51 protein-coding genes, 1 tRNA gene and 3 pseudogenes (2 of these 55 cut by a window edge) are annotated in these 57,671 nt (G+C 42.3%); 12 read left to right on the top strand and 43 right to left on the bottom strand.

All coding sequences use genetic code 11. From position 1 onward, the window contains the following. The 8 genes and pseudogenes from QM873_RS02355 to QM873_RS02320 form a co-directional block, all read right to left on the bottom strand. A protein-coding gene (locus tag QM873_RS02355) for an alpha-glucosidase (RefSeq protein WP_195550202.1) crosses the window boundary here: on the bottom strand, positions 1 to 823 show its 5' portion. Its footprint begins 785 nt before the window's first position; the window shows 823 of its 1,608 coding nt (coding positions 1-823); it begins with the start codon at positions 821 to 823; its stop codon lies off the left edge, out of view. Between the two features lie 68 nt (positions 824 to 891). Beyond that, positions 892 to 3,123: a glycoside hydrolase family 31 protein gene (locus QM873_RS02350; RefSeq protein WP_414278723.1), complete on the bottom strand. Its 2,232-nt coding sequence runs from the start codon at positions 3,121 to 3,123 to the stop codon at positions 892 to 894. A gap of 705 nt (positions 3,124 to 3,828) precedes the next feature. Next, positions 3,829 to 4,167, bottom strand: a pseudogene (locus QM873_RS02345) (DUF4767 domain-containing protein); the annotation flags it as partial. Between the two features lie 127 nt (positions 4,168 to 4,294). Further along, positions 4,295 to 4,879 (bottom strand): DUF1307 domain-containing protein, encoded by a 585-nt coding sequence (locus tag QM873_RS02340; RefSeq protein WP_195550200.1) that lies wholly within the window; start codon positions 4,877 to 4,879, stop codon positions 4,295 to 4,297. Between the two features lie 129 nt (positions 4,880 to 5,008). Beyond that, positions 5,009 to 6,007, bottom strand: coding sequence for a UDP-glucose 4-epimerase GalE (gene galE, locus QM873_RS02335; protein WP_195550199.1), 999 nt, complete (start codon positions 6,005 to 6,007; stop codon positions 5,009 to 5,011). Between the two features lie 64 nt (positions 6,008 to 6,071). Beyond that, positions 6,072 to 7,544: a UDP-glucose--hexose-1-phosphate uridylyltransferase gene (gene galT, locus QM873_RS02330; RefSeq protein WP_414278722.1), complete on the bottom strand. Its 1,473-nt coding sequence runs from the start codon at positions 7,542 to 7,544 to the stop codon at positions 6,072 to 6,074. Continuing rightward, positions 7,541 to 8,200, bottom strand: a complete 660-nt coding sequence (locus QM873_RS02325) for an HAD family hydrolase (protein WP_414278721.1) — start codon at positions 8,198 to 8,200, stop codon at positions 7,541 to 7,543. The genes galT and QM873_RS02325 overlap by 4 nt, the downstream gene beginning before the upstream one ends. A 9-nt stretch (positions 8,201 to 8,209) precedes the next feature. Next, entirely contained in the window at positions 8,210 to 9,376 is a 1,167-nt protein-coding gene (locus tag QM873_RS02320; RefSeq protein ID WP_129822174.1) for a galactokinase, read from the bottom strand. Positions 9,377 to 9,517: 141 nt separating this feature from the next. On the opposite strand from QM873_RS02320, the gene QM873_RS02315 reads away from it, so the two are divergent. Continuing rightward, on the top strand, positions 9,518 to 10,519 hold the full coding sequence (locus tag QM873_RS02315; protein ID WP_129822175.1) for a LacI family DNA-binding transcriptional regulator: 1,002 nt from the start codon (positions 9,518 to 9,520) through the stop codon (positions 10,517 to 10,519). A 29-nt stretch (positions 10,520 to 10,548) separates the two neighbouring features. After that, a complete protein-coding gene (gene birA, locus QM873_RS02310) occupies positions 10,549 to 11,490 on the top strand; it encodes a bifunctional biotin--[acetyl-CoA-carboxylase] ligase/biotin operon repressor BirA (protein WP_342991758.1) in 942 nt (313 codons plus the stop codon). A gap of 40 nt (positions 11,491 to 11,530) precedes the next feature. Here birA and QM873_RS02305 read toward each other — a convergent pair whose 3' ends face one another. From QM873_RS02305 to udk, 5 genes are all read right to left on the bottom strand, one after another. Further along, the gene (locus QM873_RS02305; protein WP_048690913.1) at positions 11,531 to 11,743 is read right to left on the bottom strand and encodes a DUF3272 family protein; all 213 of its coding nucleotides are present in this window, start codon (positions 11,741 to 11,743) and stop codon (positions 11,531 to 11,533) included. A 38-nt stretch (positions 11,744 to 11,781) separates the two neighbouring features. Continuing rightward, positions 11,782 to 13,458 carry a DNA polymerase III subunit gamma/tau gene (dnaX, locus tag QM873_RS02300; RefSeq protein WP_414278720.1) on the bottom strand — a complete coding sequence of 559 codons (1,677 nt, stop codon included), beginning with the start codon at positions 13,456 to 13,458 and terminating at the stop codon, positions 11,782 to 11,784. Next, positions 13,458 to 13,955 carry a GAF domain-containing protein gene (locus QM873_RS02295; protein WP_195324098.1) on the bottom strand — a complete coding sequence of 166 codons (498 nt, stop codon included), beginning with the start codon at positions 13,953 to 13,955 and terminating at the stop codon, positions 13,458 to 13,460. Before QM873_RS02295 ends, dnaX begins: the two co-directional genes overlap by 1 nt. Before the next feature lie 150 nt (positions 13,956 to 14,105). Continuing rightward, positions 14,106 to 14,777: a YoaK family protein gene (locus QM873_RS02290; protein WP_140813885.1), complete on the bottom strand. Its 672-nt coding sequence runs from the start codon at positions 14,775 to 14,777 to the stop codon at positions 14,106 to 14,108. Positions 14,778 to 14,843: 66 nt separating this feature from the next. Next, entirely contained in the window at positions 14,844 to 15,479 is a 636-nt protein-coding gene (gene udk, locus QM873_RS02285) for a uridine kinase (RefSeq protein WP_048691384.1), read from the bottom strand. Between the two features lie 207 nt (positions 15,480 to 15,686). On the opposite strand from udk, the gene QM873_RS02280 reads away from it, so the two are divergent. After that, positions 15,687 to 16,664: a Gfo/Idh/MocA family protein gene (locus QM873_RS02280; RefSeq protein WP_048717272.1), complete on the top strand. Its 978-nt coding sequence runs from the start codon at positions 15,687 to 15,689 to the stop codon at positions 16,662 to 16,664. 1 nt (position 16,665) lies between these two features. Further along, positions 16,666 to 17,754 carry a DEAD/DEAH box helicase gene (locus tag QM873_RS02275; RefSeq protein WP_129268872.1) on the top strand — a complete coding sequence of 363 codons (1,089 nt, stop codon included), beginning with the start codon at positions 16,666 to 16,668 and terminating at the stop codon, positions 17,752 to 17,754. 309 nt (positions 17,755 to 18,063) lie between these two features. Here the strand turns inward: QM873_RS02275 and QM873_RS02270 are convergent, their stop codons facing one another. From QM873_RS02270 to QM873_RS02250, 5 genes are all read right to left on the bottom strand, one after another. Then, a complete protein-coding gene (locus tag QM873_RS02270; protein WP_195324099.1) occupies positions 18,064 to 19,449 on the bottom strand; it encodes a polysaccharide deacetylase family protein in 1,386 nt (461 codons plus the stop codon). Positions 19,450 to 19,643: 194 nt separating this feature from the next. Beyond that, positions 19,644 to 20,030, bottom strand: coding sequence for a lactoylglutathione lyase (gene gloA / locus QM873_RS02265; RefSeq protein WP_195324100.1), 387 nt, complete (start codon positions 20,028 to 20,030; stop codon positions 19,644 to 19,646). 249 nt (positions 20,031 to 20,279) lie between these two features. Further along, the gene (locus QM873_RS02260; protein WP_414278719.1) at positions 20,280 to 21,653 is read right to left on the bottom strand and encodes a sensor histidine kinase; all 1,374 of its coding nucleotides are present in this window, start codon (positions 21,651 to 21,653) and stop codon (positions 20,280 to 20,282) included. After that, on the bottom strand, positions 21,643 to 22,317 hold the full coding sequence (locus QM873_RS02255) for a response regulator transcription factor (RefSeq protein ID WP_023022847.1): 675 nt from the start codon (positions 22,315 to 22,317) through the stop codon (positions 21,643 to 21,645). Before QM873_RS02255 ends, QM873_RS02260 begins: the two co-directional genes overlap by 11 nt. Before the next feature lie 112 nt (positions 22,318 to 22,429). Then, positions 22,430 to 23,026 (bottom strand): hypothetical protein, encoded by a 597-nt coding sequence (locus tag QM873_RS02250; protein ID WP_195324102.1) that lies wholly within the window; start codon positions 23,024 to 23,026, stop codon positions 22,430 to 22,432. A 209-nt stretch (positions 23,027 to 23,235) separates the two neighbouring features. On the opposite strand from QM873_RS02250, the gene QM873_RS02245 reads away from it, so the two are divergent. Next, positions 23,236 to 23,778, top strand: a complete 543-nt coding sequence (locus QM873_RS02245; protein ID WP_195324103.1) for a biotin transporter BioY — start codon at positions 23,236 to 23,238, stop codon at positions 23,776 to 23,778. 54 nt (positions 23,779 to 23,832) lie between these two features. On the opposite strand, the gene QM873_RS02240 is transcribed toward QM873_RS02245, so the two are convergent. The 13 genes from QM873_RS02240 to truB all read right to left on the bottom strand — a co-directional run bounded on the left by QM873_RS02240 (position 23,833) and on the right by truB (position 36,276). Continuing rightward, positions 23,833 to 26,376 carry a M1 family metallopeptidase gene (locus QM873_RS02240; RefSeq protein WP_414278830.1) on the bottom strand — a complete coding sequence of 848 codons (2,544 nt, stop codon included), beginning with the start codon at positions 26,374 to 26,376 and terminating at the stop codon, positions 23,833 to 23,835. 131 nt (positions 26,377 to 26,507) lie between these two features. Then, entirely contained in the window at positions 26,508 to 27,161 is a 654-nt protein-coding gene (phoU, locus tag QM873_RS02235) for a phosphate signaling complex protein PhoU (protein ID WP_006596567.1), read from the bottom strand. 14 nt (positions 27,162 to 27,175) lie between these two features. Then, on the bottom strand, positions 27,176 to 27,934 hold the full coding sequence (pstB, locus tag QM873_RS02230) for a phosphate ABC transporter ATP-binding protein PstB (RefSeq protein WP_006597331.1): 759 nt from the start codon (positions 27,932 to 27,934) through the stop codon (positions 27,176 to 27,178). Positions 27,935 to 27,970: 36 nt separating this feature from the next. Next, positions 27,971 to 28,774: a phosphate ABC transporter ATP-binding protein PstB gene (gene pstB / locus QM873_RS02225; protein WP_048689960.1), complete on the bottom strand. Its 804-nt coding sequence runs from the start codon at positions 28,772 to 28,774 to the stop codon at positions 27,971 to 27,973. Between the two features lie 11 nt (positions 28,775 to 28,785). Further along, positions 28,786 to 29,670, bottom strand: a complete 885-nt coding sequence (gene pstA, locus QM873_RS02220; protein WP_006596570.1) for a phosphate ABC transporter permease PstA — start codon at positions 29,668 to 29,670, stop codon at positions 28,786 to 28,788. Next, a complete protein-coding gene (gene pstC, locus QM873_RS02215; protein WP_048717261.1) occupies positions 29,660 to 30,571 on the bottom strand; it encodes a phosphate ABC transporter permease subunit PstC in 912 nt (303 codons plus the stop codon). Before pstC ends, pstA begins: the two co-directional genes overlap by 11 nt. 17 nt (positions 30,572 to 30,588) lie before the next feature. Beyond that, positions 30,589 to 31,455, bottom strand: coding sequence for a phosphate ABC transporter substrate-binding protein PstS family protein (locus QM873_RS02210; RefSeq protein WP_154852487.1), 867 nt, complete (start codon positions 31,453 to 31,455; stop codon positions 30,589 to 30,591). Between the two features lie 130 nt (positions 31,456 to 31,585). Beyond that, the gene (locus QM873_RS02205) at positions 31,586 to 32,890 is read right to left on the bottom strand and encodes an RsmF rRNA methyltransferase first C-terminal domain-containing protein (protein ID WP_414278718.1); all 1,305 of its coding nucleotides are present in this window, start codon (positions 32,888 to 32,890) and stop codon (positions 31,586 to 31,588) included. After that, positions 32,887 to 33,660, bottom strand: a complete 774-nt coding sequence (locus QM873_RS02200; RefSeq protein ID WP_293873546.1) for an inositol monophosphatase family protein — start codon at positions 33,658 to 33,660, stop codon at positions 32,887 to 32,889. Before QM873_RS02200 ends, QM873_RS02205 begins: the two co-directional genes overlap by 4 nt. Further along, positions 33,650 to 33,928: a UPF0223 family protein gene (locus QM873_RS02195; protein WP_023026658.1), complete on the bottom strand. Its 279-nt coding sequence runs from the start codon at positions 33,926 to 33,928 to the stop codon at positions 33,650 to 33,652. Before QM873_RS02195 ends, QM873_RS02200 begins: the two co-directional genes overlap by 11 nt. A 1-nt stretch (position 33,929) precedes the next feature. Then, positions 33,930 to 34,331, bottom strand: coding sequence for a Spx/MgsR family RNA polymerase-binding regulatory protein (locus tag QM873_RS02190; RefSeq protein WP_272078750.1), 402 nt, complete (start codon positions 34,329 to 34,331; stop codon positions 33,930 to 33,932). A gap of 126 nt (positions 34,332 to 34,457) precedes the next feature. Further along, positions 34,458 to 35,375 (bottom strand): bifunctional riboflavin kinase/FAD synthetase, encoded by a 918-nt coding sequence (locus QM873_RS02185; protein WP_343094095.1) that lies wholly within the window; start codon positions 35,373 to 35,375, stop codon positions 34,458 to 34,460. A gap of 4 nt (positions 35,376 to 35,379) precedes the next feature. Further along, positions 35,380 to 36,276, bottom strand: coding sequence for a tRNA pseudouridine(55) synthase TruB (truB, locus tag QM873_RS02180; protein WP_343094096.1), 897 nt, complete (start codon positions 36,274 to 36,276; stop codon positions 35,380 to 35,382). Between the two features lie 181 nt (positions 36,277 to 36,457). On the opposite strand from truB, the gene QM873_RS02175 reads away from it, so the two are divergent. Then, a complete protein-coding gene (locus QM873_RS02175; RefSeq protein WP_048717251.1) occupies positions 36,458 to 37,774 on the top strand; it encodes an FAD-containing oxidoreductase in 1,317 nt (438 codons plus the stop codon). Positions 37,775 to 37,817: 43 nt separating this feature from the next. On the opposite strand, the gene QM873_RS02170 is transcribed toward QM873_RS02175, so the two are convergent. The 5 genes from QM873_RS02170 to pcrA all read right to left on the bottom strand — a co-directional run bounded on the left by QM873_RS02170 (position 37,818) and on the right by pcrA (position 45,266). After that, positions 37,818 to 38,918 carry an AAA family ATPase gene (locus QM873_RS02170; RefSeq protein WP_195610720.1) on the bottom strand — a complete coding sequence of 367 codons (1,101 nt, stop codon included), beginning with the start codon at positions 38,916 to 38,918 and terminating at the stop codon, positions 37,818 to 37,820. Then, a complete protein-coding gene (locus tag QM873_RS02165; RefSeq protein ID WP_414278717.1) occupies positions 38,919 to 39,719 on the bottom strand; it encodes a hypothetical protein in 801 nt (266 codons plus the stop codon). Positions 39,720 to 39,728: 9 nt separating this feature from the next. After that, positions 39,729 to 41,399, bottom strand: a complete 1,671-nt coding sequence (locus tag QM873_RS02160; protein WP_120702109.1) for a hypothetical protein — start codon at positions 41,397 to 41,399, stop codon at positions 39,729 to 39,731. A 6-nt stretch (positions 41,400 to 41,405) separates the two neighbouring features. After that, positions 41,406 to 42,680, bottom strand: coding sequence for a DUF2130 domain-containing protein (locus QM873_RS02155; protein WP_414278716.1), 1,275 nt, complete (start codon positions 42,678 to 42,680; stop codon positions 41,406 to 41,408). 300 nt (positions 42,681 to 42,980) lie between these two features. Then, positions 42,981 to 45,266 carry a DNA helicase PcrA gene (gene pcrA / locus QM873_RS02150; RefSeq protein ID WP_414278715.1) on the bottom strand — a complete coding sequence of 762 codons (2,286 nt, stop codon included), beginning with the start codon at positions 45,264 to 45,266 and terminating at the stop codon, positions 42,981 to 42,983. A gap of 198 nt (positions 45,267 to 45,464) precedes the next feature. On the opposite strand from pcrA, the gene QM873_RS02145 reads away from it, so the two are divergent. Beyond that, entirely contained in the window at positions 45,465 to 46,658 is a 1,194-nt protein-coding gene (locus tag QM873_RS02145; protein ID WP_414278714.1) for a cation diffusion facilitator family transporter, read from the top strand. An 89-nt stretch (positions 46,659 to 46,747) separates the two neighbouring features. On the opposite strand, the gene lepB is transcribed toward QM873_RS02145, so the two are convergent. From lepB to QM873_RS02115, 6 genes and pseudogenes are all read right to left on the bottom strand, one after another. Continuing rightward, on the bottom strand, positions 46,748 to 47,305 hold the full coding sequence (gene lepB, locus QM873_RS02140; RefSeq protein ID WP_129822192.1) for a signal peptidase I: 558 nt from the start codon (positions 47,303 to 47,305) through the stop codon (positions 46,748 to 46,750). Positions 47,306 to 47,452: 147 nt separating this feature from the next. Next, positions 47,453 to 48,958 carry a pyruvate kinase gene (gene pyk / locus QM873_RS02135; protein ID WP_287514751.1) on the bottom strand — a complete coding sequence of 502 codons (1,506 nt, stop codon included), beginning with the start codon at positions 48,956 to 48,958 and terminating at the stop codon, positions 47,453 to 47,455. A 60-nt stretch (positions 48,959 to 49,018) separates the two neighbouring features. Next, positions 49,019 to 50,032 carry a 6-phosphofructokinase gene (pfkA, locus tag QM873_RS02130; protein ID WP_048689104.1) on the bottom strand — a complete coding sequence of 338 codons (1,014 nt, stop codon included), beginning with the start codon at positions 50,030 to 50,032 and terminating at the stop codon, positions 49,019 to 49,021. A gap of 85 nt (positions 50,033 to 50,117) precedes the next feature. Next, complete coding sequence (locus QM873_RS02125; protein WP_414278713.1) at positions 50,118 to 53,219, bottom strand: DNA polymerase III subunit alpha; 3,102 nt, start codon at positions 53,217 to 53,219, stop codon at positions 50,118 to 50,120. A 128-nt stretch (positions 53,220 to 53,347) separates the two neighbouring features. Then, positions 53,348 to 53,435: transfer RNA gene (locus QM873_RS02120), tRNA-Ser, on the bottom strand. Positions 53,436 to 53,505: 70 nt separating this feature from the next. After that, positions 53,506 to 54,396 (bottom strand): annotated as a pseudogene (locus QM873_RS02115) (DUF3102 domain-containing protein). 60 nt (positions 54,397 to 54,456) lie between these two features. Between QM873_RS02115 and QM873_RS02110 the strand changes: the two are divergent. Beyond that, on the top strand, positions 54,457 to 55,119 hold the full coding sequence (locus QM873_RS02110) for a DUF4145 domain-containing protein (protein ID WP_414278712.1): 663 nt from the start codon (positions 54,457 to 54,459) through the stop codon (positions 55,117 to 55,119). Here QM873_RS02110 and QM873_RS02105 read toward each other — a convergent pair. Further along, entirely contained in the window at positions 55,082 to 55,210 is a 129-nt protein-coding gene (locus QM873_RS02105) for a hypothetical protein (RefSeq protein WP_270288767.1), read from the bottom strand. The two genes, QM873_RS02110 and QM873_RS02105, sit on opposite strands and share 38 nt — an antisense overlap. A gap of 517 nt (positions 55,211 to 55,727) precedes the next feature. Here QM873_RS02105 and QM873_RS02100 point away from each other — a divergent pair. The 4 genes and pseudogenes from QM873_RS02100 to QM873_RS02085 form a co-directional block, all read left to right on the top strand. Beyond that, positions 55,728 to 56,075 carry a helix-turn-helix domain-containing protein gene (locus tag QM873_RS02100; protein ID WP_270288768.1) on the top strand — a complete coding sequence of 116 codons (348 nt, stop codon included), beginning with the start codon at positions 55,728 to 55,730 and terminating at the stop codon, positions 56,073 to 56,075. A 10-nt stretch (positions 56,076 to 56,085) separates the two neighbouring features. Next, positions 56,086 to 56,496 (top strand): annotated as a pseudogene (locus tag QM873_RS02095) (ImmA/IrrE family metallo-endopeptidase). Then, positions 56,480 to 56,935, top strand: a complete 456-nt coding sequence (locus QM873_RS02090) for a hypothetical protein (protein WP_270288769.1) — start codon at positions 56,480 to 56,482, stop codon at positions 56,933 to 56,935. The pseudogene QM873_RS02095 and the gene QM873_RS02090 overlap by 17 nt, the downstream one beginning before the upstream one ends. Positions 56,936 to 57,017: 82 nt before the next feature. Next, positions 57,018 to 57,671, top strand: partial view of an SAP domain-containing protein gene (locus QM873_RS02085; protein ID WP_270288770.1) — the 5' portion only. The gene runs 303 nt beyond the window's last position; only the first 654 of its 957 coding nucleotides appear in the window; the start codon lies at positions 57,018 to 57,020; the stop codon falls past the right edge of the window.

Raw genomic sequence — 57,671 nt, 5'->3', positions numbered from 1 at the left:
TTGGTTGCCCTGGTTGGTATTGAAGACCGATGTGTTCAAATTGGAAGACCATGGACAATTCTTGATTTTTTGGATTGGAATATTGCTTGGCAATCTCAGGTGTCGCCCCCCACGTTTCCCCTACCGTAAGCAAATCCTTGTCTCCAAAGGTAGCGCGATTCATCTCTTTCAAGTAAGGATGGAGCATGGGACCATTGCTGATGATTTCCTGATCTGGGATCTTGCCGATCATATCGATGACATCCATACGGAAGCCACCAATGCCCTTGTCAATCCAGAAATTCATCATGTCATAAATCTGATGACGAAGCTCCTCGTTTTCCCAGTTGAGGTCTGGTTGCTTCTTGCTAAAGTTATGCAAATAGTATTGACCAGAGGTTTCATCGAATTCCCAAGCAGAACCACTAAAAGCAGAAATAATGCCATTTGGCTCATCCCGCCAAATATAGAAATCCCGCTTTGGGCTATCTGGATTTTCACGCGCTTCGATAAACCAAGCATGCTCATCAGAGGTATGGTTGACCACCAAGTCCATGATGATTTTGATCTTGCGTTTATGGCCTTCTGCGATCAATTCCTCCATATCTTCCATCGTCCCAAAGATGGAGGCAATACCCTCATAATCTGAAATGTCATAGCCGTTATCATCCATGGGACTCTTGTAGACCGGCGAAAGCCAGATGGCTGTAATCCCTAATTTTTCCAAGTAGTCTAGCTTGCTCGTGATCCCCTTGAGATCCCCTATGCCATCGCCATTACTATCCTTGAAACTCTTTGGATAAACTTGGTAAATTACGGCATTATGCCACCATTTTTGTTCCATTTTCTCTTCTCCTTTATGATTGTGAAATCACTTTCATTTTACAAAAATAGGGGTGAAATTGCAAGAATTTACAAGTCTTCATTCTCTTCACTGGAATAAATCACTTCAAAGAGACGTTGACGCAAACCTTCCTCTAAAGGCGTAATGATCTTCATCAACTGTTTCCAATCCTTGGCTGTTGAACAAGCCACAAACAATTCATTCTTCCTATCGTAGGCCAGGTTGGCAGATTTCAAGAGCTCAAACATCCGATCTTCTTTGGCAGTAGGACGCGATTGCAACACACCCATCGCAATCTCCTGACTGTGATTGTCCACTAAGATAGGGGCTGTCTCAAAGGTATGGAGGAAGAACCGGTGCTGTCTCTTTTCAGGAAGCAGCGTTAGATCACCTGTTAAATCCAGCCTAATCTTTCTTTCATCCCAATTGACAGTTAGGCGGGTTTCAACCCGGTTATCTCCTTCTCCTTCAACGAGTACGAAGGAACGATTGTCACCTGGGAAGAGATGCCAGTCCAGCATTTCCGGGAGCTCTACCCCTGTCTGCGGTTGTGCATCCATAGGGATGATGGCTCCTGCACGCGCAAAGACCGGAATATCCTGGCTAGCTCTAAAGACTGTGAGTTTGCCTTTTCCTTCGTACTTCCAATCATGGAAGAAATCATACCAAACTCCGTTTGGGAACCAAACACTCACAGAAGCACTATGAAAGACAGGATCCAGAGCCTCTGTAATTGGGGCCACCATGAGTTCACTGCCAAAGAAATATTGATTTTTAGCCTCATAAGCATCTTCTTGGTTTGGATAATGGTAATAAAGGGGTTGAACCAAAGGCAGTCCTTCTTCATGCGTCGCCACATTCATGGTGTAAAGATAAGGTAGTAAGCTGTGGCGCAGGCGCAAATACCGCTTCATCAAGCGACAGGTCTCAGGCGAGTAAAACCACGGTTCCTTGCTATTAAAGGCATTACAAGAACTATGGAGACGATTGATCGGGCTAAAGACCCCAAACTGCAACCAGCGAAGAGCCAAGTCTTCATCATAGTAACCCCGCATATGGCCACCAATATCGTGACTCCACCACGTGTAGCCGATATTTGAAGCTGTGCTGGTAAAATAGGGTTGAAAGGCTAGGGATTCCCAAGTCACAATGGTATCCCCTGAAAAACCGATTGGATACCGGTGGCTTCCAGGCCCCCCATAACGTGATAAGATGAGACCAGCTTGACCTGTTCGACAATTGTCTAGATAATGATAATGATTTAACAACCAAAGTGGATCCATCTTGCCATGACTTCCCTGTTGCCAATCAATCCACCAAAAGTCCACTCCTTGATCTTCTAAGGGATGGTGGACATCTTCGAAATAGGCTTCACGAAAGGCTGGACTATAAAAGTCAAAGCTGGCTACTTCTTCCTTTTCAGTATTGAGTCCCAAGCGATTTGCGACCATGGGATAAGCATCCTCGAAGGCTCGAATTCCGTCTGCTGGATGAACATTCAAGGTCACCTTTAAACCACGCTTATGCAAACCATGTAAGAAGGCAGCTGGATCAGGAATCAAGTCCCGGTTCCAACTATAGCCCGTCCAACCACTTCCAAAGCGAGCAGGAATCTCCGTCTTGTGCCAGTCCATATCGATCACGCTGACAGCTAGAGGTACCCCTTCAGCCTTGAAACGATCCATCAAATCTGTGTATTCCTGACTGGTATAAGGCCAATACCGGCTCCACCAGTTTCCCAGAGCATATCGTGGCAAGAGGGGTGGCTGTCCCGTCAGATGGTAAAAATCTTTCAAGGCCCCTAGATAATCGCGCCCATAACCGAAGAAATACAAATCCACTTCTGGACATGACCGTGCTCTAAATCCGCTTTCGACATCATACAAATAAGAAGCAGAATCGTCCAAAAGAGCATAGCCTGCTTTGCTTAAAATCCCATCTTCCAACTCCATAGCTCCATCGACCTCATCGAGCGTCCGACTGGTCCCCTTTAAGGTCTCAGGCCGATCCCCATAGTGCCATCGGCTACCATAGACTGCATACTGGCCCTTGAGTTCGATAAAAAGCCGATCCGGTGCAAAAGGTCCCTTTTCAAAATGAAGGTGGAGATGCTCCGTATGCAGATCGAGGACCTCTTCGGTCTCTGTGATCTCACAAGAAACTGGTCCAAAATCTCTATCTTGCACAACTTGCGTCTGTCCATCCTCAAAAACACCATTCTCTGAATATTCCAAGCGCACCAAAGATTCCGTTAACACGGAGATTCGGTAGTGCTCTCCAACTATCACTGGTCCTGCCATTTGTTTTTTCTCCTCTTTTTATAAGGCATCTAACTTGCCCATCTTTTCATCTACTTCGTTCTACTGTGTAAGCGTTTACGATTTTACTATAGCATTCAAAAAAAGGCCTGTCAACACTTGACAAAGCCTTTCCTAAAATTTTATAAGATCAACTTCCCCAATTGATCAAGAGATTCTTGACGACCTTGAGGACGGACGTTAGGTGAAATTATCCAGTGGATGATTTCAGCAATCCAGGAAGTTCCATGACTAAATCAAGATACAAAGGGCGTCTGCGGATAAAGTCAAAATAGGGAGCTGGGCAGAAGCACTGTTGTATAGGATTGCTTCGTTGTCCTGCCCCCACAAGGCTAATTAGGATTCTACCGAGCTAAAAGGTGAGAGAAGAATTCAATCTGCTACTGTGTCTTGGATTTAGTACTAATGTATTTTGCGCTTTTGACACGATCCGCAGCCCGTGTTCAATTAGTTTTAAGCTACTTCGCTTTTTAATTTATAGTCTTAAAACTCCCGAGTGTTTGAAACAATCATGTTTCAAACACTTTTCTCACAGCGGATTGTCGAGCAAGACGCAGTGGTTGAGTGGGCTATACTACGCTGATTTCATCAGCTTTTACAGCCCTACTCAACTGTGCGGAGGTGGGACGACGAAATCGAATTCTAACGAATGACCGATTTCTGTCCCACTCTCTCTATTATGATTGACTATTCTTCTTCCACCAAACGTTTAAACTCCGTTTGAATTTCTGTATTTTCTGTTGGTTTTAAGTACATAACCCCACCATTAGTCGTCGGTGAATGAAAGACAATCGCTTCTCCTGTATTGGTTATCGCAAAGAAGTAACTATGAACATCCGGGTATTTATCCCAATTGCTATAACGCTCTACAATTCGGTACTGGGCATTACCGAGACCTGTATCCGTATACTCGGCATTCATTTTCTCACTTGGTCCATCATCCCTAAGTGTATAGAGATGGCCAGCCCCCACATCTCCTCCTGCGATCCCCTTTTGGTAATTGGGTTGACCAAGTCTTTCCCCCCAGTCCCATTAAATTTCTCCGATATCCTCCTGCTCTAACAAACAAAGAGACCTTCATAACAAAACACCCCAAAAGTTAGTTTTTCTGTCTAACTTTTTGGGGTGCAGAACCGCTTAGAATATCAAAACATTATTTTTCGACCATACCACTGTTAATGAGACTTTCTTTCGTCACAGAATAACTAACTGTACTGTCATTTAGAGGATTAAAGCCTGGAACGATTTCTTTTAGCTTTTGCAAATCGATTTTCGTGTAATCAATTGTATTGTAGATATAGAAGATACCGTCTTTGTATTCTGATGTCAGTTCAAATCCGTTACCCATCAGATCTTTGAATTTTTCTTGGCTTATGGCAACGGCTTCTTTCATTTCTTCAAGAGGGTTATCTCCATCCATTTTTGAAATATTATAATCATCAACCTTTTCTTGTACTAATAAAGTATCTCCCTTGTAATACAAGGTTACGGTTGACTTACCTGCTTCATCACTCGTTTCAAGAACAGTTTTTTGAGCACCTGCTCTTGAGTCCTCTTCTTTAACCTCATCAGTTGATGAATTTTTGGTCTTTGCTTTAGTTGATGATTCAGTTGTCGATTTAGTCGTCGATTTAGTGGACGTTTGAGCGGTAGATTTTGGGTTCTCTTTTGGCGCACAAGCAACTAAGAGAAGACCAGCTGACAATAAGATGGCTACTGTTTTTACAGTTTTATTCATTTTGAATCCCTCACTATTTTATGATGATTTAGGAAATGACTGACGTCTGAAACCAGTCATTTGGCAAGATCAACTGTAGATATAGATGTTATAAGAAAACCCTCAAAAATGATGGTCGCAATTTCTTCCTTACCTATCATTGTACCCATCTGGGTGGCTGGAATGCCATGCCCAGGCTGTTTGGATGATGGTTTCGATATTATCAAATTTTGGTTGCCATCCGAGGATCGCACGCGCCTTCTCAGAAGATGCGATCAGGGTATCTGGATCTCCTGGTCTGCGGTCTGCAATCTCAAGCGGAATCGGATGTCCCGTCACCTTGCGGGCTGCTTCAACGATTTGAAGATTAGAAAATCCTGTCGATGAGCCCAGATTAAAGGCGGTAGATGGATTGCCATTACGCAGATACTCCACAGCTAGTAGATGGGCATCAGCTAAATCAAATGGATGGACGTAGTCCCGAACATTGGTGCCATCTGGTGTATTGTAGTCATCTCCAAAAATGGCGATCTTTTCACGTTTGCCTTGAGCCACTTGTAAGACGATTGGCAGGAGATGGGTCTCTGGTCCATGGTCTTCACCAATGGATCCATCTGGTTTGGCACCCGCTACATTAAAGTAACGAAGGGGGACATACTTGATACCATAGGCTTGATCGGCCCAGCGCATAATGGTTTCCATCATGAGCTTGCTTTCGCCATAGGGATTAATCGGTTTTTGCGGAGTGGTTTCAAGGATCGGAATTTCTTCTGGAATGCCGTAGGTGGCTGCGGTTGAAGAAAAGACGATGTAGTGAACCCCACATTCATGCATGACTTCCAAGAGTTTGACCATGCCCGCCGTATTGTTGTCAAAATATTTCAATGGATCTGCCATGGATTCAGCGACTAGAGAATAGGCCGCAAAGTGGATGACGGCGTCAATATCTGCATGTTCCTTAAAAACAGTGCGCATGAAGTCTTGATCCGCCAGGTCTCCTTGGTAAAAGACGGCATCTGGATGCACCGCTGCGTGGTGGCCTGTGACCAGGCTATCCACCACCACGACTTTTTCCTGTCCTTCATTGACCAAGCGGTCTACCATGTGGGAACCGATATAGCCAGCTCCTCCGAGTACGAGTATTGCCATTTGTTTTCCTTTCGCTTCTTTATCTTCTCTCTTATTGTACCAAATTTCCGCATCTTCTCCATCCTTAAAGTGTCGCGACAAAGCGTCTAAAGGCTGCTTGCCCTTCTGCTGTCCGCTTGTAGACACCCGCATCTTCCAGCACCCGCGCAAAGATTTGGCCGACCGATTCACGGACAATGGCCTCAGCCTCTGCTTCTTCTGTAATGGATGGGTGAGTGGCTTTCAAGTCAGCTGCCCAGTCCAGGTGGTAATTGGCTACAGTGCTCTCTTGTTCAAGCAGATAGTCTTGGACCTGCTTAAGCTCTTTCATAAGTCGAGGAGGCAAGATAGCCAAGCCCATGACTTCGATCAGACCGATATTTTCTTTTTTGATGTGTTGCACATCCGCATGTGGGTGGTAAATGCCATCTGGATGCTCTGGTGAGGTTTGGTTGTCACGGAGCACCAAGTCCAGTTCATAATGCCCATCACGGATTCGTGCAATGGGGGTAATGGTATGATGGGGTTGACCGTCGGATGTGGCTAAGACTTGAACGGCTGGATCCGAGTAACCTCTCCAGGTCTTTAGGATATGGTCCGCCAGGTCAATCAATTGCGCCTTATCATCTGATTGCAAACGAAGCACGGACATGGGCCAGTTGACAATCCCTAGCGACACAGCTTCAAATCCTTCAATGGTAAAGCTTTCCTCCACAGGAGCTAGCTCCATAGGGAAGGTGTGCCGTCCCCCTTGGTAATGATCATGAGTCAGGATAGATCCCCCTACAATGGGCAGATCTGCATTGGACCCTGCAAAATAGCCTGGAAAAGTCTCGACAATGGTCAAGAGTCGCTCAAAGGTCTTACGGCTAATGGCCATAGGAACGTGTTGGCTATCGAGGAAAATGCAGTGTTCATTGAAGTAGGAATAAGGGGAATACTGGAAGCCCCAGTCATGACCGTCCATATCAAAACGAATGATCCGATGATTGGCACGGGCAGGATGATCTAGGCGACCTTGATAACCTTCATTTTCAAAACACAATTGGCAGGCTGGATAATGACTGGCTTTCGCAAGTTTAGCCGCTGCAATGTCTTTAGGATCTTTTTCAGGTTTTGACAGATTGATGGTGATTTCAAGAGAACCGTAGGGAGTTTCTGCCTCAAAGGCAATATTTTGCGCAATGGCTTTGACCTTGATGTAATCATTGCGCTTCGAGAGGGCATAGAAATCCGCAATCGCGTCTTCCTTAGACTGACGGTAGGTCTCCCAAAAGCGATGGTTGACTTGACTAGGACTAGGGGTAATCCAATCCATCAATTCCGCACCCAGGCTGTCCTTGGCGGCCATGCTGTCTTGGATCTTGCTATTTGCAACAGCGATCTCTACCAGCTGATCTTTGAGTGCGATCAAGTCTTCTTTTTGAGCTGGGGCGTCTAGCCCTTCTTCTCCAACGCGACTCATGATGCGATTTTTTAGATAAATCCGATCCATCTCTTCGTAGTCACTTGCCGCAATGACGGCTGTGACAAATGCATCCAAAATTCCCTGATTCATTGATTCTCCTTCTTACGTTTTAAATAGTCTCTGACAGCATCTAAATCCTGGAAAACTTGTTCCGCTTTAGTTAAGAAAGACTGTGCTGGTACTTTTAAATCTGGAACACATATGACTGGTATTCCAGCCCGATAGGCTGCTTCAATCCCTGCCTCACTATCCTCTAGTACTAAGCAATTCTCTGGTAAAGCATTCAAATCACTACAAATCTTTAAAAATATATCTGGGTAAGGTTTACTTCGTTTGACATCTTTTGCAAAAACTAAATGGTCAAATAGGGACAGTACCCCATTGCTATCCAAGATCATTCTAGCCCGAGATTCAACACTTGAAGTTGCTAAGGCGATTGGAATGTCCTCTGTTTTCAAAAAAGTAAGCAAATTTTTAGCACCTTTTTTTAAATGAACACCTTGGGCTAAGATTCGAGCTTCTAATTCATAAACTTTAGCCAGAGTTTGTTCGAAATTCCAAGGTAAATCATAGGTATCTAAAAATCGTTGAACATTCTCCTCTTCTCTATGTCCACTGTAGTCTCTAGAATAAGTTTCTTCTGTGAAAGGAATTCCAAAATCTCTAAGTAATTCTTGATAAACTTTTAGAGAAATGATTTCAGTATCGGCTAATAAGCCATCTAAATCAAATATTACAGCTTCCATTATTATCACCTAGTCTAAAACTCGTGTCCCTGCCGCAACTTCTGCAATATAAAAGCTTGGCGCATAGCCAACGACTTCTTCATAGCGGTTGCCGACAGCTTCTTTAAAGGCTTCAACCTTATCTTTGTTTACAAGGGCGATGGCGCAACCACCAAAGCCTGCTCCTGTCATACGAGCGCCCAAGACACCTTCTTGTTCCCAGGCTGTATGCACCAAGGTATCCAATTCTAGACCTGTCACTTCGTAGTCATGCTCCAAGGATACGTGGGAAGCATTCATGAGACGGCCAAAGCCTTCCAAATCCCCTGCTTCAAGTGCCTTACGAGCTTGGAGAGTCCGTTGGTTTTCAAGTACAGCATGGCGAGCTCGTTTGATGCGATTTTCATCCTTGATCAAGTAGCTGTAGGTATCAAAAGCCCAGAGATCCAGTTCCCCTAAGGTTTGGATATCCAATTTTTCTTGGAGTTCAGAGACGGCGGTTTCACATTCTGAACGACGTTCATTGTATTTTGAATCCGCTAATTCCCGGCGTTTGTTGGTATTCATGATGACTACGACATTGTCTTTGAGGTCCAGCGGTACCAGATCATACTCTAGGGTGTTGGTATCGAGATAAATAGCCCGTTGATCAGCTCCCATACCGATGGCAAATTGGTCCATGATCCCAGAGTTGACTCCGATGAAGTGATTTTCGGTTTGTTTTCCGATCTTGACCAGATCTAGACGATCTAAGTGAAGATCATATAGTTTCTCAGCGATGACACCAATCAAGAGCTCAAGGGAAGCTGAAGAAGAAAGACCGGATCCATTTGGAATATTGCCATAAACATAGACATCCATACCGCTATCAATGACATGACCCGCTTCTTGCAAGAAGTGGAGCACGCCTTTTGGATAGTTGGTCCAGTTGTGCTCTTTTTCAAAGTGGAGATTTTCAAGTGGAACTTCAATGATCCCCTTGTCTTCAAAGTTTCCTGAGAAGAAACGCAAGACCTTATCCTCGCGCTTTCTTGCCGCTCCGTAGGTACCAAGTGTGATGGCTGCTGGGAAGACATGCCCACCATTATAGTCAGTGTGTTCACCGATCAGATTAATCCGTCCTGGTGAAAAGAAAGTATGATCCGCTTCTGCTCCAAAGACTGTTTGAAAAGCGTTCCGAAGTTCTAGAGTATTCATTGAGATTACCTCACTTATATAGTTATTTATCTTTAGTGTAACCCTTTTCATCAAGCAAATCAATTCATTTACTAAAATTTTAGTAAAATACATTAACCAGGCCAAAGCTATGATATACTAGAAGACAGAAGGAGAAAACTTATGGCTACATTAAAGGATATTGCCAGTCTCGCTAACGTATCCATCGCCACTGTTTCACGTGTGCTTAATCAAGATACTAGTCTTTCTGTAACGGAGGAAACCCGCCACAGAATTTTGACCGTTGCTGACGAACTAGGCTACACCAGACATCAGAAAAGTGGGAACTTTAAGAAAGAAAAACAACAAATTGTCATCATCCAATGGAAAAGTGAAGAGGGAGAACTGGACGACCTTTACTACTACAACATCCGTTTAGGCATTGAAAAAAGAGCACAGGACCTCGACTATGGCATCCTCCGCTATTTCAATGATATTCCTTTTCGATTAGGGGAGGAAATTGTTGGGGTCCTTTGTATCGGAAAGTTTAGTAGGGTACAGATTATCGAACTAGAAAAGCTAGCCAAGCCTCTGGTTTTTGTTGATAGTAACACTCTCAACCAAGGGCATCCTTGTGTCACTACTGAATTTGAAAATGCTGTTCAGACTGCTCTTCACTATTTAAGAAAACAAGGGTGTCAAACAATTGGTCTCTTAACCGGTGAGGAAAAAACGACCGACCTATTGGAAAGTATTCCCGATCCCCGGCGTAGAGCTTATCGAAACTACTGTATTGAAAGAAACATGTATCACCCTGAACTCATCCTCACAAGTAGTTTTACAGCTCAATCAGGCTATGACCTCATTTCCTCTCAACTTCAGTCTGGCTCACCCTTACCAGATGCCTATTTTGCTGCCAGTGATAGTTTGGCAATTGGGGCTCTTCGCGCCTTTCAAGAAGCCGGCATCAAGGTCCCTGATAACATCCAACTCATCTCCTTTAATGATACCAGTTTAGCCAAACAAGTCTTTCCTCCCCTCTCGACCATCACTGTTTTTACAGAAGAAATGGGACGAACCGCTATGGACGTCCTCAATAAACAAGTCCTAGCTCCGAGAGAAATACCGACCCTTACCATGCTAGGAACCAAACTCACCTTAAGAGAAAGTACCAAGAATGGATGATCTTCCATCCTTTTCGAAAATAAGATACTATGAAAACACACGAAATTTTATACCAAACTTTGGCCCAAGCCCAGGATTATGTCAACGGCGAGCAACTAGCCCAGGAAATGGGCCTGTCTCGCACCTCTATCTGGAAGGCCATCCAGCGTCTAGAAAAAGAAGGCATCGAGATTGAGTCTGTTAAAAATCGAGGCTACAAGATCCTTTCTGGAGACCTCCTAATCCCCCAAGTCATCGAAGACCTTTGTCCATTGACAGTCTCCTATAATCCCCAGTGCCAATCCACCCAGTTAGACGCTAAGAATGCCATGGAAGCGGGTGGCCAATCTGCTACTCTGTATCTAGCTCCTTTCCAAACAGCTGGTAAGGGGCGTTTTGGGCGCGACTACTTCTGTCCTTCTCAAGGGGGAATCTACATGTCTCTCCACCTCAAGCCCAACCTCCCTTTCGATCAAGCACCTGCCTATACCCTCATGGTCGCAGCTGCTATCTATAAGGCTCTGAAAAGTCTAGCCTTACTGGATGTCGATATCAAGTGGGTCAATGACATCTACTACAAGGGGAAAAAAGTTGGAGGCATTCTGACTGAAGCCATCAGTTCTATCGAAACAGGCCTCATCACAGATGTCATTATTGGTGTGGGGCTCAATTTTTCCATCACTGATTTTCCAAAGGAACTGAAAGACAAGGCAGGGTCCCTCTTTGGTGCCCAGCCTCCCATTTCCCGCAATGAACTGATTGCTGAGATTTGGAAGGAATTTTTCACCACTCCAGAAGAGGAGCTGATCTACCTCTACAAGCAACGTTCACTGGTCCTAGGTAAGGAAGTCCACTTCGAACAAAATCAAACCAGCTACCAAGGTCTGGCCAAGGATATCTCAGATAGTGGACAACTACTAGTCCAACTGGAGGACGGCCAAGAACGCTGGCTTAATAGTGGCGAAATTTCCCTCAAACAGTGGGACCTGTAAAACAGATCAACAGCTCAAAAAAATAAGCACCTCTCGGTGCTTATTTTTTATACTTATCCCGTTTTTTCTGATTGAGCTGTTGATCGATACTTTCGACCAATTTCCCTAAGATATAGCTGACTTGCAAATTTCTCAGTATCAAGAGAGCCCAGAAGATAGCTGCCAGGTAACTTTCTCTCATTACTGCATCATTGAAAAAATAGGTTTCAAAGGCTGTAAAGATAGCCATAGTCCAAAATTGACGTTTATTCATATTGTTATTCTACCACGATTTTCTGAAAAAAGCACAGGCTAGTCTTCTTGGATCGTAATTTTCTCAGAGAGAAAATCAAAACCTTCCGGAATGACAGGCTCTTCTGCCACCTCGACTTCATCCTTGTGACCACGAGCTTTCTTAGAGAATTCCGCCCGAACCTGGGTCCATTCCTCCATGGAAATAGCCAAAATCTCCGGAGAGAAACCTGCCGCATTGCTTAAAATATTGCCAAACATGGTATTGAGGTTATCTCGCTTCATGGTCTGTTCGGCATTAAAGGCAGACTCAAAAGCTAAAATCGCATGGCGTTCATTAGCCGCAACCGGCTGTGAACCAACCAGTAAAGCCCTATCTGCCCCTGCTAGGCTTTCAATAATTTCCCCCCAAGCATTCTGTAGGCGAATGAGATTGTTACGGGCTAAATCTGGATTTTCAACTGCTTCTTGTAAGATGGCTTGAACCTTATTGCGATCCACTCGATAGTCCTTGCTAGACTTCTGAGGACGGGCTGGAGCTGACTTGGCTACAGGAGACCCGCTCCCTACTTGAGCTAATTGACTTTTCAGTAACTCCACTTCTCTTTTGAGTTGGTCCATTTGTGCCAAGAAATCTGCTGGAAGAGCCGCTTGGCTAGCCGAAGGGCCCTCACCCTTGTATTCTGCCAAACGAATGGTCATCATCTCCGTATAGATTTTCGGCTGCAGGCTGTTTTTGATATCCGCTAAACTCCTTGTCGCAAGATCAATCCAAGCAAAGAGGGTGGCTTGTGGAATGGCTAGATTCTGGTTAAATCTCTCACTGACATGGAGATTTTCCCCACCTGTCTGAACGATCAAGAGATCCCGTAAATACTGCAAGAGGTCCGTCACAAAGCGGGCCATGTTTTTCCCATTATCAAAGATGAAGTTTAACTGGTCCAAGGCAGCTGTTGCATCTTGTGCTGCCAAGGCTGCCACATAGAGATCCAAAGCTTCTTGACTGATGGAGCCTGTGATTTCTTCTGCCGTCGCAGTGGTCAATTGGGCACCAGCTGTCAGGCTGAGGGCCTGGTCCAAAATGGACAAGGCATCCCGCATCCCACCTTCTGCCCGACGGGCAATAATGGCTACAGCTTCTTCTTCGTAATCAATGCCTTCTTTATCCAAAACAGCTTTTAGGTGGTTTTGAATGGCTGGCGTCTTGATTGATTTGAACTCAAAGCGTTGAACCCGCGAAAGGATGGTTGCTGGAATCTTATGCAATTCCGTTGTTGCTAAAATAAAGACCACATTTTCTGTCGGTTCTTCCAAGGTCTTGAGAAGGGCATTAAAGGCTCCCGTCGAGAGCATGTGGACCTCGTCGATAATATAGACCTTGTGAGGGGCCAGGCTAGGCGCATAGGTCGATTTGTCGCGGATATCGCGGATCTCATCCACCCCATTATTAGAAGCAGCGTCAATCTCGATGACATCCTCTAAACTGCCATTGGTAATGGCTTCACAGATATAGCATTCGTTACAAGGCTCTCCCCCTTTTTGATTGGGGCAGTTCATGGCCTTGGCAAAGATTTTCGCCACACTGGTCTTCCCCGTCCCACGAGGGCCAGAAAAGAGATAGGCATGGCTAATTTTTCCCTGTTCGACAGCTTGTCGTAGGGTCGTCGCAATAACCTCCTGCCCTACAAGCTGGCCAAAGGTCTGGCTTCGGTATTTACGATAGAGGGCTTGATACATTAGTCTACTACTCCAAACATCCTAAAATTCCAATTTGTTTTTTCGAGCAAGATGGCTACAAAACGTTCCAAATAAAGACGATCCAGGTCGTCATAATCTCCCACCCGATCCGAATCTAGATCCAACACTCCAAGCAACTGGTCATTCAAGACCATGGGGACCACAATCTCACTCATGGCCCGACTGTCACAAGAGATATAATTGGCATGCTGGGTCACATCCTCGATGACCAGCGTCTCTCTTTTCTCTGCTGCTTCTCCACAGACACCTTTTCCTAGAGCGATATGGACACAAGATACCTGTCCTTGAAAGGGGCCTAAAATCAACTCTTTTTGATCATAGAGGTAAAAACCTGCAAAGACGGAATGAGGTAGAGCTTGATTGAGCAGAGCACTGGCATTGGCTAAATTGGCCAAGGCATTGCTCTCTCCTTCCAAAAGAGCTTCTAACTGGGCTAGTAAGAGTTTGTAATGTGATTCTTTTTCTTGCGTATTCATACCCTTTATTATACCAAACTTTGGCTAGAAAATTAAGTATTTACCACGGAGCAAGCCTTGATAAAAACCCGACTAGACATCAGAAGTACCAAGCAAATGTTCTCAATAAAAAAGCCAGGGAGCAAGGTCCCTGACTTTGTAAAAATTCATTTAAGCGTCTCTCCGAACATATTGAATCGCCCGATATGTCAGAAAGATGGTCAGAACAAGGGAAACAAACCAAATGGTCCGAAGGCCATAATATTGGATGAGGAAGGTCGAAAGAATAGCCCCTCCGACAAAACTCCCAATCAAGGAGGTCATAAAGAGGGATTCCCAGAAAAACTCCATCTTGCGATCCCGCACAAAATTCCCGTAAGCGACCATGGTCTTCTTGAGATTCCCTGTCATAAAGGAATGGTTGTAAGCATAGCCATCGACTTCTCCAAAGGAAATAGCTACAATCCCCAAGCTCAGTCCAAAGAAAGGCACGATCAGAACATTGGGCACTTCTTTTGGCAGAAAGCCAGCCACCAAGGTCGTCAGGACCAAAGGAACTAAGGTACTAAGCCGCCAAACCGAATGACTAAAGAAGCGCTGAAAGACGGTCATCAAAAAAATCCCGATCATAAAGGCTAACATGGTGGCTAGTTTGACCTCCACATCAGATATTTCATGGCCGATTAACCCAACGGATAGAAAGACCACGTTTCCCGTTTGGCCAGCCGCCAAGGTCCCTCCTCTTTCGATAAAGGTGTAGGCATCTGAAAAACCCGCACACATAGTCAGCAGGCAGGCAAAGGCCTTACTTCTGGAGTGAAACTCCCTTCTTAACTTTTTCATATTTCTCCCTATTTGTCATGGAAAAGAGGCTGGGACACTACTTCCTAACCTCTCTCACTTGTTATCTTATCCTTCACGTGATTCGCTCAAAATCTTCTCAATCTTAGTCGTAATCAAATCGATGGCTACAGTATTGGTCACACCTTCTGGAATGATGACATCCGCATAGCGCTTGGTTGGCTCGATAAACTGATGGTACATCGGCTTCACCACTCCCAAGTACTGCTCGATGACGCTGTCCAAACTCCGACCACGCTCTTCCATATCTCGCTTGATCCGGCGAATGATCCGCACATCATCATCGGTATCAACGAAAATCTTGATATCCATCAAGTCACGAAGACGCTTGTCCTCCAAGACCAAAATCCCCTCAACGATAAAGACATCCTGAGGCTCCTGGCGATAAGTCTTAGCACTACGCGTATGCGCTGCATAGTCATATGTTGGAATATCAACCGGACGTCCAGCCAACAACTCATTGATTTGCTCGATCATGAGGTCTGTATCAAAGGCAAAAGGATGGTCATAGTTGGTCTGAATCCGCTCTTCAAAGGTTAAATGGCTTTGATCCTTGTAATAAGAATCGTGCTCAATCATGGCAATCTTCTCATCCGGGAAGTGGGACAAAATTGCCCGAGAAACACTAGTTTTTCCCCCACCAGAACCGCCTGTTACACCGATAATAATTGGTCTGTTTCGCATCTTCTTCTCCATTTTCTATAATCCTATTTATTCTATCACAAAAGCGGTCACTTGACCACGACTTGAACCATTTTTCTATGGCTTTCATCCAAAATCAAAGAAGGATCTCCTTTCCCCTTCCGTCCCAGTTCGAAAGGCCCATTCCATCTTTTTAGGGTGAAACATGATATAATGAAACCAGTAAATACCTGATTGAAAGGAGCTGCCATGCTAAAACTCGGTATCATCGGCACCAGTGCCATCTCCCATTCCTTCCTGGCTGCAGCTAAAGAAACAGACCAGTATGAGTTAAGAGCGGTCTATTCACGGACCTTGGAGAAAGCTCGTAGTTTCACCCAACCTTATGGACAAGTGGCCCTCTATGATGATCTGATTGCCTTTTTAGATAGTGACCTGGATGTCATCTACATTGCTAGTCCCAATTCACTCCACTATCCTCAGGCAAAGTTAGCCCTTCTAGCTAAGAAACATGTCATCCTTGAAAAACCAGCCGTCACTACTCCCAAGGAATGGGAAGAGTTGGTCAAATTGGCCAAGGAGCACCAGGTCTATCTCTTTGAAGCAGCTCGCAACTATCATGAAAAAGCCTTTGCGACCATCCAAGACTTTCTCAAAGACAAGACCATCTTGGGTGGCCACATGACCTATGCCAAATACTCTTCTAAGATGCCTGAGTTCTTAAAAGGGTCTACTCCCAATATTTTCTCTGACCAGTTTGCAGGCGGAGCCCTTATGGATCTGGGTGTCTATCCCCTCTACTTTGCAATCGGCCTCTTCGGTCAACCTGAATCAGTAACCTATCAGGCGCGGCAATTGCCTAATTCAATCGATTTGAACGGACATGGTAACTTGGTTTATTCTGACTTTGTCATCGGCATTCAAGCCGGCAAAGATGTGACCAGCAATCTTCCTGCTGAAATCTACACAACAGATGGCACCCTCTTTCTGAGTGGCATTGAAGCCGTTAACGAGGCTGTTTTTCAAGACCATTCTGGAAACAGCTACCAGCTTCTAATCACTCCTGCCCCTCATAACATGCTAGAAGAAGCCCAGGCCTTTGCTAGTATGATGACAGAAGGCGACCAGATACTTTACCAGACTTGGCTCCAAACTGGACAGATGGTCCATCAAGCCCTCTATGCTATGCGCCAAGATGCTGGAATACACTTTAAGGACGAAAACTAATATGACACTAGCATTCCCACCGCTCTGGCAAGAGCAACTCAAAACCCTCGGCTTTGAGCAACTCACTGAAATCCAAGAACGCCTCTTTGAGCCGATCACCCAAGGGGAGAACGTACTTGGAGTCAGCCCGACAGGAACTGGGAAGACTCTGGCCTATCTCTTCCCTAGTCTTCTCAAGCTAAAGCCTAAAAAAGCACAACAATTGCTGATCCTCTCCCCCAATACAGAGTTGGCCGGACAAATCTTTGATGTCACTAAACAATGGGCAGAGCCTCTTGGACTAAGTGCTCAACTTTTCCTTTCTGGCTCTAGTCAAAAACGGCAAATCGAACGTCTCAAAAAAGGACCCGAAATTCTCATCGGAACTCCAGGCCGTATTTTTGAGTTGATCAAGCTCAAGAAAATCAAGATGATGAATGTCGATACCATCATCCTGGACGAATTTGACCAACTTTTCAGCGACTCTCAGTATCACTTTGTCGACAAGATTTGCCACTACGCGCCACGAGATCATCAATTTATCTATATGAGTGCAACGACCAAGTTTGATCCAGAGCAAATCGAGCCCAATACCCTGACCATTCAGGTAGAAGGGCAAAGCTTGGACAATATCCAGCACTTCTATATGGAAGTGGACAAGCGAGAAAAGGTCGAACTCCTCAGAAAACTATCCAATGTCGAAGACTTTCGTGGCCTCGTTTTCTTCAATAGCTTGTCCGATCTAGGGAGCGCTGAAGAAAAACTCCAGTACCGAGAAGTTAGCGCTGTCTCACTTGCTAGTGACGTCAACGTCAAATTCCGGAAAGTCATTCTGGAACGCTTTAAGGATCATCAGCTGACACTCCTTCTGGCAACAGATTTGGTAGCGCGGGGAATCGATATCGACTCACTAGAATGTGTCGTCAACTATGAAGTTCCAAGAGATGCCGAAACCTACATCCACCGATCTGGGCGTACCGGACGCATGGGCAAAGAAGGCTATGTCATCACCTTGGTTAGCCATCCAGAAGAATTAAAAAGCTTGAAAAAATTAACCCCTGTTCGTCCTTTGATCCTTAAGGGAGCTCAACTCTATATAGGGGAAGAATAAGAAAATCGTTCGTAGTATTACGAACGATTTTTAATGTAGACAAACTATTGTTTTACATAAAACAGCTGGATGATTTTCAAAAAACAACTTATATTTTTAGTCATTTAAGAATGTGAAAAAAACTTTCCGCCGTGAGAAAAGTGCCTGAAACACAATCGTTTCAGGCACTCGGAATTATTGAGACCTTAAGCTCAATAATTAGTCATGGAACTTCTACGAAGTTCGCTGACGTCCGTACTCACCTAAGGAAAGTTTTTAAAATTACTTTATCTTCAATCTGAATCGTTCGTATTTTTACGAACGATTTTTTTAATTACGATTGTAATAGAGGCGATGACTTTCCACTTGGTGGTTTAAGAGTTCATCAACCGTCACAATGGTGTAGCCTTGCGATTGAAGGTATTGAATCACAGCTGGGAGAGCATTAATCGAAGTTTGGTGAATATCATGCATCAGGATAATTGATCCTGGTTTGACTTGTTTTTTCACCTCTGCTAAGATCGCTTCGGTGTTATGACTCTTCCAATCCAAGGTGTCCACATCCCACATGATAAAGGCTTGATCCACTGCATATTGAATGGCACTATTAATCGAACCATAAGGAGGACGAGTAATCTTCGTTTGCACTCCAGTCACCTTTTGAATCACTTCTTTGGTATCCATGATTTCTTTTTGAGCTGACTCCAAAGGCAACTTAGTTAAGACAGGGTGGTTCCAAGTATGGATCCCGATTTCATGTCCTTCCTGACGGACCCGTTTAGCCACTTCTGGATAGGCAGAGACATTCTTCCCAAGCATAAAGAAAGTCGCTTTAACATGGTACTTGTTGAGGATATCCAGGGCTTGAGGAGTCGTCGATGGATCTGGACCATCATCAAAAGTCAAGGCAACCATCTTAGCGTGACGTTGGGTTTGGTAGGCCTCATAAGCTTCCCGATCTCCAGGATTCAGGCGAGCAGAATCAATCACATCATAGAGCTTCGAAAGGGGCATATCGAAGGTTTCCATGCCCTCAATAGTAACTGGAAGTGTGATAGAAAGAACACCTTGATTGTAGGTGAACTGCCAGCTTGCTATATCACTTGCTGAGACAGCTTGCATCAGCTCTTCAATTCGATCTTCCCCTAACTGTAGGAAGACCAGCTGAGAGCGCAACTCTGTTAAGAGGGTTTCTTTGGCTAGATCAGCATCCGTAAACAATTGGGAGAATTGGAAGACCGTCCCCTCATCCGTTAGATAAAGGAGGGGAAGTTTGTCGATCCCATCTTTGATGAACTTACCGTTTTTCCACTTGTACTGGGTCTTCTTCACCTGATAAGGATGAACCCCGACAAATGGGTCTTCTGAACGTTCGGTATGATAGAACAATAGTTCTTTTGCTTGCTGGTTCTTCTTTTCTTCTTGGGGAAGAGAGCCAACGTCAGCCAAAATTCTCTCTTTGACCACTGCGATAGGTTCTTCGTTATTTTTCGGGTAGTAGGCAGCAACATAAGATTGACCGACCATTCCTTTTTGAAGAATGGTATCTTTGTCTTTTTCAACTGCTTCTTCTTCCTGGATTGCTTTGGAAAACTGTTGATTATAATTTTTGATAGCGCGTGCTTCCTCAATCTTCTGATAAGCAAGATAAATTCCCCCGATGAAAAGGAGGTTGAGGAGGATGAGAATAAGTATTTTCAAGTAGGATTTCTTCATACTCTTATTATAGCAATTTTATCACCAAAAAACAGTAGAAAACTCTAGAATCTAGAAAATAAAAACTAAAATATGGAAGGAAAATTAAAGTAGCTCAGTCCTATCTCCTGTCACTTTGAACCGGCAACTTTCAAGCAGAAAAAAAGAACAGATGTAGTCACATCTGCTCTTTATTACAAGTTATATGGTGCTGATTATAAGGACTTTTCACGAATCACTTCGACTTTGTAGCCATCTGGGTCCACAATAAAGTAATAGTTTGGAAGAGTTCCTGGCAAGCCTTTAGGATCTGTCACTTGGTAACCTTTTTCCTTATGCTCCGCATGAAGGGCTTCAAGGTCTGGCGTACTCAAGGCAACATGGGCAAAGCCATCTCCAATGATGTAAGGACCATGATCATAGTTGTAAGTTAATTCCAACTCATAATCATCCCCTTCTAAACCAAGATAAACAATCGTAAATTTGTATTCAGGAAAATCTTTGCGACGCAATTCCTTAAAGCCAAATGCATCTGCATAAAAGGCAATTGATTCTTCTAAATTCTCCACTCGCAAACAAGTGTGTAACATTTTTGAAGCCATACGACACCTCTTTCTTTTTTTACTATTATACACTAGTCAGACGAAAATAGCGATTATTTGAAATAGATAAAAAAGAGGCTGGGACAAAAGTCCTAGCCTCTCAATTGTCTTTGGATTATTGAGCAAGACGCAGTGGCTGAGTGGGCTCTACTACGCTGATTTTATCAGCTTTTACAGCCCTATTCAACTGTGCGGAGGTGAGACGACGAAATCGAATTCTAACGAATTACCGATTTCTGTCCCACTCTCTTACTTGTTTTTCGTTGATTTAGAACTTGATTTCTTTTTACTATCTGACTTGGTTGCTAGTTTGACCTCGAAAATAGCACCTTTTGGCTTGTTATCTCGAACGGTAATGGTACCATTAAAGGCTTCTACGATTTGCTTGGCTAAGGATAGGCCTAAACCAAAACCACCCTTTTGACGGGTCCGCGCCTTATCCACTCGGTAGAATCGATCAAATATCCGCTTTTTATCTTCGTCTGCAATCCCTGGTCCATTATCCTCTACCCGAAGATAGAGATAGCGATCCTTGAATTGGGCGACAAACCGTATCTTTCCTTCTTCCTCTGTGTATTTGAGGGCATTGTCATACAAAATGGTCATCAGCTGTTTCAGTAGGACCTTGTCAGACACCAGACTCCTTTCGACCTGATTCTCATACTCGAAGATTTTATCATTTTCCTCGGCAATGATTTCATAATTGGCAAAAGTTTGGTCGAAAAAAGAGGGAGGAATTTCACAAAACTCAGGTTTAATCCCATCATCTCGACGGGCTAAGTTTAAGAGATTGGTCGTCAGTAAGCGCATATTGCGAACCTCATCCAAAGAGGAGGCGATGTTCTCACTGGATTCCATGATCGTTGCCTCTGGTTTTCGAAACAGGGTTTCCAAACGATTTTGCAAAACTGCTAAAGGTGTCCGCAATTCATGAGAAGCATTTTCGACAAATGCCTTCTGCCGATTCATACTCTCTAAGAGAGGTTTCACACTCATTTTAGCCAGGAAGATACTTGCAAAGAGGGAAATGCCCCAGAAGCAAATCATGACCAAAGCGATTTGGCTCTCGTGTTTTTCACTGGTCTGCTCCAACTGGCTAATATTGGTCATGATCACGGCATATTTCACCCCATCGATATAATCATCAGGGTCAATATCCACCAAATAAGCCCGGTAACTTTCCTTCTGCTTATAATGATTGGTAATTTGAATCTGCTTGATCTTGTTTAAATAGCTGCGACTAAAGGTCACTGTTTTTAGATCCAGGAAACCATTATCCGTCGTCACATTTTCAAAATTATCATTCAAGAGGATGGCTGTACTATTAGAAGTGACCGATGGTCTAGGGCCATCCTCGGGACCAAGTTCATCATCTTCTGGTCGGTCATCATCTGGTTCGTCTCTTCCCATCCCATTTCCGGTACGATTGGCCAAGCTAATAATAGAATAACGATCTTTACTCAGCATCTTTAAATTTTCATCAACCGTTGTATACAGACTTGACCGCATCACTTGAATAATAATCAAGGTCATGGTTGAGAAAATTAAGGTAAAGAGTCCGAAATAGCGGATGAAATAAGAAAAGTCATCCGCATTAACAGTTTTTTTTATTTTATTGAGCATCTTTCAGAATGTACCCCACGCTACGCAATGTTTGGAGATTTTTTGCAAATTCTGTTCCTTTTAACTTCTTACGAATCTTAGAAACATAAACTTCGACAACCGAGATAGTCGTATCGCTATCAAATCCCCAAAGTCGATCAAAGATTTGTGTCTTGGGCAGGATAACATTTTGATTTTGAAGGAAATAGACCAAAAGATCAAATTCTTTCCCTAATAGCTCCACTTCTTTCCCTTCAACAAGCGTAGAATTTGTCGAAAGATTAACGGTTACATTCCCATAAGAAAGGGTATTTTCATTGACCTTACCAGAGCGCTTCAGCAATGCTTGGATCCGCATCTTGAGTTCTTCTAGGTAGAATGGTTTGGTCAGGTAGTCATCTGCCCCCAACTCGAACCCATGGCCCTTATCGTCCAAGCTCTCTTTGGCTGTCATAATCAATACTGGAGTGGAGACACCCTTATCTCTCAATTCTTTCAAAACTTGGAAACCATCTTTTTCAGGAAGCATGAGATCTAGCAAAATGAGGTCATAGATGCCACTTTCAGCCTCATAAAGGCCTTCGTCTCCATCAAAGACCTGCATGACATCTGCAAAGTCATCTAAAAAATCAAATACTGAATTAGACAAACCGAGGTCGTCTTCGACTAATAGAATCTTAATCATGTGTACTTCTCCTTCTCATTCTTCCACACAAGGATGATGAGTATTTTCTACTCTATTATAACATGACAAGGCCTTATTCAGTAGCATTCAGATAGCGATTTCAACTTTTTTCTTAGCCTACTGTCCCTGTCTCATCCTTTGATGAATTGTTTGTATTACTAGACGATTTTTTTGAATTGGACTTCTTAGAGGACTTTTTACTCGGTTTACCATTTTGTTGCTTGTCTTGTTGACCTTGAGGCCCACCATCTTGTCGTGGTTGGCCATTCCTATTCCCTTGTCCTGGTCCACCGTTTTGGCCATCTTGCGGGGGCATACCGCCTGGTCCACCACCAAAGCCATCTTGTCCTTGACCACCTTGTGGTCCCTCTCCTTGTGGTGGTTGGCCATTCATTTGTCCTTGTCCTGGTCCGCCATTTTGTCCATCAAAACCTTGTGAGTTAGAAGGTCCATTTTGTTCTTGATGATTCCCCTGGCCATTTTGTCCTTGAGAATTTTGGGCAGGCTGGTTACTATTTTGTGTAGCTACTGCTGCTTGTTGGCGTTGGGAAGTTGTATTGGCTGTCGCCAACATTCCCAAGCCAAATCCACCAGTCATCCCAACGATGAGTCCTCCTGTTGCTGCAGCAGTTGCCCACCACTTAGGACTTTTCTTAACGACAATCATTTTTTCAGTTCTTTCTTGCTTTTGTTCATTCGAAGCTTGCATTCTTTCCATTCCTTAAATTATTTATTTAAACAAGGCCTTTGTTTAGATAGAGATAGTTTACCGATTCTTCCTTAATCGTGACTAAATTTTTTCTTAAATTTTCCTAAAATGAGGATGGAGACAATTGTCACAGCTGAATAGAGGACTTGACAGGCTTGCCTTCTTTTTTGTAGAATAGTTACCATAAAAATAAAGCGAGGTTTACTGTTTTGAAAAAAATAGAATCAATGACATTAATTGCCCTTGGAGCAGCACTGATTGCTGTCTTATCTCCATTTCAAATCCCCCTTGGCCCCATTCCAATCACGCTTCAAACTTTAGCAATCGGCTTGATTGCTAGCATCTATCGCCCTACAGAAGCCACTCTTTCTGTTCTCATTTACCTTCTCTTAGGTGCTATTGGCCTTCCCGTCTTTTCAGGTGGTCACGGAGGCATCAGCGCCTTCTACGGTCCCACTGCTGGATTCCTTTTCTTCTTCCCTCTTCGAGCTTTGGTGACTTCTATCTTCGCTGGCCAAAAGGGACAACCCATTCGCATCTTCCTTGCTAACGCCTTAGGGGAAGTCGTTCTCTTTATTGGGGGGGCCTTAGGTTTTATGCTCATTACCCACCAGAGTTTGGATCTCACCGTAAAACTGGTCGTCCTACCTTTTGTATTACCAGATTTGATTAAGATGACTTTGACAACGGTTTTCGCAGTTATTCTCTATCGCAATCTCAAACATCTCCCATATTTCAAAAAAGCAAAATAAAAACTCTTAGAGAGGCCTACAAACCTGCAGGTTCCTCTCTAGGAGCTTTTTTCTTTATTTCGTTGCTAGAAGGGCTGCTTCAACAGCTGCTTTCTCCCGCTCGATGAGATCAATACGAGCCGCGATTTCTTTGATTCCCATCTTGATATTACGGCTGATCGCCATATCATCCAATTGAGGCTCAAAGAAGGCCTTGTATTCATTCAAGCGTTCACGGGTCTTGAAACAGTTAGCTGGGTAGATGACAAACTTATCAAAGCTCATATCACCACCAAGTGCTTTCTTGATCCAATCCCAGTTTTCACGCGCCCAAGTCCAGGTTCTACCTTGGGTAAAGTCATGGTGCAAGAAATTGAAGTACCAGCTCATAGCCAAGTCCTGAGGTTTCACCACATCCTTGTTCTTCCACTCTTTCAATAGAGCTTCCAAAGTTTCCTTATCCTTGGTATAAGAAAGTGCAGCCGCCAACTGGCGTTTAAAGTTTCCATCAACTGTCTTCACATAGGTATCCAGGTATTGTTGGCTAAGTTCCTTGGTTTCCTGGTGTTTGATTTGGTTGACCAAGATTTGCAAGCGAATGGCAGCTGCAAGTTTTTCTAGATCAGCTGCGTGCGCTTCGAAGATAGCGCTCGCTTGTGCTTTTGCAGCTTCATCATTGGCCTTGATCATATTAGCAATCATTAGCTGACGAACTTTTTCGTCTTCTTCTGATTCACCAGGCTTAGCTTCCAGTCCCAAGCGTTCAAAATTGTAACGGTTCAAGCGTTTCAACAACTCATGGAAGGCCACTTCTGTTTCAGTTCCTTCATCCACAAAGAGACTGATTCCACTCAAGACGCTCGAAACAGCAGAAACTACCAAGAAGGAACTTTCTTCTGTCAAATGTTCAATCACTGGCAAGAGGCTTGCATAAGAAATTTGACCGCTTTCCGCTAAGAGACGGCGTTCTTGAACCACTTGCAATTTCGAAGTGCTATCTAAGTTCGCAAGGTCAGCAAGGATGTCTTCCAACAATTCCCCACGGTAGTCACTGATATAGTGAGCCGTATTTTCTGTATTGAAGCGAAGAGCGCCGCTATTAGCAACTTTCAAGGCACTGTAGTTTGGAATTTCTAAGACTTCTGTTTCCAAGGTATCTGGAATACCGGTCCAGTTGCTATTCAATGGTACAACCCACTTGCGGCCTTTTTCTTCTCTTTCTCCGATAAAGAACTGCTCTTGACGGATGATCAAGGTATCGTTCTCTACTGAAGCTGAGACAACAGGGTATCCTGGTTGCTCCAACCAAGAATCCATAAAGGCTGCGACATCACGACCTGAAGCTTGACCAAGAGCATCCCAAAGGTCACGACCGATGGTATTGCCGTATTGGTGTTTTTCAAAGTAGATCTTCAAACCTTTACGGAAGGCATCATCACCTAACCAGCGGCGAAGCATGTGCATGAGCCGGCTACCCTTGGCGTAAACGATTGCAGGGTCAAATAGGGTGTTGATCTCGTCTGGGTGTTTCACTTCTACATGGACGGATTGAACGCCATCTGTAGCATCGCGTTTCAAGGCAGCAGGTACACCTGTTGTTTGGAAGTCTTCAAAGATATTCCAGCTTGGTTCGATGGCATCCAAGCAGACATATTCCATCATATTGGCGAAGCTTTCATTCAACCAGAGGTCATCCCACCACTTCATGGTCACGAGGTTACCAAACCATTGGTGAGCCAACTCGTGAGCTACGACTAAGGCTACTGTTTGACGGCTTTGGGCTGTCGAGTTCTCATCTACAAGGAGGTAGACTTCACGATAGGTTACCAAGCCCCAGTTTTCCATCGCTCCGGAAGAGAAGTCTGGAAGGGCGATATGAAGGGATTGAGGGATTGGATACTTCACTCCATAGTAGTCTTCATAGAATTCAATGGCACGAACGGCAATATCTAATGAGAAGTCTAAGTTTTCTAATGGGTGAGCTTTGGTAGAGTAGACACCGACTAGGGTTCCATTCTTGGTCTTAGCTGTCACACCCTGCAAATCTCCAGCCGCAAAGGCCAAGAGATAAGATGACATACGAGGAGTCGTATCAAACTTCCAAATACCTGTTTCTTTTCGACTTTCGACATCGATTTCAGGCATATTAGAAAGAACGATTTCTCCCTCTTCTTGGTCAAACTTCACAGCCAAATCAAAGGTCGCTTTGGCTTCTGGCTCATCCACACTTGGGAAGGCTTCACGCGCAAAATGGCTCTCAAACTGAGTAGAGATCACTTCCTTCTTCACACCATCTACTGTGTAGTAAGATGGATAAATCCCAGTCATATTATCGGTAATCTTCCCTGCATAAGTGAGGGTAAGGTTTACTTTTCCAGTAGCAGGAACTTCGATAAAGACAGCCTCTTCCTCATCATTGACTGTAAAGGCACAGTCCTGCCCGTCTACTTGTACAGTTTCGATGGTCAAATCCTTTTGGTGAAGAGAGATGCGAGTCTCTTTTGCTTCTCCGCTAATGATCACTTTCCCTGAGAAAGTTTTACTAGAGCGGTTCAAATCTAAGAATAGATCGTAGTGCTCAGGTACAAATGTATCAATAAAATGTGCAACTGCTTGCATGAGTAACTCCTTCTTCATTTTTTCTCACCTTCTATTCTATCATAAATCCTACTAACTGTAAGGTAAGAGGGGGCAAAACCAGATCTACAAAAAGACAAAAGTCTGAGATCATGACCTCAGACTTTCTTTTCTTATAATTCCACAATTTTTCCAGTTTCGAAGTAGACAACCCACTCACAGATATTTTTAGCGTAATCACCAATACGCTCCAAGTAGTTGATGACTTGGAAGTAATCACGTCCAGTGATAATCAAGTCAGGATTATGCTTGATTTCTTCCGTTGCCAACTCTTGAATACGATCATAATACTCATTAATCTTTTCATCGCGAGTCGCTACTTCATAGGCCGTTTCAACATCCCCTTTTAAGTAGAGCTCCAAGGTTGCTTCAACAAAGTCTTTGACTTCTCGACCCATTTTGCTAATTTCTTCTTCTACAACCTTACTACGAAGTTCTCCCTTCATACGGATGGTTGCACGGGCGATAGATACCGCATGGTCTCCCATACGCTCAACGTCAGATACAGCTTTTAAGACTGTCATCACCATCCGAAGGTCCTGAGAAACCGGTTGTTGAAGGGCAATCATCTCAAAGGATTTGCGCTCCAACTTCACTTCATACTCATTAATCTCCGCATCATCTTCGATCACCTGACGTGCCAGATCACGGTCATGAGTGACAAAAGCTCGAACCGTGCGGTTGATCTGGGTCAAGACTTCATTTCCCATGGCATAAAACTGGTTATGAAGCTTTTCTAAATCTTCTTCAAATTGTACACGTAACATTTACTTTCCCTTTCTTATCCAAACTTCCCTGATACATAATCTTCTGTTTCCTTACGAGCAGGGTTCAAGAAGATTTTTGAGGTGTCATCATACTCGATGAGGTCCCCATCCAAGAAAAAGGCCGTCCTATCCGAGATCCGACTGGCTTGTTGCATAGACCGCGTCACCAAGAGCATGGTGTAACGATCCTTCAAACCATAAAGTGTTTCTTCAATCTTTCCAGCAGAAATCGGGTCCAAAGCTGAGGTTGGCTCATCCAAGAGGATAATCTTTGGACTGGTTGCCAATACACGCGCCACACAAACCCGTTGTTGCTGCCCCCCTGAAAGCCCAATCGCTGAATCATGGAGACGATCCTTGACCTCATCCCAAATAGAAGCATTTTTCAAAGAGGTTTCGACTGCTTCATCCAAGACTTGCTTGTCCTTGACCCCATTGATCATGAGTCCGTAAGTGACATTGTCATAGATAGACATAGGGAAGGGGTTGGGCTGTTGAAAGACCATCCCGATTTCCTTACGAAGCTCCACCGTATCCGTCCGTGGACTATAGATATTGTGACCATTGTAGAGGACGGTTCCGGTCGTCGTCACCTCATGGTTCAAATCTCCCATCCGGTTGATGGCTTTGAGCAAGGTAGACTTCCCAGATCCAGAAGGACCGATTAAAGCCGTGATTTCTTTAGGGGTGAAATCCAGTGACACACTATTCAGTGCCTTTTTCTTATTGTAATAAACCGACAAGTCCTTGACTTGCAAAATTGGTTCTGTCATGTTTTCATCCTTATGTTATTTCAATGTTGCCAATTCCTATCCAAAGTGACCAGACACATAATCGTTGGTCGATTGCAGTTTTGCATTTTGGAAGATATTGGCTGTTTTATCATACTCGATCAAATCGCCTAGATAGAAGAATCCTGTATAATCGCTGGCCCGAGCTGCCTGTTGCATGCTGTGGGTCACGATGATAATAGTATAGTCCTTCTTCAACTCTAGCATGGTTTCTTCCAACTGAGCAGTCGCGATAGGGTCCAAGGCTGAAGCTGGCTCATCCATGAGCAAAATCTCTGGTTTAACGGAGATTGCACGGGCAATACAAAGGCGTTGCTGTTGACCACCAGAGAGGGTCAATGCGGACTTGTGCAAGTCATCCTTGACCTGATCCCAGAGGGCTGCTTGCTTCAAAGATTTTTCGACGATTTCGTCCAAGACCTTCTTGTCTTTGACACCTGCCCGCTCGTGGGGGAAGGTGATATTGCGGTAGATAGACTTGGCAAAGGGATTTGGTCGTTGAAAGACCATTCCGATATGCTTTCTCATTTCATAGACATTGATATCTGGACGGTTAACGTCAATCCCTTCGTACCAGATCTCCCCAGTCACACGCGCAATATCAATGGTATCGTTCATCCGGTTCAAACTTCTGAGATAGGTGGATTTCCCAGATCCAGAAGGACCGATCAAAGCTGTAATTTTATTCTTCTCAAATTGCATATCCACGCCTTTGATGGATTCATTTGAACCATAGTAAACATGCAAGTCTTTGGTCGAAAGGACCACTTTTTCTTCAGGAAAAGTAATGATATGTTTCTCATCCCAATTGTACTTTGACATTTCTTCTCCTTTTATGCTGAGGTTAATTTCTTATGGAGGTAAGTACCGAGCTTACGCGCTCCGAAGTTGAAAATCAAAATGAAGATCAACAAAACTGCAGCCGATCCAGCAGATACTTCAATCGCATCTGGAATGGTTCCTTCACTATTGACCTTCCAAATGTGGACCGCTAGGGTTTCTGCTTGACGGAAAATAGAGATCGGACTGGTGACACTAAAGAGGTTCCAGTTGCTCCAATCCAAGGCTGGGGCAGACTGACCAGCAGTATAAATCAAGGCCGCTGCTTCCCCAAAGATCCGCCCAGAAGCTAGTACGACACCCGTAATAATACTTGGCAAGGCTTCAGGTACCACCACGTGAATCACAGTTTCCCAACGAGAAATTCCAAGCGCAAGGCCGGCTTCCCTTTGTGTATGGTGGACATTTTGCAAACTATCTTCAATGTTTCGTGTCATCTGTGGCAGGTTAAAGACCGTCAAGGCCAAGGCTCCAGAAATAATCGAGAAACCATATTGGAACTGCACTACAAAGACCAAATAACCAAAGAGACCAACTACGACCGATGGGAGAGAAGACAAGATCTCAATACAGGTCCGAACCAAATTGGTCAATGGGCCCTTCTTGGCATACTCTGACAAGTAGATCCCTGCCCCTAATGAAAGTGGGAAGGAAATAATCAAGGTAATGACTAAGAGGAAGAAGGAATTATAGAGCTGAATCCCAATCCCTCCACCTGCTTGGTAAGAAGAGGATTTGCTGGTCAAGAAGGTCCAAGACACATGCGGCAACCCTCTAACCAGGATATAGAGAATCAAAGAAGCAAGAATAGTGACAATAATTCCAGCAATTGCATAGAGAACCCCTGTCGCTATCTTATCTATTTTTTTAGCGTGCATAGTTCTTCTTACCTCTTTCTTTCGTGATCAATTTGATAACGCTGTTGAATGCCAAACTCATCAGCAAGAGCACCAAGGCAAGTGACCAGAGAACGTTGTTGTTAACAGTTCCCATAACCGTATTTCCGATACCCATGGTCAAAATAGAGGTCAAGGTGGAAGCTGGAGTTGTTAAAGAATTTGGAACAACCGCTGAGTTTCCGACCACCATCTGAATAGCCAAGGCTTCACCGAAGGCACGGGCCATTCCAAAGACAACTGCTGTAAAAATACCTGAGCGAGCCGCCTTTAAGGTGACATGCCAAATCGTTTGCCAACGAGTCGCTCCCATAGCCATACTCGCTTCCCGATAGTGACGAGGCACTGCCCGTAAGCTGTCTGTTGTCATAAAGGTCACAGTTGGAAGAATCATGACAAAGAGGACAAAGACCCCTGACAAGATCCCAAATCCTGTCCCACCAAAGATGGAACGGACAAATGGAACCACCACTTGCAAACCAATAAATCCATATACAACAGAAGGAATCCCTACCAACAATTCAATGGCTGGTTGTAAGAGACGAGCTCCCTTAGGAGAAACTTCTGTCATAAAGACTGCCGCACCAATGGCAAAAGGTGTCGCCACCAAGGCAGACAAAAGGGTTACAATGAAGGAACCCAAGATCATTGGCAAAGCCCCAAATTCTTTCCCTGATGGATTCCATGTGGATCCGAAAAGGAAACTAAAGACATTGACCTTGTTGACAAAGAAGGTCGATAATCCCTTTTGGGCTACAAAAATCAAAATCAAAGCTACGACAAAGACGATTAAACTCATACAGCAGAAAGTAATGGTTTTACCAAATTTTTCCAACCGAGAATTATTGGACTTTGCGAGCATTTTTTTTGCTACTTCGTTCATGTTTTACCTAATTCTTCTTATTTCTTCGTAATGTTACCGTCAAGATCACGGCTGACTTTCATATCATTGATTGGGATATAGCCCATCTTACCAACGATTTCCTGCTGGACCTCATCTGTCATCATATAATCCAAGAATTTCTTAGCCAATTTACTTGGCTCTCCCTTGGTATACATATGTTCGTAAGACCAGATTGGCCAGTTATTGCTCACAACGTTTTCCTTAGTTGGTTCATAGCCATTTAACTTCATGGTTTTAACACTATCATCCACGTAGGTAAAGGCCAAATAAGAAATGGCACCTGGAGTCTGGGAAACAATGTTTTTCACCATTCCATTGGAATCTTGTTCCTGAGCCTGTTTTGGGTCTTTCCCATTCATGATGATGTCATCAAACACAGCACGGCTACCAGATCCTACAGCCCGGTTCACAATGGTAATTTCCAGGTCCTCACCACCCAGTTGCTTCCAGTTGGTATATTCACCAGTAAAAATCTTACGTAATTGTTCGGTTGTTAAATCGTCTACAGAAATATTCTTATTGGCAATGATAGCTGTTCCCGCTACTGCCACTTGATGGTCTACTAAGCTAGAAGCATCGATGCCATCTTTTTCCTCTGCAAAGAGGTCACTATTGCCAATGTCGACAGCTCCTGATTGGACCTGAGACAGACCTGTACCAGATCCACCCCCTTGGACATTGACAATCTTACCGGGATGCTCTTCAATGTAACGATCTACTACCCCTTCAACTAAGGGTTGTAGAGCTGTCGATCCAACAGCTGTAATCGCTTCTCCACGGTCAATCCAAGATGCACAGGCAGATAGAGAAGCTGCAAGTGCTACTGTTGCTAGCCCAAGGACTAGCTTTTTGCATTTATTCAATGTAAGTCTCCTTGAATCATAATCAAATATCGTTTAAATCTTATCTCTAAACACTTGGTCATCTTCTAGTATTCTAGCAAGAATCACTTTATTTCCACTATAACATAGAAAGACCGCATTTCCTAATAATTTATCTAAATCTCAAGCCTTTTGGAAAGAAATTTTTCAAGGTCCGTCCCGTTACTTTAGCAAAGCCTAAACCATTGCCTCCGGCTAAGACCTGATACCATCCATTAGTATTGTCCTGCTCCAGTTGAATGGTCTCCCCAGCTACATACTTGATGAAGTCTTGATCAGATAAGCTGATCGCTTTCTTCACTTGATCTGGCTTCAGAGCTAGACCTAAGGCAAAGCTAGGTTCAAAGCGATTTTTCTTGAAAGTTCCCAGGTGCAAGCCATTGCGAGCAATCTTGACCTTTTTCAAATCAGGAAGTCCACCCGGCAAGAGATAAAGCTGATCTCCAAAACATTGGTAGAGGCCTTCTAGGTCAATGGCCAGGCAATCCTTGGCAAAAGCTTGCCACAACTTCTTCTGCTCAGCCGTTAGATTGGAACGGCCTTCCTTGATCTTCTTGACTTCAGGCTTTCCGTGATAAAGGAATTTAGCAACAAATTGCCCTTCCCCTTTGAAATGATGAGGATACATCCGGGCTGTTTCGGGATGGCCAATCCCTTCTACCATGCCATTGATTTTTTCAATCGGTAGCAATTCCAGCTCATATTCGTCTAAGAGCCAAGAGACAATTTCTTCGTTCTCTTCTGGTGCCCAGGTACAAGTCGAATAAACCAGCTGCCCCCCTGGTGCCAGCATCTTGAGGGCATCTGTTAAGATTTCTCTCTGGAGACCAGCACATTGGGCTGGATAATCAGGATGCCAATAGTCCATAGCATCTGGCTGCTTTCGAAACATTCCTTCACCAGAGCATGGTGCGTCCAAAACAATCAAATCAAAATAGGCTGGGAAAACCTTAGCCAAGCGATCGGCTGATTCATTGGTCACCACGACATTGCGGGATCCAAAACGTTCGACATTCTCGACTAGAATCTTGGAGCGGCCCTTGTGGATTTCATTGGAAACAAGGAGTCCTTGATTTTCTAAATAAGAGAGCAAGTGGGTCGTCTTGCCACCCGGTGCTGCAGCAAGATCCAAGACCTTCATACCTGGACTGGGATGGGCTACTTGGGCTACCATTTGGGCAGCCGGTTCTTGCGAATAGACCACTCCAGTGACATGGGCAATCGATTTCCCAGAAACTTTGCCATAGTAACTCCAAGGCATGCCTGGAATAGGCTCATCACCTCTGATTTGCTCCGCCTTTAATGGATTAGTCCGATAGGCAGATACGGCCGGCTCGTCAAAGGTTTGAAAGAAGGCCTCAGCCTCCTCTCCAAGTAGTTGATGATATTTTTCTTTAAATCCTTGAGGAAAGGTCATGCGTGTGTTCCTTTCTTCAAAAAGGGTTGAATCTCATCTAGTTTACAAGTTGGGATCATCATGATGGGCTCCAAAGTCTCATAGTTAGGTTCTTTCCCTTCTAGAGTCAAAACAGAGTAACCTAGGCACTCGCCCATGATGGCTGCTGCTGCATAGTCCCATGGCCAGATATAGCTGAAGTAGCCTAAAATACCACCGGATAAAATCTTGGCAAAGCTGATACCTGCACTCCCATAGACCCGAATTCCTAAGCATTCTGCCCCCAGATCCGCCATGCCCCAAGCGTTGGACTTGAGCATGCCAACATTGGAAGCCACTAATAAATCGCTAAGGGGACGATTTTGAAAGGGTTTCAGTTCTTGCTCATTGCAAAAGACTCCAAAATCCATTCCACCAAAAAAGAGATGATCCCGCATGACATCATAAATCAAGCCAAACTGGCCAATCCCTTCTTCAAAATAAGCAACCATAACAGCAAAGTCTTCTTTTTGGGTCACAAAATTATTGGTCCCATCAATGGGATCAATCACCCAGACCTTACCGGAACGAATAGGTGCACGAAGGTCATCCTCTTCCGCAAAAATGTGGTCTTCTGGATAGGCTTCTAAAATCTTGCCAACCAGGGTTGCTTGCACTTCTTGGTCCATTTGAGTCACCAAATCCGTCGGATTTGTTTTGACTGTAATTGCTAGCTGGTCATGCAGGTGCTCTCTAAGATAGCTTCCTGCTTCTTTGACAATGGTCTTAGCAAATTCTAATTTATTGATCAATCGAAAACCATCCTTCCCCTTTTTCTTTCGCAACTTTGGTTGCACGATAAAGTGAATAGCCGCTGACTTCTTCAAATTCTTTGCCCAGACGCTTTTCTTCGCCAATACTTGGGACAACTTTCTTAAAGGCCTTATAAGCTTCTAGGTAGATGCGGGCATCTGCCTTTTGTTCATAGGCTTGTTCAACCTGATTAAAAAAAGAAAGCACCGAAGCAAGCTCTTCAGTGCTCCACGATAAATCGAGTGGGTAACTATAATTCTTATTCATATTAATGGATCTCCGCTCTTAGTGTAGCAGATCTTAACTCTTCCTTACGATATCCTCGAGGGAGAAATGCACGGATTTCATCCTCATTAAAACCAATTTGCATCCGTTTCTTATCTAGAATAATTGGGCGACGCAAAAGACTAGGATTTTCCTCAATCAACTTGATCAAAGCAGAAATCGATAAATCCTCTACATCAACATTTAGCTTCTGAAAAATCTTAGAACGAGTTGAAATAATATCGTCTGTACCGTTCTCAGTTAGAGCTAAAATATTACGCAACTCCTCATTTGTTAAAGGACTCGTCATAATATTGTGTTCCTTAAAAGGAACCTCATGTTTTTCTAACCAAGCCCGGGCCTTTCGACAGGATGTACAACTCGGAGACAAAAATAATGTAATCATGTTCTTCTCTTCTTTTTTGGACACACTTAGCTGACTCTATTATACAAAATTATTCCGCGCTTGCATAGTGATTTTTTAATTTAGACAAAGAAAATTCTCCCCTTAAGGGAGAATTTCTAACAAAAATTATCTGGTCCATTGACGAGCCAGGATCTCGTCCTGATGCAGTTGCTTGACGAGGGCTTCTACACTGTCAAATTTGACCATTTCTCGAATCTTGTCTAACCAAAAAATCCGAATCGTATGTCCATAAATATCTTTTGAAAAATCAAAGATATTGGCTTCAAAGCGAAGTTCCGTCCCATCAAAGGTCGAGTTTTTCCCTACAGAAGCCATCCCCCGGTGACGCTGACCTAGCACTTCTACTTCGACGACATAAACACCATCCTGAGGAAGATGGGTGCGATCGATAGGCGCCAGATTGGCTGTTGGAAAACCAATGGTGCGACCCCGTGCATCCCCATGGACTACAATGCCACGACTGGATAAGGGATAACCTAAAAGATCAGCTGCTTCTTTGACCTGGCCAGATGCAATGGCCTGCCGAATACGAGTTGAGCTAATTTTTTCGTCCTGGTCTAGGACAGGTGGAACGACGATGACTTGACCCTTAAAATAGGTTCCCAAATCACTAGCTACTTTCTTGTCGCTACCAAAGCTATAATCAAAACCTGCCACTAAGACACGCGCACGAAGTGCAGTTAGGTAGGCCGCAACGAATTCTTGGGCCGTATGAGCCGCAAAATCACTGGTAAAATCGATAAGATATAGATCATCGACTCCAAGTTCTTCCATCCGTTTAAAGCGTTCCTCTGGGTTTTGGAGATGGAGGAGTAGTTCTGGTTGGTAACGGGCAAAAGCTAGCTTTGGAGATTCTGGAAAGGTCAAGACAGCTACTCGAAGTCCTTGCTCATCGGCAATGGTGCGAGCTGTCCGAAAGAGCTCCTGGTGCCCTCGATGGAGACCGTCAAAATAGCCCAAGACAAGAACGGTATCTGCTTGAGCTTTTATTTCTTTTTCACTAGTTACATAACAAATGTTCATAAATTTATTGTAACACACTTTCTGTCAGAAAAACCTTGCGAGGTTTGTAAAGTTCTTCCCTTTTCTCCAAAATGGCTACCAATTTCCCTTGGTAAAAAGCAGCCAACTCCCTGGCTTCGCTCTCAACTGGAATAAAGCGTCCCACTTGGACTTCGCCGACCTCTTCTACTGTCAGCTCTACTTTTTCCAGATCTCCGGTGCCAATCTCAAGTGGGTGAAGGAAGCTCAAATCTCCTTGCCCCACTTTTTCAGCCACTTCTTCTAAGGTCAGGGCATCATCCAGTGACAAACCGGCAGCACTGGTTCGTGTTAAGTGGGACATGTGAGCCGCATAGCCCAGTTTTTGACCAAGGTCCACCGACAAGGTCCGGATATAGGTTCCCTTGCTGCATTTAACTCGGAAACGAAAACGGGCTAGACTTTCTTCATAGCTAATCTCACTGGTGCGCGTGAATTCATAAATCGTCACCTGTCGGACAGGACGTTCCACTTCTTCTCCTGCCCGCGCATATTCATAGAGCTTACGCCCATTGACCTTGACCGCTGAATACATAGGCGGCACCTGCTCCATCTCTCCCACCATCTGGGCAATCATACGGTCCACCTCTGTTGCATCTAAAGGTGCTTCCACTGGGGTTCGCTCTAGGACATCCCCGCTGGCATCCTCCGTTGTGGTAGAAAATCCCAAAGTGATTTCGCCCTCATAGACCTTGCCTTCATCTTGCATAAATTCGACCATCCGGGTCGCCTTGCCAACTGCAATCGGAAGCACTCCCACCACATCAGGATCCAGCGTTCCCCCATGGCCAATCTTCTTGGTACCTAAGATTTTTCTCAGTTTAAAAACCGCATCATGGGAGGTCATTCCTGCTTCTTTTTTTAAGTTGATAATTCCGTCCATCTGATTTGCTCTTTCTAACTCATGTGTGACCATCCGGGCCACCGACCCTTTATTATACCATGAAACGAGACTTCTTGTCCCTGTTTCCCCCTTCCTGATGAGCTTCCAAAAAATCCCGTAGCAGATTTCAGACTTTTTAAAATGGGTTTGATACAATAGAAAGCGAAAGAAGGTGTAACATATGTTAATGTATGATGTTATTGTGATTGGATTTGGTAAAGCTGGTAAAACTCTTGCAGCGAAATTATCAAGCCAAGGAAAAAAAGTCGCTCTGATTGAAAAGAGCAAGTCTATGTATGGTGGTACTTGTATCAATATCGCTTGTATTCCAACTAAGACCTTGATCGTCGCAGCGGAAAAAGGCTTGGATTTTGAACAAGCTATGAGTGAAAAAAATGCGGTCACTACTCGTCTCAACGGCAAGAACTACGCAACGATTGCTGGAACGGGTGTAGACATTATCGATGCGACAGCCCGCTTTGTGTCCAACAAGGTCATCGAAATTCAAGTTGGAGATGAAAAGGAAGAATTGACAGCTGAAACCATTATTATCAATACTGGTGCTGTGCCAACTATCCTTCCAATCCCAGGATTGGCTGAAAGTAAATTTGCAGTGGATTCAACCGGTATTCAACGTTTGGAAAACCTACCAAAACGCCTGGGCGTCCTTGGTGGTGGACCAATCGGATTGGAATTCGCCCACCTCTACAATACCTTGGGTAGCCAAGTAACAGTATTGGATGCTTCTGAAGCATTCTTGCCACGGATCGAGCCAAGCATCGCAGCTCTTGCAAAAGGCTACCTGGAAGAAGATGGTATTCAATTCTTGCAAGGCGTTCATACCCAAGAAATCAAAGATGGCCAAAACAGCTTAACCGTTGTAACGGATAAGGGAGACTTCGAGTTCGATATCCTTCTCTACGCAACAGGACGGAAGCCAAACACAGTTGGACTTGGTCTTGAAAACACAGATATCCAAGTCACTGATCGTGGGGCAATCCAAGTCAACCGTCATTTGGAAACCAGCGTCCCTGGTGTCTTTGCAGTTGGGGATGTCAATGGTGGTCCTCAATTCACTTACATGTCACTCGATGACTTCCGCATTGTCTTCAACTATCTCACAGGCGATGGTAGCTACAATCTCGAAACTCGTAACAATTATGCGACAACACTCTTCATTGCTCCTCCACTTGCCCAAGTCGGCTTGACTGAGCAAGAAGCACGTGACAAAGGGCTTCCAGTTGCTGTTAAAGAATTGCCAGTTGCTGCCATGCCTCGTGGACATGTTAATGCAGATCTTCGAGGTGCCTTCAAAGCCGTGGTCAACCCAGAAACCAAAGAAATCCTTGGAGCAACTCTCTTTGGAGAAGCTGCAGGCGAACTCATCAACCTGATTACCATGGCTATGGACAACAAGATCCCTTATACTTACATCGCAAAACAAATCTTTACCCACCCAACCATGGCAGAAAACCTAAACGATCTCTTTGCGATTTAAATAGAATAAAAACTCTGGAAAAATATTTCCAGAGTTTTTTATGTTATTCTTGATTTTCTATGAAAATATCTTCACTAGTAATTAACTGAAGAGTTTCTTTAGAAAATGACTGATATCTTGCCAATCTTTTTGCCTGATTCATTACGACAGTATCAAAAATATTTCTTGCCAATCTTCCGTTTGATTTCAAATTATCCTTTTCATTAATGGATTTTTGAAAAATATCCTTAACTTTTTCTTGAGCTTCTTTAGAGATCAGATAATCATTTTCTGTACAAATATAAAAAAATATTTCTAATAGTTCCTCTACTGAATAGTCTTTAAAATGTATAAAATAGTTAAATCTAGACTTTAGCCCAGGGTTAGAGTCAAAGAATTGGTTCATTAAATCTTCATAACCTGCTACAATTACTACTAAGTCATTTCTATAGTCTTCTAGTGCTTTTGTTAACTCCGTTAAACATTCTCTACCATAACTGTCACTTTTATCATTTTCTGTTATGCTATAAGCTTCATCTATAAATAAAACTCCTCCTATAGCTTTTTGGATAATCCTCTTAACTTTTATAGCAGTTTGGCCTTGATATTCAGCTATTAAATCAGTTCTACTCGCTTCAATAAAATGTCCCTTACTTAAAAGACCTAGTGAACGATACATGTTCCCAACAATTCTAGCAACAGTCGTCTTGGCCGTTCCTGGATTCCCCAAAAATGCCATATGCATTGTTCTATTTGTCTTTTTTAGACCAAGGTTTTCTCTAACTTTTTGAATTTTATTAAATATTACTAGGCCTTCTATCTCTTCTTTTACATTTTCTAAGCCTATTAAAGAATTTAATTCATTCGATAATATCTCAAATGATTTTGTATTGGTTTCTTTTAATATAGCATAATTAGTATCAATAACTCTAGCACCTAAATATTTATACAAAATTTCTAATATATTAGATTGTTTATCCTTCATAGTTGGAAACATTGCATTATTTGACAAATTTCCTAAACGTTTTACAAATTCTAGCTCTGAATTTTTAACATTATCTACAATATCTTGAAGAATTATTTCAAATTCATATGTACTATTCGTTAATTCGTCAATTTTTTTCACTTCCGATTTTAACAATTTTAAATAAGTTTCACTAATCATCTACACTACCTTAAATAACAGAAATATTACTATTATCACCACAACTACTCCCAGGGTATAGAAACCATTTTTTAAAAATTTAATCTCTCTTTGACTTTTTTCTAATTTTATTTGAAAATCTTCAACCCATTGATATAAATTATCTTTTTCTTCTTTTACTCTACGATACAAATCATCCATTTCATTTTTTAAAATACTCTGTTTTTCTTCTACTTGTACCTGTAAATCATAAAAACTATTTTCAATTTTTGCTAATTTATTTAAATCTACTTTTAAATTATCAATATCAATCTGAATTTGACTTTGCTTCTCTTCAAAATGTTCTATTTCTTCTAACTTATTATGATGGCTCTTCAAAGTATTTATTATATCTTTATTTTGTTTGAAAATATCATTTAATAAATTTTTATTACTTTCTTGATAGGACTTAGTCTCCTCTAACCCTTGTAAAGCAATATTATTAGCTTCTTTTGCTGCAAGCAAAGAGTTTGATATTCTCTGAATATATTCATCATCTAATATCTGAAATGTTTCATAAATAGTATTAAATTCCTGAATAATCTTTTTAATATGCTTGTTTTGTTCAATCATTCTATTTTGAACAGCATCAGAAAGAGCATTTAAATCCTTGCCTTTAACATCATACTCCATACCTATAAATCCTAAAAAAGGATCCTCTTGTGGTACTGTTGGTAGATTTGATTGTTTAGGAATCTTCTCGCTAAAATCTTTTAATTCCTGTTTTTTATCATTAAATTTTTCAGATTTCGCTAAAACTTGAATTTCCAATTCATCTGACATAACTTTCTCCTATAATAAATCATTTAAAATTTCTTGCATTTCTTTTAGTTCATTATGCTTTTCATCAAAGTATACTTCAGTATTTAGTAATCGTTGTTTAAAATCAATTTCAGAAATAATAAACTCTTCTTGAATATTACTTAGTAATTCCCGCAATTTTTGATGATTTTTAGTCATCTTATTAAAAATATTATTACGTTTAACAACAACATTTTCTTCTGCAACAAAAATCTGAATATCTTGAATTTGTAACAATTCGTTTTTCTTATCAGCTTGTTGCTTTTTATTCTCTTCAATTAACTTTCTTGAAATAAATTGATCAAGTCTATTAATGATAACGACAGCCAATATTCCTGTCAGTACACTTGCAAAGAACATTCCCAAAACATTTGCCAAAGTACCTAAAAACATTATTTCAAATCCCATACCTGGTATCGTTAATAAATACTTTTCAAGAATTTCTCCTAAAAACATTGCTCCTATAGCTACCAAACCAGAAGTAATAATTTTAGAGATATGAGCAATTTTAATTTCAGTAGTGTGGGACTGGTTTTCAGGATTCGATAAATAAGATATACTTTCTCTAATTGATCCAAATAATTGTTTGACCATGTTTGGAAGCCTTTTTAATTTTTGATTAATTGCTCCAATAATCTCTCCCACAATACTCCCAACAAAACTATCTACACCAACTTTGATAAAATCTTTAATCCTCTTAAAGAATGAATGAAGCGAGTTTTTCATTTGTTCCAGAAATATATTAAAAGATCGCTTTTTAGATTTGAAAAATCGAACTAAAGCATTCATTATTTCTTTTAACATTCCAAATAGTGCAGCAACAAACATAGCTTTTATAGCATCTTTCCCAGCTTTATTGGCCATTCTGACAGAGGCTTTCTTTGCAATATCCTTATTAATAACCTTCTTTGCTCTTTTCTCAGCCTTAAGCATCTTCTTTGAATCCGCTGCTAATTTATCATTTAACCTTTTTTCATTCTCAGCTTTAAGACTTTGTTTTTCTGCATCCGAAATATCCTTCTTGTCAATTTTTTTATTAGCTCTTTCAACTTGCTCTTTTAGATTTTTTTCCCTCACTTCTCTATTCTTTATATATTCACTATTGGATTTTGCTCCTTTACTTTTATTAAGAGATTCATTAGTTCCTGCCAAATTTTCTGATTTATTAGCTAAATCAGAAGTTTCAATATCTGCTATTTTTCTCCATGGGTTTTCGAAAATCTGTTTTCTTGGTACGACGTGATCTAGATTGGCTTTATCGTTAATTTTTAATGTTTTTCCAGTATATTCATCCTTTAAATTTCCAGATTTTTGCTTTACTTTCATAGCATTATTTGCATCAGTATACCTTTTATCTTTCATTATTTTAGTAGCCTCTTTTTTTGTATAACCATTAGGATACTTATCATTATACTGTTTAAGAAGCGTGTCACTTGTCATATCTAAACCAATTTGATTCGCAAATTGATCCCAGATTTCATCTAAAATAACATCTCCTAGTTTATCTGGTGAACTAATCTCTTTACATTCTAGTTCTAATTTTTCGAGATTAGAAAACTCCATTGTAAATTGCTGTTCCAATAGTTCTTCTAATTCGTCATAGTTTAAATTTTCAGAATCATATACTTCTTCAGTATTCAATACTAATAATTCATTTTCCACTGCTTTCTACTCCCCTTTCAGAGCATCAAATTTAGCTTTCATGGTTGGATTTTTGCGAGTCAATTTTTTGACTGATACATCATCCAACTTATTATTAGCGAGGCGGAGTTGGTTTTCTGATGTAGTCAAGAACTTCTTAACTTCTTCCATCCGTTTAATAGCCTTGTCAATTTCATCGATGGCCTTGCCGAAGTTGATCGAAGCTGAATTGTAGTTCTTAGCAAAGGCTACCTTAAATGCATCCAGGTCTTCTTCAAAGTGGGTGATATCGATATTTTGTTCTCGTACAAGCGCTAATTCCTGCTTGTATTTAAGGGAATTGAGGGCCGCATTGCGCAGGAGCCCAATGATCTGGATAAAGAACTGAGGACGGACCACATACATCTTCTCATACTCGTGGCTGACATCGACAATCCCTGTGTTGAAGTAGTCATTATCTGCTTCAAGCATGGTCACTAAAACCGCATATTCACAGTTCTTTTCTCGACGGTCCTTGTCCAATTCCTTGTAGAAATCCGCGTTCTTATGCTTCTTCTCGGTCCCGTCAGCTTCATTTTTCATCTCGAACATAATGGAGATAATCTCTACCCCATTTTCATCGCACTCGCGGAATATAAAGTCGCCTTTAGACCCACGCGCAGAGACCTTGTTGTCCTTTTCAAAATAGGCATTTGGGAAGGCAAAACTGCGAACCTTGTTGAATTCACTTTCCGCAAACTGTTCCAAACTTTCACCGATGGCCTTGGTCGACTGTTGGGCCTTGAAGTTCTTATAGAACTCAACTTGCTCATTTGCTGCCTTAAGTTGGGCTTCATAGTTTTGTTTAACAGAAGTCAGAGAAAGCTCGTTTTCTTTTTCTTGCAAGGCTAGCTGATTCTTAACCTCGTCTCGCTCTTTTTCCAGTGCAGATAAAGTCTTTTGCAGTTGATTCTCATGCTCCAAGCGCAAAGTGGCCAACTGATTCTCCAGTGCTTGCACTTCTTTTTCTTTCTCTAGCAGGCTTTGGCTAGCGGTTTGCTCCACCTCTTTTTTGGCCAATTCTTTTTCGGTATCAAACTGTTGAATCTGGTTTTGTAATTGGGCAATTTCTTGATCCTTCTTGGCTAACTTCTCTTGTTGCTCATTGAGGGCCTTTTGCTCAGCTAAAGCCAGCTCTTGCCGAATCCGCTCATGAATTTCTTTGTCAAACTCAGCTGTCCGTACCTGTGACAAGAGTTCGCTGTATTGACTTTCATTGACTGTAAAGACTTCCCCACAGTTGGGACACTTGATTTCGTTCATAGTATGCCTCTTTCTCTATTCTTAGTATATTATATCATGCCACCTGTAAAATCAAAACCAGCAAACGAGGCTTGCTCCTACTATTTCCCTCCACAATCAAGTTTATGGCAATGAATAGAGTAAATGAGTGCATTTGAGAAAGCAGAACGATGACCATTGAAACTTCCCGCTAGGTAGATTTGAGACGTTAGGATCAAATCTAAGGTATGGAATCCCGAAGGGAGTCGCTACCGTCCGTCCTCACCTAAGGGAAGGTTTATAAAAGGACAAAACCAGCAAGCTAGGCTTACTGGTCTTAACTTATTTCTTTTCAATCGGAGCGACACTGGCCAAGAGTTTCTTGAGCCCCACTTCTGGGAAGTTGATCTTGAGCTCTTGGGTATTGCCACTACCAGAGACTTCTAGGACAGTCCCTTCTCCCCACTTCTTGTGAAGGGCAATATCGCCAATGGACCAAGCGACACTTTCTTTGGCGCTAGAACGGTTGTTATTGCCAAAGGGGAGGCTTGATGATGTGAGGGCACTTGGGGCTGCTTGTCTCTTGCGCTCTTGAAGGGCTTGCGACAGGCTCATTCCTTTTCCGAAGATCGTTCCGCCTCCATTGCTATAAGAAGCCTTAAAGCTAGTGTTGGCTGGACGCGCTAATCCTTGATAGGTCAATAAATCCGAGCTAATTTCATTGATAAAACGCGTCGGGCGGTTGTAGCTGGTCCGTCCAAAGAGCAAACGTGAATTGGCATTGGTCAAGAAGAGAACCTTCTCTGCCCGTGTAATCCCTACATAAGCCAAGCGACGTTCTTCTTCCAACTCATCTGGATCCTCAGCCGCACGACTAAGAGGAAAGACATTTTCTTCCATCCCAATCAAGAAGACGACTGGAAACTCCAATCCTTTAGCTGCGTGAAGGGTCATCAAGGTGACTTCTGAAGTTTCTTGCGCCCCATCATCTGTATCGGCAATCAAGGCCAAATCGTTCAAGAAACGACTCAAGGTCTCCACACCTGTTTCGTCTTCGAGGGTTTCCCCGTTTTCATCAAAATTCTTAGTAACAGACAGGAACTCTTGGATATTCTCGATGCGAGCCTGACTTTCCAAATTTCCTTGATTGGTTAGGGCAGTCATATAACCTGTCTTGTCAAGGACCTCTTCGACCAACTCTGTAATGGTCAGCTGGTCCAATCTTTCTCTCAAATCAAGAATGAGATTGGCAAAGTCCCAGATGGCTTGGGCAGCCTTTCCTTTGATGCCTGATAGCATGATATTGGCTGAAGCATCTAGAAGTGAAGACTCTTGCATTTGAGCAAAATCACGAATCTTATCCACTGTACCTGGCCCGATTCCCCGCTTGGGTTCATTGATAATGCGCTCAAAACTGATATTGTCACTGAGGTTAGCAATCAAGTTCAGATAAGCAATGACATCTCGAATTTCCTTCCGGCTGTAGAATTTGGTGCCCCCCACCATGGTGTAGGGAATGTTGGACTTGAGCAGCGCTTCTTCAATAGTCCGTGACTGGGCATTGGTCCGATAGAGAACAGCAAAATCACGGTGTTTGTAACCCGCTTCGCGACTGAGCTCTTCAATGGTTTTAGCAACAAAGACCGCTTCATCCTGCTCGTCATTGGCCCGGTAGTAGACAATCTCTTCCCCGTCAGCATTTTGGGTCCAAAGATTCTTAGGACGACGATTTTTATTGTTTTTAATGACATCATTGGCTGCTTGCAGGATGGTTTTAGTGGAACGATAATTTTCCTCTAACAAAACGACCTTGGCATCAGGATAATCCTTCTCAAAGTCCAGGATATTCTGCATATCCGCTCCCCGCCAGCCATAAATAGACTGATCCGCATCCCCAACGACACAGATATTTTTAAAACGTGAAGCCAAGAGTTTGACCAACTGGTATTGGGCATGGTTGGTATCTTGATACTCATCCACATGGATGTATTGGAACTTCTGCTGATAATAGGTCAAAACATCAGGATTTTGATCAAAAAGACGCAGGGTCAACATAATCAAATCATCAAAGTCTACCGCTTCTGACTGACGGAGTTCCTTTTGGTAAGCCTCATAGCACTTGGCGACGATTTGGGTATACATATCTCCAGCCTGGGCAGCATAGGCCACTTCATCAATCAGGTCATTTTTGGCATTGGAAATGGTCCCCAAGATGGTCCGTTCATTCCATTTCTTAGGATCCAAATTCAAGGACTTCAAGATCCGCTTCATCAAGGTCCGCTGCTCACCTGGATCGACAATGGTGAAGTTGCGATTGTAGCCAATGTGATCCGCATCTCGACGGAGAATACGCACACACATGGAGTGGAAGGTGGCAATCAAGCAATCTTGGGTGGCTGGATTCAACTGATAAGCCCTCTCCTTCATCTCTCGAGCGGCTTTATTGGTAAAGGTAATGGCCAAAATATTCCAAGGATTAACCATTTTTTCATCGATCAAGTAAGCAATCCGATGGGTCAAGACACGTGTCTTACCCGAACCAGCCCCCGCCATGATCAAGAGGGGACCTTCTGTCGTTTGGACCGCCTCTGCTTGGCGATCATTCATACCATTTAATAAAGGATTCATCTCATACTCCTCATTCATTCAATCGTTCTATTATACCACATTTTCGCCCTTTCTCCTTTTGGAAACAGTTGGCATCATTTGAATTTTGCACTCAAAAAAGCTATAATAAAGCCTTAAGAAGAACGAATTTTTCCTCATCAACAACGATCCAAGTTTGTCGCTTAGGAGGAAAGCTATAGAAGTGTGGAGGAGGTCTAAGTGAATCAATCACAAAGTAATTTAAAACTAGCCGAACGTGGAGCCCTGATCAGTATTGTCGCCTACCTGTTTCTTTCCGCTGCCAAATTAGCAACAGGCCATCTTCTTCACTCCTCCAGTTTGGTCGCTGATGGTTTTAATAACTTATCCGATATTATCAGCAATGTCGCCCTTCTCATTGGCATTCGCTTAGCCCGCCAGCCAGCTGACCGCGACCACCGGTTCGGTCATTGGAAGATTGAAGATCTAGCTAGTCTGGTGACGTCCATCATCATGTTTTATGTGGGCTTTGATGTCCTACGAGATACTGTTCAGAAAATCCTCAGTAGAGAAACCACTGTCATCGATCCTTTAGGGGCTATCGTCGGAGTCGGCTCGGCCCTGGTTATGTTTGCGGTCTACCTCTATAACCGCACCTTAGCTAAGAAAGCCCAATCCAAGGCCCTCAAGGCAGCTGCCAAAGATAACCTCTCTGACGTAGTCACTTCCTTGGGAACTTCTGTTGCGATTGGGGCTAGCGCTCTCAACTACCCCATTGTGGACCAATTGGTGGCCATTGTCATCACCTTCTTTATCCTAAAAACCGCCTACGATATTTTCATCGAATCCTCCTTCAGTCTCTCTGATGGGTTTGATGAAAGTCTCCTGGATAAATACAAGGCGGCGATTCTGGAATTACCAAAGGTTAGCCGGGTCAAATCCCAACGGGGACGGACCTACGGAAGCAATATCTACCTGGATGTCGTCATCGAAATGAATCCAGACCTCTCTGTTTATGAGAGCCATGCGATTACTGAAGAGGTCGAACGCCTTCTCAAGGAAAAATTTGGTGTCTTTGATATCGATGTCCATGTTGAGCCGAGTTCTATCCCTGAAGACGAGATCTTGGACAATGTCCTTCTCAAGTTAAAGACCTATGAAGAACGCTTGCAAGCTCAGCAGGAATACCAAACCCTTCTTGCAGACAACTTCACCCTCATTAATGAATTCGGCCAAGAAAGTCACAAGGAGGACCTGGTCCGTTTGCAAGAAGAACATCAAATTCCTTTTAAGAATTTCGAGATCGAATCCATCAGTCAAAAGACTAAGTTGATTTGCTATGAGTTAAATAACCAGATCCATACCAGTCTCTGGCGGCGTCATGAACACTGGCAAAAGGTCTTTCACCAAATTACCAGTAAACAAGAAAAATAGAACTCTTTACCTCAATCTAACCAGAATAAAAAGCTACTGCAATTCCTTTCTGCAGTAGTTTTTTTGTAAGAAAAAATAGCCCTTCCGGACTATTCTTCTTCTTTAATAAAACCAAATTTATTTAGGGGGTACAATCTGAAATCGACAACACCCTCAATCTGATCTGCTTGAATATAACCAAATTCACGACTGTCTTTGGTATTGTTGCGATCATCATTTAGGACTAAATAACTATGACTTGGTACTTTTCCAGCCTTGGTTCCCTTGAGTTCTCTAGAGAAAAAATCATTTGTAAAATAATCGCCACTTGGGGCTGCCAAATGTTTGGTCTTCATCTTGTCCAAATATGGCTCTGCTGTAGCTACACCATTCAGATAAAAGACATCATCCACATAGCTGACCTCATCGCTCTCTATCGCAATGACACGTCCAAGATATTGTTTCTCTTTTACATGATAGAGGACCAAGTCTGTTCGATCAATTTTCCCCTTTTTAGTCGCTAATACTAAATCATCTTTCTTAACGGAGGCATTGGCCATTTGATCAGATACCCACAATGGTTGAAAAACAAATAGGCGCAAAGTAATGAGTACCAAGCCCAATATTCCAATGATGATAATATTCCGAATCAAATCCCTTTTCGACATTCCTATCCCCCTTTCAGTTCATTCCATTATACCATTTTATTAGACAATAAAAAAGGCCCACATTCCCAAATTGTCAGAAACTTGCACTAAAAAAACCTTGCCTCCAAGCTTTTACGCTTAGAGAACAAGGTTTGTTCATTGGTTAGATTAACGTACTGTACGGATACGCATTGTATTTGTACGAACAGCTTCACCAAGTGGCACACCTGCAACGATTACGATATCGTCACCAGATTGTACAAGACCTGCTTCTACTGCTTTACGTTCTGCGATTTCGAACATATCGTCAGTTGATGATGGAGCATCTGTCAACATTGGGATGACACCCCAGTTCAACATCAATCCACGCTCTGTCAATTCGTCAAATGTCAATGCCAAGATATCAGCATTTGGACGATATTTAGAAATCAAACGTGCAGTGTGACCAGTCTTAGTCAAAGTTACAACCAATTTGATGTCCATTGAGTTTGTAGCGTCTTTAACAGCTGAAGCCATAACTTCTGTCTTAGAGTTACGTTCGAATGAATCTGAGTTCAAACGTCCGTATTCGTTAAGAAGAGTTTGAGCGTTCTTGTCGATGGTAGCCATTGTGCGAACAGACTCAAGTGGGTATTTACCATTTGCAGACTCACCTGAAAGCATTGTAGCATCAGTTCCGTCGATAACAGCGTTAAATACGTCTGATACTTCTGAACGAGTCGCACGTGGTTTTTCAGTCATTGTTTCAAGCATGTTTGTTGCAGTGATAACAACTTTACCAGCAGCGTTCACTTTTGTGATGATCATTTTTTGGTATACTGGAACCATTTCGAATGGTACTTCGATACCCATGTCACCACGAGCGATCATGATACCGTCAGCAGCTTCAATGATTTCATCCAAGTTATCGATACCTTGTTGGTTTTCGATTTTCGCGAACAATTGAACGTGACCGTTACCAGTTTCTTCACAGATAGCACGAACTTCGTTCACGTCTTTTGCAGTACGTACGAATGAGATCGCGATGAAGTTGATACCTTGTTCCAAACCGAAGCGGATATCATCGTTATCGCGTTCAGCAAGAGCTGGGAAAGGAATTTTTGTGTTAGGGATGTTCACACCTTTTTGTTTAGCGATCACACCGTCGTTTTCAACTTCAACGATGAATTCACGAGTAGCATCGTCTTTTTCTACAACACGAAGACCCAATTTACCATCGTCGATCAATACTTGGCGACCAACTTCAACATCATCGTAGATGTCAAGTGCGCCAGCAACGTTCAAGGCAATCACTTCACGAGTTGATTTGATACCTTGTTTAGTCGCAACGCGAATTTTTTCACCAGTTGTATAAGAGTACTCTTTAGCATCTCCTTCGAACAACTCTGTACGGATTTCTGGACCTTTTGTATCAAGAAGGAAACCAACTTTTTTACCAGCGATTTCTTCTGCACGTTTAACTGTTGCCATACGATCACCTTGTTCTTGGTGGTCACCGTGTGAGAAGTTGAAACGGAAAGTGTTGGCACCAGCTTCGATCAATTTAGCGATGTTTTGTGCTGAAGCTTCAACGTCAAGTTTTTCACCCCAATATCCATCATCACCAAATTTTTTACCACCACGGATTTCTACCGCAGGACCTAAGGTTGCAACGATTTTTACACGTTTGTTCATGATTTCTATGACTCCTTTTAAAATACACTGTCTTTTTAGACAAATTTTAACAAATAAATATTAAATAGAAGATAAGCTACGGTTCAACTCTGCAAGGTTCAAGTCAGCCTTGTGAGGGTTGTTCACTTTGATCTTACCGTCTTCAGTTAAGCTAAAGAGGGCACCTTCTTCTGCACTACCAAGAATTGGGTTTTCAACCATTTGTTCATTGCGGATACCAACAGCTACGCCACCGATACCAGCTTTCAGCAACTTAACAGCATGTGCACCCAAACGTGAAGCAAGAACACGGTCACGCGCAGTAGGTGAACCACCACGTTGGATATGTCCAAGTTCTGTTACACGAAGATCGCTTGTATCTCCAGCATCTTTCAAGGCTTTACCAAATTCAGCAGCTGACATCACACCTTCAGCAAGAACGATGATGTTGTGTGTACGACCTTTTTCGTAGCCCTTCTTGATGCTCTCAACGACATCTTCGATAGCAAAGCCTTCTTCTGGAATAATAATTTCATCCGCACCAGAAGCAATACCAGACCAAAGGGCAATATCCCCGGCATTACGCCCCATTACCTCGATAACGAAAGTACGGTGGTGACTAGATGAGGTATCGCGGATCTTATCAATCGCGTCCATAACAGTTGTAACTGCTGTATCAAACCCGATTGTAAAATCTGTACCAACGATATCATTATCAATTGTTCCAGGAAGTCCTACAGCTGGGAAACCATGTTCAGTCAAACGCATCGCTCCGTGGTATGATCCATCACCACCGATAACGACAACACCTTCGATTCCATGTTTTTTCAACTGCTCGATCCCTTTTAATTGACCTTCGCGTTCAGCAAATTCAGGATAGCGAGCTGAATGAAGCATTGTTCCACCACGAGAAATAATATCTCCAACTGATGAAGCATCCAATTGATGGATATCACCAGCAACCATACCAGCGTATCCATTATAGATACCAAATACTTCCATTCCTTCAGAAATTGCTTGGCGAACAACTGCACGGATAGCAGCATTCATTCCAGGGGCATCTCCTCCACTGGTTAAAACAGCAATACGTTTCATTTCGATATTTGCTCCTTTTTTTTCTTTTACATTCTAAATGATTATAACACAAAGAGGCTCAAATTTCTCCTATTTTCCGTAGATTTTATCGATAAATCGTTTTCATAGCAATACTTGCCAGCTCATTTTCTAACTTCTCGTTTTTCTGGACGGAAACTCCTTTTAATTGAATGGTCTTTTTCTCCTCTTCATAGCGAATAACGACAGGATAAGGACCTGGATAAGCTTTTAAAATATCTAAGACTGCCCGGTCCTCCTGGTGATCAAACAATTGAATCCAAAAACGCTGATTGGTGGCTTCTTCTGCTTCCATTAAAACCATCTGAAGACGACCATCTCTAGATTGCACTTTTCCTTTGAGATAGTAATAGCCCTTCTCTCTTATTTTTGAGCTATAGTGGCGATAAATATCAGGAAAAAGAGTGACATCCATCTTCTTTTGGAGATCGGAAACTTGTAAAAAGGCCATATTTTCCCCATTTTTGGTTCGGATGGTCCGGATCGATTGAACTTCAACCAGGATAGTGGCCTGTTCTCCTTCGCTTAAAGAGGCGATCGGTCGAGTCGGTTTGCTACTTGCAGCTACAATTTCCACCAAAGGATGAGGGCTGAGACCAACCCCAATGACCCTCTGCTCCATTTCATACTTCTCGGCCTTGCTATAATCCTCAGCATCCATCCAGGAATAATTAGCTTCCCCAAACAAGCTACCCAGTTCATCCGCAAAGACAAATAGGTTGGGAAGGTTCTGAAGGACTTTTCTGCGATTCTTTTCAAAGCAGTCAAACAAGCCCAATTCTACCAGTGGTGTTAAGAGAGGAAGTTTGTGATACTGGCTATGCAAGCGCAAGATAAAATCTTCAATGCTCTCAAAGGGACGTTGGTCAATAATCCAATAGGCTAGATCTTTTGGAAGACCTTTGATATTTTTCATTCCTAGATAAATCTTCTGATCTTGGAACTTATCCTTATAAGGAATGGTATTAATGGTCAAAGGAGCTACTTGGAAATCAAATTGCAGCGCATCGGTCAAGTAATCACTACTAGAGTAGTTGAGCATAATGTCAAAAAAGACATCTGGATAATGAACTTTAAAGTAAGCCAATTGGAAGGCCAAGGCTGAGTAGGCATAGGCATGGGAACGGTTGAAGCCATAGCCAGCAAATTTTTCCATAATGGCAAAGACTTGCTTGGCTTTTTCTGCACGGTGCCCAAGCGCGACAGCCCCTTTGATAAAGTCATCTTCCATCCGATGCATTTCTGCCACGTTCTTTTTCCCCATGGCCCGTCTGAGGATATCGGCTTTTCCTAGACTAAAGCCAGCAAAGGTCTGAGCCACCTGCATGACTTGCTCCTGATAGAGCATGATGCCGTATGTTGGTGCTAGAATGCCTTCCAAACTAGGATCGATCATATCCACCTTCTCTTTGCCATGCTTGCGTTTGACGAAATTATCAATATAGTCACTAGCCCCAGGCCGGTTCAAGGAAGTTGTCGCAACAATCTCCTCAAAACAATTGGGTTGAACCCTTCTAAGCAAACGAATAGCTCCCGCTTGCTCAAACTGGAAAATCCCTTTGGTATTTCCCGCAGCAAACAAAGCAATCGTTTCCGGATCTTCTAGAGGAATATCCTCGATTTTAATATCCTTTTGATATTTTTCCTTTACTGCTTCCTGCATCCGTTGAGCAAAGGTCAAATTTCGGAGTCCTAAGAAGTCCATCTTGAGCAGACCATTTGCCTCAACACCATGGGCATCATATTGGGTCAGATTCATCTCCTCACCCATCTTGATTGGGATTTGATTGGTGAGATCTTCTCCACTCATGACGACGCCTGCCGCATGAATCGAGGTCTGACGCGGTTGCCCTTCAATCCTCTTCGCAATTTCAAAGCCCTTCCGGTATTCTGGGCGACTTTGAATAGCTTGGCGGAAAGCTACATTTTTTTCATAAGCAGAAGCCAAGGTATCCCGTAAGCCAATCCGCTTGGTGAGGTTGGTTAACTCATACTCTGGGGTTCCAAATCTCTTAAAAACATCTCGAATGGCTTGTTTTGCTCCAAAAGTTGAGAAGGTCACGATTTGAGCCACATGAGGACTGCGGTAGCGATTTTTAACATACTGGATAAATTTGGGACGATAAACATCCGGAATATCAATATCAATATCTGGCATGGTATATCGCTCTAAGTTCAAAAAACGCTCAAAGAGGAGATTGTTCTTAACCGGATCAATCCCTGTGATATCTAAGGCATAGGCTACTAGACTACCAACTGCTGAGCCACGGCCCATCCCCATATAGTAACCTTGGCTTCGACCAAACCGTAACAAATCCCAGACAATCAAGAAGTAGTCATCAAAGCCCATCTGATGGATGACAGCTAATTCATGACGCAAACGCTCTTGGTAAACCCTCTGGTCCAGACCCTTACTTCTCAAGCCCTCCTCAGCCAACTCACGCAATTCCTCGACTGCAGGTTTCTCTGGATTAAAACGGGGAAGCTTTAATTGCGTATCAATCTCATAATGAACGGCAGCAAGAGTCTTTTCTAGATAAGGAATACTATCCGGAAAATTATGTGAAAATGCCCGCTCCAACTCTTCAGGTGGCAGGAACATCATAGAGGTGTCAATAGCTCCTACTTCCTTCAGACTGCAATTATTACGAATGGCGTGAAGCATCTGAAGACTCTCCAAATCACTCGTAGAAAAATATCGGACCGTATGGAGTGGGAAAACAGGACGAGAAAACTGTTTCGCTGGAGTATCCGGAAAGACACCAATCGCAAAGTCTTGGCCTAAGTCTAAATACTCAATCCCTTCAAAATAGGGAACGATGATGGCTATATCATCCAATAAGTGTTGAAAGGCTGACCAATCTGTTGTCCCCATCATTTTCATGCTGGAAATTTTAATTAAGTGTTTGTAGCCTTTGGTTCCTAATGCAACCAAACGGATAGACAAAGGACCCGCCGGTATCTCGACTTCCAAATCAAGACCTAGGACAGCCCCCATACCAGCTTTTTGACACTCTTCTAAAAACTCGTAAGCCCCATATAAATTATCGATGTCCATGAGACCAATTTGTTGGTAACCCATTTCTTTGGCACGATGAATATAGTCTCGAATAGAGACTAAACTGTCCATAAAGGTGTAGACTGATTTTGTGTCCAGCTGTGTAATCACCTTGTTCTCCTTTTCATCCGTTCTTTCCTTCTATTATACAGGAAATCCGGCAAAGAAGACACTCTTACCCATTGCCAATCCTGCCTAACAAAAAAAACAGACCGACTGATCTGCTTTTCTTTCTTATACGGAAGACATGGGATTCGAACCCACGCACGCTGTTACACGCCTACCGCGTTTCCAACACGGCCTCTTAAGCCTCTTGAGTAATCTTCCAAACTAGTATCCATTATACGGAAAAGCGCCCCTTCTGTCAACAAAAAATTTAGGAATCGCTCACAAGATATCATTGCTTGATGGATTTTAAAGAAATAAAAAACGACAAGGATTTGTCGTTTGCATATATAAAATGGATATCGTTCAGGTCGTTGAAAAAACGAATCCCACGACTGCTAAAACTATCAAATTCATTTCGGATGATTCCATCAGCTTTGAGGACTTTCTCCTCATCTGCATAGATTAGAACGCCCATGCTTGCTAAGAAATCATTTCCTTTTTGAAGTAGGCTGGTGATGTTCTTGTAAGCGGAGATTTGCTTCTGTACACTATTTAGTTGCCCTTGCGATTCTTCAATCGCTCGAGTCAATTCATCGTACTGAGCAGATTTCTTATCAACCTCTTCACGCTCTTCCATTGCTTTCACGGATTTGGAGAGTTTCTTATTCTTTTCTAGCAATTGCTTGTTTAGGTCCTGTGTGGCTCTGTAATCGTCTGGGATGACTTCCTTGATAGTTTCCTTGACTTCGACCTTGGCAGATTTGATTCTTTCGTTTTCAGCCTGTAGACGCTTGTTTGCAAGCTTTCTGAGGTTGAGTTTCTTCTTGACTTCCTTCAGCTCTCGCACCGTTGGATTGTCACCATCTTCGATGCGTTGGATCTGCTCCTCTCGCTCTTCTTCTGGAAGAGTTGCGATGAGGTAAAGTGCGGTTCTACCTAAATTACTCAACGTTGAGTAATTTGGAAGTTCTTTTGCAACCTTCATCATTCTGTTCACCTCTGACCAATTAAGATTGATCTTATTCAATCATTCCATAAATTTACCATGGGCCAGATCATTCTCTTTCACATGGTTCAATCGTCTGCCGATTTCCCAAATCGACTGGCCAGCTATTTGCTTGTGATGGCTGATTTCAAGTTCTATCTGAGATAGATTATTTGATAAAGTAATTTCGTTCACACGCTTTTTCCTTTCTGAATTTGATATAATAAAGATAATAAATCAATCGGAGAAACCATTATGTTAATGAAAGCAAAATATGATAATTCTGCGTATGCTGATGTAGACGTAACTGTGACAGATGTTTGTCCTAATTGCAGTAGAGGGATAGAGCCTATCTTAAAAGATTCATCGTTTTACAAAGATGAATACGACCACATCTTATTCCTAACTTTATTTTGTAACTCTTGTAAATATGGATGGGTAGATTCTTACAATTATCTAAACGAATATGGAAGTACCTATCCACGAAACTTACATCACTATAAAGAGCAGCCATCTGAATTCCCTAAAGAAATTTCTAATCTTTCTCCTCAAGGTGTCAAAACATATACTCAGTCTTTGCAAGCTGAAGCAGACGGTTACGACACTTTAGTTGGTATCGGCCTTAGAAAATCGCTTGAGTTTATCATTAAGGATTTCTTAATCCAAAAATTCCCTGAAAAGGCAGATGAGATTAAGAAAAAATTTTTAGGACAAGTCATTATAGAATATATTGATGATCAAATTTTACAAAAGCTTGCTCAGGCCACTTCGTGGATTGGTAACGATGAAACTCACTACGTCCGAAGACACACAGATAAAGATTTACAAGATTTAAAAAAATTTTTAAATGCTACCATTCGCTATATCGAATATCAGCTAACTATTCTGGATGCTCAGAATCTTGTAGACCCTCTTTAGTCAATTTAAATTCCAACTCATCCAGTTTTTCTGCAATATACGTCACAGTCCTCAGTATTTCATTGAGGGCTGTTCTTTCTAGTTCGTTCATTCTTTTCTCCTACTCCTCAAATTTTTCCCATGACTAATTAATTCGCAATTTTTTGTTAATACGAAGTTTCAAGTCATCGCTTCCTTTTCCATCTTTTAGCAGCTATGTGATAGCTGATGGACTAACACCTACAACAATGGACAAGTCCGTCTGTGACCATCCACGTTTTTCAATTCGCTCTTTTACAAGCTCAATCCATTCACGATGTTGTTGGCTCATGTTTATCCTACTTTTTTTAATAGAGTTAAAGAGTTAGTAAATTATTTTATAAAGCTCTTGAAAATTTTAAATAAATAATTTAAAATGAAAGCGTAATAAAAAGAATGATAAAATACTATATCTATCAGTTTTCTTGCTCGCCAAAGCTATTTTATATTTAGATAAGTTTTAACTTCGTTTTTTACTAACTCATTAACTTTACAAAAACTATTTTAAATCATTCATTTATTTTCGCCAAAAATTTTAAATAAATAATTTAAATATTTTTTGTCGATCTCTCAGAAAGGTTGATAAATCAATGTTTCCAACATTTGAAAAAGTTAGAGAATTGGCTCGAAAAAAGGGTTTATCTCTAAATCAAGTTGAAGAAAAATTGGGATATAGCAAAAATACACTTTATTCCTTAAAACGACAAAAAGTAAGTTCTGAGCGATTACAAGAAATCGCTGACTACTTCAATGTGTCCACCGACTACTTATTAGGGCGCACTGATAATCCAAAAATTGCAACAGACGGTGATGCTTCTGCACCGCTTGACCTTCGAGACATTGCTGCGCAATCTATGTTGTTCGATGGTAAACCACTTACTGAAGAAGATATTGATTTTATTACAGCGGTCTTGGAGGCACACTTAAAAAATAAATAGAGGTGCATTTATGACTGTAAAAGAGCTTTGCGCCCTCGAGGGTGTAATTCTATGCTATTTTGACGGGAGCGGATGGCACAGTCCAGGCTTCTTCAATCCAGCATTAAAGGTTCTCGCTCTGGATATTAATTTATCAGAAAAAGACCAAAAGCAAGCGGCCTTGCATGAGTTAGGCCACAAGGACCACACAAAGACTCAATACGAACTAAATAGAGAATTGTGTGAATTACAAGCCGACCGCAGCATGATCCATCATCTACTGGAAGAAGAATTGAAAACCATGGATGACGTGTCAGAATTTAATTAAATCCATTTTATGGAACGATATAATTTAAAAACCATTGCTAATGAGTCGATGGTAATAGAAGAATATAAGGTGTTTGTGGAGGAAAAGGGTTATTTTTATGAAAATAGGAGTTAGAAAACCAAACCTTTCGAAAAGTCTCAAGGCAAGAACTACCTCAAATTTGAAAAGAAAAGTGAAGAAAGCTATTATTCCGACTTATGGGCAGAAAGGCACTGGAATTATTAAAGATCCAAAACGTGCTATTTACAACAAAGTATACAACCAAACTACTGTTGATGCTTTGGGAAGCATAAAAAAGGGACGATCACAGAAACAAAATCAAGCGATTAATACACCAGTTGATAAAAAAATCCACCCTGCCTCTTCATGGTATTTTCCGGTTGGGTTGCTTGCATTATGCACCCTTTTGTATTTCATAATAAATCCTACAATTGGATTTATTCTTTTGTGTTTGACTATTGTTTTATATATTGTAAACATCAAAAATAATCCTTTCAAAACAAAAAAAGATATCCAAGAAGCCTTTGACAAAATTCAGAAATATGAAGAATAAACTTCGAAATAGAGAAGTTATGAACAATGTTAGTTGAATCCTTTAGCATAAATAAGCGATATTTTTAACGAAAGGATAATAGATGAGTTTCATACAGAAGATTTTTAATCATTTCAAGCATACTGCTACTACTTCTGAAACTAATTTGAGGAAATGTGAAGATGATACATTACAAATTGGTGATATCATTCTTTTGCATTGGATTGATACTAACAATGGAGATTTTTTCCCATCATATTTTGAACATGAATATCAAATCAACCCTCAACTTCATAGAAATAAATTAATCCGACTGGGATTGCTGACATTTCAAAAATCAGAAAAAAGTTTATCGAAGCTTAAAGTCGCAGAGTTAAAAGAAATTTTAAAAGTGAAGTCTTTGCCAGTTGGTGGAAAAAAATATGACCTTGTACAAAGAATTATGAATAATTTTGATCTGCTAGAAGATAGTATCCCTTCGTCGATTTGTACCACGAATGTAGGACAGCAGATTTTATTTGAGTATGAAGGTCTTATTAAAGCACACAAGGATCCATATATATCGGCATTTGAATACATGGAATACTCTGGAAATGACCCTTACCTTTCATATGACATCGCTAAAATTAAAATTTTGAATGACCGGATTAATAGCAATATCAACGCTAAATTATTCGGCCTTGTCAGAAACGACTGCCATGCTTTTGGTTGCTTCTTTCTAGATAAGAAAGATTATAAGTTGGCATTGAAATATTTT

It is taken from the genome of Streptococcus australis, from assembly GCF_047463015.1.
Taxonomy (GTDB): domain Bacteria; phylum Bacillota; class Bacilli; order Lactobacillales; family Streptococcaceae; genus Streptococcus; species Streptococcus australis_F.
This window is presented reverse-complemented; position numbering and strand designations above follow the sequence as displayed.

Bases quoted from the DNA above. Each gene is read 5' to 3' on its own strand.
- QM873_RS02270 (WP_195324099.1), bottom strand. From the start codon at position 19,449: ATGAAGAAATCCTACTTGAAAATACTTATTCTCATCCTCCTCAACCTC.
- QM873_RS02255 (WP_023022847.1), bottom strand. From the start codon at position 22,317: ATGATTAAGATTCTATTAGTCGAAGACGACCTCGGTTTGTCTAATTCA.
- QM873_RS02170 (WP_195610720.1), bottom strand. From the start codon at position 38,918: ATGATTAGTGAAACTTATTTAAAATTGTTAAAATCGGAAGTGAAAAAA.
- QM873_RS02350 (WP_414278723.1), bottom strand. From the start codon at position 3,123: ATGGCAGGACCAGTGATAGTTGGAGAGCACTACCGAATCTCCGTGTTA.
- QM873_RS02305 (WP_048690913.1), bottom strand. From the start codon at position 11,743: ATGAATAAACGTCAATTTTGGACTATGGCTATCTTTACAGCCTTTGAA.
- QM873_RS02295 (WP_195324098.1), bottom strand. From the start codon at position 13,955: ATGAATACGCAAGAAAAAGAATCACATTACAAACTCTTACTAGCCCAG.
- QM873_RS02315 (WP_129822175.1), top strand. From the start codon at position 9,518: ATGGCTACATTAAAGGATATTGCCAGTCTCGCTAACGTATCCATCGCC.
- QM873_RS02090 (WP_270288769.1), top strand. From the start codon at position 56,480: ATGAAAATAGGAGTTAGAAAACCAAACCTTTCGAAAAGTCTCAAGGCA.
- galE (WP_195550199.1), bottom strand. From the start codon at position 6,007: ATGGCAATACTCGTACTCGGAGGAGCTGGCTATATCGGTTCCCACATG.
- gloA (WP_195324100.1), bottom strand. From the start codon at position 20,030: ATGGCTTCAAAAATGTTACACACTTGTTTGCGAGTGGAGAATTTAGAA.
- QM873_RS02100 (WP_270288768.1), top strand. From the start codon at position 55,728: ATGTTTCCAACATTTGAAAAAGTTAGAGAATTGGCTCGAAAAAAGGGT.
- QM873_RS02260 (WP_414278719.1), bottom strand. From the start codon at position 21,653: ATGCTCAATAAAATAAAAAAAACTGTTAATGCGGATGACTTTTCTTAT.
- QM873_RS02290 (WP_140813885.1), bottom strand. From the start codon at position 14,777: ATGAAAAAGTTAAGAAGGGAGTTTCACTCCAGAAGTAAGGCCTTTGCC.
- QM873_RS02205 (WP_414278718.1), bottom strand. From the start codon at position 32,890: ATGACCTTTCCTCAAGGATTTAAAGAAAAATATCATCAACTACTTGGA.
- QM873_RS02110 (WP_414278712.1), top strand. From the start codon at position 54,457: ATGTTAATGAAAGCAAAATATGATAATTCTGCGTATGCTGATGTAGAC.
- pstA (WP_006596570.1), bottom strand. From the start codon at position 29,670: ATGCACGCTAAAAAAATAGATAAGATAGCGACAGGGGTTCTCTATGCA.
- pstB (WP_006597331.1), bottom strand. From the start codon at position 27,934: ATGACAGAACCAATTTTGCAAGTCAAGGACTTGTCGGTTTATTACAAT.
- QM873_RS02250 (WP_195324102.1), bottom strand. From the start codon at position 23,026: ATGCAAGCTTCGAATGAACAAAAGCAAGAAAGAACTGAAAAAATGATT.
- truB (WP_343094096.1), bottom strand. From the start codon at position 36,276: ATGGACGGAATTATCAACTTAAAAAAAGAAGCAGGAATGACCTCCCAT.
- QM873_RS02325 (WP_414278721.1), bottom strand. From the start codon at position 8,200: ATGGAAGCTGTAATATTTGATTTAGATGGCTTATTAGCCGATACTGAA.
- QM873_RS02105 (WP_270288767.1), bottom strand. From the start codon at position 55,210: ATGAACGAACTAGAAAGAACAGCCCTCAATGAAATACTGAGGACTGTG.
- QM873_RS02240 (WP_414278830.1), bottom strand. From the start codon at position 26,376: ATGCAAGCAGTTGCACATTTTATTGATACATTTGTACCTGAGCACTAC.
- QM873_RS02195 (WP_023026658.1), bottom strand. From the start codon at position 33,928: ATGAATAAGAATTATAGTTACCCACTCGATTTATCGTGGAGCACTGAA.
- phoU (WP_006596567.1), bottom strand. From the start codon at position 27,161: ATGTTACGTGTACAATTTGAAGAAGATTTAGAAAAGCTTCATAACCAG.
- pfkA (WP_048689104.1), bottom strand. From the start codon at position 50,032: ATGAAACGTATTGCTGTTTTAACCAGTGGAGGAGATGCCCCTGGAATG.
- QM873_RS02175 (WP_048717251.1), top strand. From the start codon at position 36,458: ATGTTAATGTATGATGTTATTGTGATTGGATTTGGTAAAGCTGGTAAA.
- pstB (WP_048689960.1), bottom strand. From the start codon at position 28,774: ATGTCAAAGTACAATTGGGATGAGAAACATATCATTACTTTTCCTGAA.
- QM873_RS02155 (WP_414278716.1), bottom strand. From the start codon at position 42,680: ATGAACGAAATCAAGTGTCCCAACTGTGGGGAAGTCTTTACAGTCAAT.
- QM873_RS02190 (WP_272078750.1), bottom strand. From the start codon at position 34,331: ATGATTACATTATTTTTGTCTCCGAGTTGTACATCCTGTCGAAAGGCC.
- birA (WP_342991758.1), top strand. From the start codon at position 10,549: ATGAAAACACACGAAATTTTATACCAAACTTTGGCCCAAGCCCAGGAT.
- udk (WP_048691384.1), bottom strand. From the start codon at position 15,479: ATGCGAAACAGACCAATTATTATCGGTGTAACAGGCGGTTCTGGTGGG.
- QM873_RS02165 (WP_414278717.1), bottom strand. From the start codon at position 39,719: ATGTCAGATGAATTGGAAATTCAAGTTTTAGCGAAATCTGAAAAATTT.
- pyk (WP_287514751.1), bottom strand. From the start codon at position 48,958: ATGAACAAACGTGTAAAAATCGTTGCAACCTTAGGTCCTGCGGTAGAA.
- pstC (WP_048717261.1), bottom strand. From the start codon at position 30,571: ATGAACGAAGTAGCAAAAAAAATGCTCGCAAAGTCCAATAATTCTCGG.
- QM873_RS02320 (WP_129822174.1), bottom strand. From the start codon at position 9,376: ATGAATACTCTAGAACTTCGGAACGCTTTTCAAACAGTCTTTGGAGCA.
- QM873_RS02185 (WP_343094095.1), bottom strand. From the start codon at position 35,375: ATGAACATTTGTTATGTAACTAGTGAAAAAGAAATAAAAGCTCAAGCA.
- dnaX (WP_414278720.1), bottom strand. From the start codon at position 13,458: ATGTATCAAGCCCTCTATCGTAAATACCGAAGCCAGACCTTTGGCCAG.
- QM873_RS02340 (WP_195550200.1), bottom strand. From the start codon at position 4,879: ATGAATAAAACTGTAAAAACAGTAGCCATCTTATTGTCAGCTGGTCTT.
- QM873_RS02275 (WP_129268872.1), top strand. From the start codon at position 16,666: ATGACACTAGCATTCCCACCGCTCTGGCAAGAGCAACTCAAAACCCTC.
- QM873_RS02280 (WP_048717272.1), top strand. From the start codon at position 15,687: ATGCTAAAACTCGGTATCATCGGCACCAGTGCCATCTCCCATTCCTTC.
- pcrA (WP_414278715.1), bottom strand. From the start codon at position 45,266: ATGAATCCTTTATTAAATGGTATGAATGATCGCCAAGCAGAGGCGGTC.
- lepB (WP_129822192.1), bottom strand. From the start codon at position 47,305: ATGTCGAAAAGGGATTTGATTCGGAATATTATCATCATTGGAATATTG.
- galT (WP_414278722.1), bottom strand. From the start codon at position 7,544: ATGAATCAGGGAATTTTGGATGCATTTGTCACAGCCGTCATTGCGGCA.